Raw genomic sequence first — 55,797 nt, forward strand, 5'->3', positions numbered from 1 at the left:
CCCCCACCACCGCCAGATGAATCGGCCGGCTGCGGCCCAGGGCGGCCACCTGCGGCCACAACTGGCCGAAGGCTTCAATGGGCCGTACAAACAGGGCGTGTTCGCGCGCGCCGGGCATTTGCGCCTCGATGCGTTCGCGGTCCATCACCGGGCCGGTGTTCAGGCTCAGCCAGTCCCAGGCCACGGTCTCACCGCTGGCCAGCGTCACGGTCTTCGCCCCGGCATCCAGGGCCACGCTGCTGCCTTCGATGTAACGTGCACCGCAGCCCGCCAGCAGGCCCGCCAGCGGAATGACACATTGGTCCAGGCTGTAATGCCCGGCCACAAAACCCGGCACCATGCCGGAATACAGCTGGCGCGGATACGGGGCAATCACGGTGATGTTCAGGTCCGCCGGCCGGTTTTTCGCCAGGCTGTGCAGCACATGCACATGGGCATGGCCCGCGCCCAGCAGCACCAGGTGTTTCAGGCCCGGGCGTGCATTCGAAGTGGAAGTCATGGGGACAGTGTGACATCCCCGACATGGCCCAGACTGCGGCCACCGGTGTTGTCGGCATCGGCGCCCACCAGCACGGCCTGCAGCGGCGGCACCGCCTCACTTTCCTCGCCAAAGGCGCGGCGAAAATCAGCGCCCAGGTCGCGCGAATGGGCGACCCATTGGCCCAGGCGCTGTTCGCCGCTGTCCAGCACGATGAAACGCACGCGCGCGCTGTAGGCATTGGGCAGCAGGGTCCCCGGCGCCAGCGTGCCGTCCCAGACGTAACACAGGGTCGCCGACGGCAGCTTCTCGCCGCTGGCCGCACGCGCCAGGCGCAGCAGGTTGCGCTCGATCAGGCCAAGCCTGGCCAGTGGCATGTCAAACAGCGCACACACCTTGAGCGGGCTGTCGTCGCCCTCACGGCGGCGCAGGTCGGCGCCGCGCAGCGCTTCGTCCAGCCGCCAGCGCCAGCGCAGCCGCAGCCCGGCTTCGGGCACCAGCGCAGGCAGGTCATGCACCAGGTTGCCATACGACTGGGACGCCTCGACCCGCAGCACCTTGCGCCCATCCAGTTCGACCAGGGCATAGCGGGTCAGCGGGATCTTGCCGCCCGGCACGCCCACCACGCGCCAGGGCACCGGCGGCTGCTCGCCGCTGGCCGATGAAAACGCGGTGAGGGCCGGGCCCTGCGTCTGCGCCTGAGCCACGGGCAGCAGCAGTGAGATGAGCAACACTCGCAGCCAGGGCTTCATGTCAGCCCCGCTTCCAGTCGTGGTAGCGGCGCACCCATTCAAGCAGGCGTGTGGGCTGGTGCGCGCGTTTCCATTCGCCGGCCGCGTATTTGTTGGCCTCGGCCAGGGTGGGGTAGGTGTGGATGGTGGAGAGAATCTTGTTCAGCCCCAGGCCGTGCCGCATGGCCAGCACATACTCGGCCAGCAGGTCCCCCGCGTGTGTGCCGACAATGGTCACGCCCAGAATCGTGTCCTTGCCCGGCACGGTCAGCACCTTGACGAAACCGCGTGCCTCGCCATCGGCAATGGCGCGGTCCAGGTCGGCCATGCCGTAACGCGTGACTTCGAAGGCCACGCCTTGTTCCCTGGCCTCCTGCTCGTTCAGGCCCACGCGGGCAACTTCAGGGTCGATGAAGGTGGTCCACGGAATCACCGAATAGTCGGCCTTGAACAGCCTGAACTCGCCAAACAGCGCGTTGACCGCGGCGTACCAGGCCTGGTGCGCCGCCACATGGGTGAGCTGGTAGGGTCCGGCGACGTCGCCCGCCGCATAGATGTTGGGGTAGATCGTCTGCAGGTAGTCATTGGTGTCCACCGTGCGTTGCACCGGGATGCCGAGTTCCTCCAGCCCGTAGCCCTGCAGGCGTGCGACCCGCCCGACGGCGCAGACCAACTGGTCAAACGCCAGGCGCTGTTGACTGCCGCCGTGTTCGACGACCAGCGTTTTCACACCACCGGATGTTTCGCAGCGCAGCGCCTGGTGGCCGGTCAGCACCGACACGCCATCGGCGGCCAGTGCCTGGCGCGCCAGTTCCGACACCTCCTCATCTTCGCGCACCATCAGGCGCGGCGCCATCTCGACCTGCGTGACCTGCGCGCCGAGCCGGGCGAAGGCCTGCGCCAGTTCACAGCCGATCGGGCCGCCGCCCAGGATCACCAGCCGCCGCGGCACCTCGTCGAGTTGCGCGAAGGCGTCCCACAGGGTGTCGCTGGTGAGGTAGCCGGTGTCGTCCAGCCCCGGCAGCGGCGGCACGACGGGCCGCGCACCCGCCGCGATCACGATGCTGCGTGTTGTCAGGGTCTGGGTGCCGCCTTCGTTGAGGGTGATCTCGACAGTCCATGGGTTGACGATGCGTGCATGACCTTGCAGCACCTCCACCCCCAGGCCGGTGTAACGCGCGACGCTGTCATGCGGTTCAATCGCGCGGATGACCGCCTGAATCCTCTGCATCAGCGCCTTGAAACTGAACACCGGCGTGCTGTCGCTCAGGCCATAACTGGCACCATGGCTCATCTGGTGCGCGAGTTTGGCGCTGCGGATCAGCGCCTTGGACGGCACGCAGCCGTAATTCAGGCAGTCGCCGCCCATCTTGTGGGCCTCGACCAGCGTCACCCTGGCCTTGACCACCGCGGCGATGTAGGCCGACACCAGGCCACCGGCGCCGGCGCCGATCACGATGAGGTTGCGGTCAAACCGCGCGGGGCGTACCTTGGCCCAGCGCGCGTAGACCTGGCGGCGCTTGAGAAACTGCAGCACCTTGTTGACCGCCAGCGGCAACACGCCGAGCAGCACAAACGAGCCGATCAGCGCCGGCGAGGCAATCGACTGCAGTGAATCGATCTTCGCGATCTGCGTGCCGGCATTCACATACACCACGGTGCCGGCCAGCATGCCGAGCTGGCTGACCCAGAAGTAGGTCCAGGTCCGGATGCGGGTCAGGCCCATGAGCAGGTTGAGGGCAAAAAACGGCACGGCCGGGATCAGCCGCAGCGAGAACAGGTAAAACGCGCCTTCTTTCTCGATGCCCTTGTTGATCTCGTCCAGCCGCTTGCCGAAACGGGCCTGGATGCTGTCCCGCAGCAGGTAACGCGCCGCCAGCATGGCCAGCGTCGCCCCCAGGGTCGAAGCGAAAGACACCACGATGGTCCCGAGCAGCAGGCCAAAGCCGGCGCCGGCCGCCAGCGTCATGATGACGGCGCCGGGCAGCGACAGGCCGGTGACAGCCACGTAAACGGCAAAAAACACCAGCGTCACCCACACCGGCTTCTGTTCAAACACCGCCTGGAAAGACGCCTGGCTGTCCTTGAGGAAGGCCAGACTCAGGTAACGCCCCAGATCCAGCGCAAAAAAGGCGCCTATGCCCGCCAGCAGCAGCGCGGCGATGAAAAGTTTGCGTGAATTCAAGGCCGTCCTCTGTCCTCTGGGTTGTTCTTGCTGTTAAGTCGGACGAAACCACTGATTCTTACGAAAACACGCGCTTACGGTGTAAGAAGTCCCGCCCGGAGGCGACCAAGTTGAAAAAGGGTTTTCACACCCGACGCATAACGCCGGCTGCAAAACTCGCTCAGAATCGAAAGACAGGCAACTGGTCCTGAACCGGCGCCCGCAAGCAGTCTAACGTCAACAAGGAAACCGCAAGCATGACCCAGGCACTGGTAGGCATCATCGGAGGCAGCGGCCTCTACCAGATGGACGCGCTCGAGAACGCGCAGGAGCAGGTGATGGACACGCCCTGGGGTGCACCCTCCGACGTGCTGGTCACCGGCAACGTCCACGGCGTTCCGGCCGTGTTCCTGGCCCGTCATGCGCGTGGCCACCGCCTGCTGCCCTTCGAAGTGCCTTACCGCGCCAACATCCACGCCATGAAGCAGCTCGGCGTGCGTTACCTGGTCTCGGTCTCGGCCGTGGGTTCGCTGCGCGAGGATTTCAAGCCGCTGGACATGGTGCTGCCCGACCAGTTCATCGACCTGACCAAACGCCGCGACAGCACTTTTTTCGGCAAGGGTGCGGTCGCCCATGTCTCCATGGCCCAGCCGGTCTGCCCCGCGACCGCCGGCGTGCTGGCGCGGGCGGTGCGCAGCGTGCTGGCCGCCGATGCCCCGGGCCACGGCGTCACCCTGCACGAAGGCGGCACCTATGTGTGCATCGAGGGCCCGCAGTTCTCCAGCCTAGCCGAATCCCGCTGGTACCGCAGCATGGGTGCCGGCGTGATTGGCATGACCAACATGCCCGAGGCCAAACTCGCCCGCGAGGCGCAAATCGCCTACACCACGCTGGCCATGGTCACCGACTTCGATTGCTGGCACCCGCGCGAGGCCCAGGTCAACGCCAACATGGCGCTGGCCAACCTGCTGAAAAACGCGGGCCGCGCCCAGCAGGTGGTGGCCGAGGCGATACGCCTGCTGGGCGCCGAACAACCTGCCAGCGAGGCCCACACCGCGCTGCACAACGCGCTGGTCACCCAGCCCGACGCCATGGCCCCCGAGGTGCGTGCGCGCCTGGCCGCGCTCCTGCCCTGAACTGCAACGGACCTCCATGTATGCATGACACCCTTCCCCTGCTGAAAAAAACGCCCTTCCCGGCCATCCGCCGCGGACAGCTCGACACCCTGCAGGTCAACCTCGGCTACAAATGCAACCAGAGCTGCCTGCATTGCCATGTCAATGCCGGGCCGAACCGCACCGAAATGATGGACGCCGACACCCTGGCGCTGATCCCGCAGGTGCTGGCCGCGCGTGGCCTGCGCACGCTGGACCTGACCGGCGGCGCGCCCGAACTGCACGCGGGCTTTCGCGACCTGGTGCGCAGCGTGCGGGCGCAAGGTGTGCGTGTGATCGACCGCTGCAACCTCACCATCCTGTTCGAGCCCGGCCAGGACGGGCTGGCCGAATTCCTGGCGGAACAAGGGGTGGACATCGTGGCCTCCATGCCCTGCTACTCGGCCGCCAATGTCGACAAGCAGCGCGGCGAAGGCGTGTTCGACCTGAGCATTGCCGCGCTGCAAAAACTCAACCAGCTCGGCTACGGCCAGGCCGGCTCCGGCCTGTCGCTGAACCTGGTCTACAACCCGCAGGGCCCGTCGCTGCCGCCGGAGCAGCAGGCGCTGCAGGCCGACTACAAGCGCGAGCTGCTGGCGCATTTCGGCATTGTTTTCAACGAGCTGTACGCGCTGACCAACATGCCCATCCAGCGTTTTGGCTCGACCCTGGTGTCCAAAGGCACGTTTGACGGCTACATGGACTTGCTCAAGGGCAGCTTCCAGCAACAGAACCTGGCCGGCGTGATGTGCCGCAACACGGTCAGCGTGGACTGGCAAGGCTGGCTGTCCGACTGCGACTTCAACCAGCAGCTCGGCCTGCCGCTGGGCACCACGGGCCTGCAGCGCCATCTGCGCGACCTGCTCAGCAGCGGGATCAATGAGCAGCCCATCCGCGTGGCCGGCCACTGTTATGGCTGCACCGCCGGCCAGGGCAGCAGCTGCGGCGGCGCGCTGGAGCACTGACAGCGTCATGGCACCGTTGCGCCTGTCCGTGGTTTTGCCCGTCCTCAATGAAGCGGCTGGCCTGGGCGCGGCCCTGCAGGCGCTGGCAGCGCTGCGGGCACGTGGTGCCGAACTCATCGTGGCCGATGGCGGCAGCCGTGACCACAGCGCCGCGCTGGCGCGGGCCGGCGGCGCGCAACTCGTCAATGCAGCGCGCGGCCGCGCGCTGCAGATGAACGCGGGGGCAGCGCAGTCCCGCGGTGAGGTGTTGCTGTTTCTGCATGCCGACACCCAGCTGCCCGCCGGCGCCGACGAACTGATCAGCCAGGCCCTGGCGAGCGGTTTGCGGGTCTGGGGCCGTTTTGATGTGTCCATCACCGGCCGCCCCGCCATGCTCAAGCTCATCGCCGCCTTGATGAACCTGCGCTCGCGGCTGACCGGCATCGCCACCGGCGACCAGGCGATGTTCATGACACGCGCGACGTTCGAGGCCGTCGGCGGTTTCCCGGTCCAGCCGCTGATGGAAGACATCGAAATGTCCCGGCGCCTGCTGAAGCTGTCGCGCCCGGCCTGCTTGAGGGCCAAAGTGCAGACCTCGGGCCGGCGCTGGGAAAGCCGTGGCGTCTGGCGCACCGTGCTGCTGATGTGGCGGCTGCGCTGGGCCTACTGGCGCGGCGCGGCGCCCGAGCGGCTGGCCGAGTTGTACCGATGAACACCCGCCTGGTGATTTTTGCCAAGGCGCCGCAGCCCGGCGCCGTCAAGACCCGGCTGATTCCCGCGCTGGGTGCGGACGGCGCGGCAGAACTGGCGCGCGCCATGCTGGCGCACACGCTGCAACAGGCCCTCGCGGCCGGCCTGGACGCGGTGGAGCTGTGCATGAGCCCGGCGCCCGGTGACCCGGCCTGGCGCGGCGTGGTTCTGCCTGCCGGTGTGGACTGCACGGCGCAGGGCGAAGGCGACCTCGGTGAACGCATGGACCGCGCGATGCAGCGCGCCCTCAGCCTGCACCCGGGTCCGGTGCTGCTGATCGGCACCGACTGCCCGGCGCTTGGCAGCGCGTACCTGCGCGAGGCGGCCCGGCAACTGACGCAACACGACGCCGTGTTGCTGCCGGTGGCCGACGGCGGTTACGTGCTGATCGGCCTGCAGGCCCCCTGTCCCGCCATCTTCAGACACATGGCGTGGAGCACCCCGGCGGTCGCCGCCGAAACACTGCAGCGCCTGGCCGCGCTGGGCCTGCGCGTGTGGCAGGGGCCGATGCTGCACGACATCGACGAAGCGGCGGACCTGGCCCACCTGCCGGCCGGCTTGTGGCCCCGAAACATCAAACAAAATCGGCCTCCAGCCCAATCGGTACAAGCGCCAGCAGCTCCTGATTCAATAGCAAACTCATTTCCGGAAGAACGCCCATGAGCAATTACAACGGCAACGACAGCCACACCTACGACATCGTCACCGACTACTACGGCCGCCAGCTGCAGGGCACGGCAGATCTCAAGACCAGCGCCTGCTGCGACGCCAGCAGCATGCCGGCGTGGCTCAAGCCGCTGCTGGCACGCATCCACCCCGAGGTGTTGTCGCGTTATTACGGCTGCGGCCTGGTCTGCCCGCCGCTGCTCGAAGGCTGCCGCGTGCTGGACCTCGGCTGCGGCTCGGGCCGCGATGTCTATGCGCTGGCGCAGCTGGTCGGACCCACCGGCTCCGTGGTCGGCGTGGACATGACCGATGAACAGCTGGCCGTGGCACGCGCGCACCAGGACCACCATGCGGCACTGTTCGGCTACAGCAATGTGGCGTTTCTGCACGGCTACATCGAGCGGCTGGACGAGCTGGGCCTGGCGCCCGGCAGCTTCGACGTGATCGTCTCCAACTGCGTGGTCAACCTCTCGCCCGACAAGGACGCGGTGCTCGCCGGTGTGCAGCGCCTGCTCAAACCCGGTGGCGAGTTCTACTTTTCCGACGTGTACGCGGACCGCCGCGTGCCGGCCGCGGTGAAAAACGACCCGGTGCTGTATGGCGAATGCCTGGGCGGCGCGCTGTACTGGAAAGACTTCGAACGCCTCGCGCAGGACCACGGCTTTGCCGACCCGCGCCTGGTGGACGACCGGCCGCTGGACATCACCGACCCGCAGCTCGCGGCGCGCACCGGCAACCTGCGTTTTTATTCGGCCACCTGGCGGCTCTTCAAGCTGGCCGCGCTGGAGTCGGCCTGCGAGGACTACGGCCAGGCCGTGATTTACCAGGGCAGCATCCCCGGCCAGGCCGGCCGCTTTGTGCTCGACAAACACCACGACATCCAGACCGGCAAGGTCTTCCCGGTCTGCGGCAACACCTGGCACATGCTGCAGGGCACGCGGCTGGCACCGCACTTCAGCTTCATCGGCAACTTCGACATGCACTACGGCATTTTTGAAGGCTGCGGCACCAGCCTGCCGTTTGACGGCGCGCCGGGCAGCAGCGCCAGCGTTTGCGGCCCGGCCGGCTGCTGCTGATGGGCGTCAGGCCACGGGACGACCTGCTGCTCGCCGTCGCCCTGCCCCCAGGTGTTGGCCCACATGCCGTGGCGCACCCGGCGGTCGCCGCCGAAACGCTGCAGCGCCTGGCCGCACCGGGCCTGCGCAACACGCCATCTTGATGAAAAACCGCCCTGTCGCCTCAGTCCATACGCGATATTCAGCTATTATTTATGTAGCATCCATCGACGCAAAGCGCCGCCAACCTCCACGCCCCAAGGACTCCATTGACCACTGAACTGCCCCTCGAAGTGCTGCCGCGCGACCTGTCTGCCTACCGGGCGGGCAACACCGGTGTCGACTACGTTCACCGCTTCGCCTCGGGCCGGCCAGGCCCGCACCTGCTGGTCAACGCGCTGACCCACGGCAACGAGATCTGCGGCATGGTCGCGGCCACCCACCTGCTGGATGCCGGCATCAGGCCGCTGATCGGCACGCTCACCGTCAGCTTTGCGCATATCGAGGCCTACAACGCCTTCAACCCCGACCAGCCCTACGACAACCGCCAGGTCGTTCACAACCTGAATCGCGTCTGGTCGGACGAGTGGCTGGACGGCCCCGAAGACAGCCCGGAGCTGCGCCGCGCACGCGAGTTGCGCCCGGTGATTGCAGCGGCCGACCACATCCTGGACATTCACTCGACCTCGCACGCCGTTGAGCCCTTCTGGGTCTACCCCGCCTTCGAGCGCAACGCCGCCGTCGCGCAAGCCATAGGCAGGCCTTCCGTCCACCTCGTGATGCCGGACGGTTTGGGCTCGGGCACACCCCTGATCCAGCACGGCCGCCATGGCCAACAGGGCAGCAACGCCGGCGCGGCGCTGGTGGTTGAATGCGGCCAGCACTTTGCCCAAAGCGCGGCCGATGTGGCGACCCAGGTGACGCTGGATTTTTTGGCGCATTTTGGCCTGATCGAACACACCCCGGCGCCGTCCGCGCTGCCCGCGCAACGCCGCTTTGAGCTGCTGCAAACCCGCATGGTGCTGACCAGCGAGTTCCGCTTCGTCAAGCCCCTGCTCGGTTTTGAAACCTTCCACAAGGGCGAGCTGATCGCCACCGACGGCAGCGCTGAAGAAGTGCGTTCACCGTGCGACGGCTGCACGGTGTTCATGCCAACCCGGGAGCCGATTGTCGGGCGCGAAGCGGTGTATTTGACGCGGGCAATTTGAGGGGGACTTGCCACGAAGTGAAGGAACTCCGGAGCGGGCCAGCGCCACGCCGGGGGGCCAAGAAAGCACAGGCAGCGACGGCAGCCGCCGGAAGAATAGCAGGAGCCCCTGCTTACACCAGCGCAATCAGGTCCGTCACCCCCACATCCACCCCAGCCTGCATCAGCAGCGTGGTCGCCTGCCCGCGGTGGTGCGTCTGGTGGTTGAAAAAATGCGTCATCGCCTGCCAGGCCGGGTGGGCGCGCGGCACGCCCTTGGTGTTGGCGTAAGTCATGGTGCTGGTCAGGAAGTCCGGCGTCATCTCCGCCAGCCAGCGCTCAATCACCTCGTCCAGTGCAGCGCGGGTTTGCCGCAGATCCTGCCAGTCGGGGTGCAGGTCGCTGGTGTAGTCCGAGCCTTCAGGCAGGGCCAGCGCGGCCGTGGGCAGCGCGGCGAATCGGGTTTCCTGCGAGGCAAAGCGGTGCAGCCACATCTTGTCGGCCAGCACCAGGTGTGTCAGCGTGTGGTGGATGGAGCCGAAAAACGCGCCGCGCTGGCGCTTGCGTTCCTCGTCGCTGAGCGCCTCACATGCGTCATAAAGACGCTGGTTCATCCAGCGGTTGTAGCGGGCCAGAAAGCGGTAGTTGTCCGGGAATGCCCCATCCATGTCGATGACTCCTGAATTGATAGCTGCTTGCGCCCGTGCAATAGGGGCTGCAAGCATTTTTTACCACACATCATCGAACGGGGCAGAGCCTCACGGCTTGCCGAAGCCGCCGCCCCCCGGCGTGTGGATCTCAAAGATGTCACCGGGCAACATCTCGGCCTGGCCGATGTGGTCCAGCGCCTCGATCGGCCCGTTGGCGCGCACCACGACATTGCGGCCGATCTGGCCCGGCTCCCCCCCGGCCATGCCAAACGCGCCGTGTTTGCGGCCATTCGACAGAATGCTCGCAGTCATGGCTTCGAGGAAACGCACGCGCCGCACGCCGCCGCTGCCGCCCGTCCAGCGCCCGGCGCCGCCCGAACCCTGGCGGATCTCGTAACTTTCCAGCCGCACCGGGAAGCGGAACTCCAGCACCTCGGGGTCGGTCAGGCGCGAATTGGTCATGTGCGTCTGCACAACCGAGGTGCCGTCGAAGCCCTCGCCGGCACCGCTGCCGCCCGAAATGGTTTCGTAATACTGGTGCCGTTCGTTGCCGAAGGTGAAGTTGTTCATGGTGCACTGGCTGGCCGCCATCACACCGAGTGCGCCGTACAGCGCATTGGTGATGCAGGTGGAGGTCTCCACGTTGCCCGCCACCACCGAGGCCGGCGGGTTCGGGTTCAGCATGGAGCCGGCCGGAATGATGACCTTCAGCGGCTTCAGGCAACCCGCGTTGAGCGGGATGTCGTCGTCCACCAGCGTGCGGAACACATACAGCACCGCCGCCATGCACACCGCCGTCGGTGCATTGAAGTTGTTGCCCTGCTGGGGCGAGGTGCCGGTGAAGTCAATCTCGGCGCTGCGGTTTTTCGTGTCCACCCGGATCGCCACCTGGATCTGCGCACCGTTGTCCAGCGGCAGCGTGAAAGCGCCGTCTTTCAGCTTGGTGATCACGCGGCGCACCGACTCTTCGGCGTTGTCCTGCACATGGCGCATGTAGGCCAGCACCACCTCCAGGCTGAAGGTGTCCACCATCTTGCGCAGTTCCTGCACGCCTTTTTCATTGGCAGCGATCTGCGCCTTCAGGTCGGCCATGTTCTGCTGCGGGTTCCTCGAAGGGTATTGGCCGCTTTTCAGCAGTGCCACCATCTCGACCTCGCGCAGCACACCGCGTTCGACCAGCTTGACGTTGTTGATCTGCACGCCCTCTTCCTCGATGCGCGTGGAAAACGGCGGCATGGAGCCCGGCGTGGTGCCGCCGATGTCCGCATGGTGACCCCGCGAGCCGACATAAAAGGTCGGCAAGTCCGCGCTGCCGAGGTAGACCGGCGTGATCACCGTGATGTCGGGCAAATGCGTGCCGCCGTGGTAGGGGTCGTTGAGCACATAGACATCACCCGACTGCATCTTTCCGGCGTTCTCGCGGATCACCGTCTTGATGCTCTCGCCCATGGAGCCCAGGTGCACCGGCATGTGCGGTGCATTGGCAATCAGGTTGCCTTCGGTGTCGAACAGCGCACAGCTGAAGTCCAGCCGCTCCTTGATGTTGACCGAGTAGGCGGTGTTCTGCAGCTGCAGGCCCATCTGCTCGGCGATGTTCATGAACAGGTTGTTGAACACCTCCAGCAGCACCGGGTCCACCGTCGTGCCGGCTGCAAACTTGATCGCACGCTCGGCCCGCCGGTCCAGCACCAGATGATCGAGTGCCGTGAGCGCGGCTTCCCAGCCGGGCTCGACCACGGTGGTGGCGTTTTTCTCGGCAATGATGGCCGGGCCGGAAATGATGTCGCCGGGCTGCAGGTCTTCCCGCACCACCAGGGCCGCGTCGTGCCACTGGCCGCCCGAATACATGCGCACGGTTTCGCGGCGCGGCACCTCGCGCGGTTCATGCGTGAGGTGCCGCGGCTCGACCGGCGCGTCGCCAGCCACCACCGCCTCGACCGACACGGCCTCCACCACCAGGCCCTTGCCCTGCATCAGGAAGGCAAAACGCTGGCGATAGGCGGCTTCAAAACTGGCCTCGATCTGGTCCAGCCTGCCGAAGGGAACCACCAGCGCCGAATCGCTGCCCTCGTAACGCACATGCACGCGGCGGTGCATGGTGATGGCGCCCGTGCTGACCTGCTGGCGCTGCAGTTCGGCCCGCGCGGTGGCCGCCAGCGCGTCGAGCTTGTCCGCCACGTCCAGCAAGGCCGACGGCGACAGCTTGAGCTCCACCGCCTGCTCGCGAATCACGTTCTGGTCGGCCAGGCCCATGCCGTAGGCGCTCAGCACACCGGCCAGCGGATGCACGAACACCCGCGTCATGCCCAGCGCATCGGCGACCAGGCAGGCGTGCTGGCCGCCGGCACCACCGAAACACTGCAAGGTGTAACGCGTTACGTCATAACCGCGTGCAACCGATATTTTCTTGATGGCGTTGGCCATCTGCTGCACCGCGATGTTGATGAAACCCTCGGCCACGACCTCAACGCTGCGGCCGGTCTGCACGGCCAGTCCCTTGAACTTCTCCTGCACCACTTCATCACTCAGCGCCTCGTCCGCCTTCGGGCCGAACACCTTGGGAAAATAACGCGGCTGGACTTTTCCCAGCATCACATTGGCATCGGTGACGGCCAGCGGTCCGCCGCGGCGGTAGCTGGCCGGCCCGGGATTGGCGCCGGCGCTCTGCGGCCCGACACGAAAACGTTCACCGTCGAACTTGAGGATGGAACCGCCGCCGGCCGCCACCGTGTGGATGCTCATCATGGGCGCACGCATGCGCACGCCGGCGACCTGGGTTTCAAACTCGCGCTCGAACTCACCGGCGTAGTGCGACACGTCGGTGGAGGTGCCGCCCATGTCGAAACCGATGACTTTATCGATGCCGGCAATCGCGGCGGTGCGCGCCATACCGACGATGCCGCCGGCCGGGCCGCTCAGGATCGCGTCCTTGCCCTGGAACACATGGGCATCGGTCAGACCGCCGGACGACTGCATGAAAAACAGTTTCACGCCCGGCATCTCGCCGGCGACTTGCTCCACATAACGGCGCAGGATGGGCGAGAGGTAGGCATCGACCACCGTGGTGTCGCCGCGGCTGACGAACTTCATCATCGGGCTGGTCTCGTGCGAGGAGCTGACCTGCGTGAAGCCGAGCTCGCGGGCAATGCGGCTGGCTGCCTTTTCATGGTCGGTGTAGCGGTAGCCGTGCATGAAGACAATCGCAACACTGCGCAACCCTTTCTGGTATTGCGCCGCCAGCTCCTGTTTTAATAGCGCTTCGTCGAGTGCCTGCAGCACCTCACCCTGGGCACCGATGCGTTCCTGGGCTTCCACCACGGCGCTGTAAAGCAGCTCGGGCAGCACGATATGGCGGTCGAACAGCCGCGGGCGGTTCTGGTAGGCAATGCGCAGCGCGTCACGAAAGCCGCGCGTGGTCACCAGCAGGGTCGGCTCGCCCTTGCGTTCGAGCAGGGCATTGGTGGCCACGGTGGTGCCCATCTTCACGCAGTCGACCAGGTCGGCGCGAATCGGCTCGCCGGCCTTCAGGCCCAGCAGGTGCCGAATGCCGGCCACGGCAGCGTCGCGGTATTGCTCGGGGTTCTCGGACAGCAGCTTGTGCGTGACCAGCGACCCGTCGGGCTGCTTGGCCACGATGTCGGTGAATGTGCCGCCGCGGTCTATCCAGAACTGCCAGCGCTTCTTTTCCATTGCGGTTGCGGTTGCGGTTGCCATTGCCATGTTCGTTGCCTTGATGGTTTCTTAAAGGGAGGCTGCAGCCCGCGCAGCCTGGTCATACATGCCGGAGAGCACGCGCAGCAGACGCGCCAGCTCGCCAATATCGCGGTTCAATCCGTCATCTGCATTCATCGCATCAATCAGGCAGGACTCACGGATTTCACGGTAGCGCTGCACATGGGCACGACCTGCTTCCGTCGATGCATAGGTGACCTCCTTGCCGTTTTTGCTGGACTCCACCACCCCGAGGTTGAGCAGTTTCTTGAGCGAATAGTTGATCAGGTGCGTGTCTTCGACGTTCATGATGAAACAGATGTCCGCCAGCCGCTTGTCTCGCGCTCGGTGCGTCACATGGTGGAGCACCAAAACATCAAGCGGCGTCAGGTCCTTGAGGCCGGCCGCACTCATGCAGTGCACGATCCACCGGTGAAAGGCGTTACCGGCCACGATCAACCCGAATTCAAACTCACTCATCTCCGAGCTGTGTGGCGATACCAGGTGCGCAGAAGAAACGATGGGCGAGCGCTCCGGGCCCGCAGCCTTATCCAGCGGCTTTTTTGACATGGCACCACTCCTGTTGGCATTGATGTTGCATGCTGCAGATTGTAGGCAGATGAATGACAATTTATCAACGAATTGTTGACACTTAGGGGAAACACCCATCATCATTCCGTCTTTAGCCGCGTAAAGTCCGTCCCATCAATACAACCAATGGAGTCACCATGAAGCTTCGCCTCTTGACCCTTGCCACCAGCCTGGCCCTTGCCACCGGCGTCTCGTTTGCCCAGACCAAGTGGGACCTGCCCGCGGGCTACCCGGCGACCAACTTCCACAGTGAAAACCTGGTGCAGTTCGCCAACGACGTGGACAAGGCCAGCGGCGGCAAGCTCAAGATCACGGTGCATGCCAACGCCTCGCTGTTCAAGGCGCCCGAAATCAAGCGCGCTGTTCAGGGCGGCCAGGCCCAGGCTGGTGAAATTCTGCTGGCCAACTTCCAGAACGAGTGGGCCATCTTCGGCACGGACGGCCTGCCTTTCCTGGCCGAAGGCTACCCCAGCGCCATGAAGCTCTACCAGGCCCAGAAGCCGGCGCTGCAAAAGAAGCTGGGCGAGCAGGGGATCCAGTTGCTGTATGCGGTGGCCTGGCCACCGCAGGGCATCTACTCCAAAAAGCCGCTGGCCTCGGCAGCCGACCTGAAGGGCATCAAGTGGCGCGCCTACAGCCCCGCCACCGCGCGTATCGCCGAACTGGTGGGTGCCCAGCCCGTGACGGTGCAGGCCGCCGAGTTCTCCCAGGCACTGGCGACCGGCGTGGTCGAGTCCACCATGACTTCCGGTGCCACCGGCGTGGACAGCAAGCTGTATGAACACCTCAAGTATTACTACGACACCCAGGCCTGGCTGCCCAAGAATGCGGTGATCGTCAACAAGGCGGCTTTCGACGCCCTCGACGGCCCCACCAAGCAGGCGGTGCTCAAGGCAGCGGCGGACGCTGAAACACGCGGCTGGGCAGCCAGCCAGGCCGTCAACACCAAGACGCTGGAAACCCTCAAGGCCAACGGCATGCAGGTGCTGCCGCCATCTCCCGCGCTCAAGGCCGACCTGAAAAAAGTCGGCGACGTGATGCTCAAGGAATGGCTGGACAAAGCCGGACCTGAAGGCCAGGCCATCGTTGACGCCTACCGCAAGTAAACCGCCAACATGCGCAAGCTGCTTGACGGCATTTACGACAGCGCCGCCGCCCTGGCGGCGCTTTTTTTGGTGGGCCTGCTGGTCATGGTGCTGCTGTCCGTCGTCAGCCGGCAGTTGCATTTCCATGTACCGGGCACCGATGCCTACGCCGGCTACCTGATGGCCGCCAGCGGCTTCCTCGCGCTGGCGCACACCCTCAAACGCGGCGAGCACATCCGCGTCACCCTGCTGGTCAACGCCCTGCGCGGCCGCTGGAAAAAAGCGCTGGAACTCTGGGCCCTGGGCCTGGCCACGCTGCTGGCCCTGCTGTTTGCCGCCTACAGCTGCAAGCTGGCCTGGCAGTCGCGCGTGTTCAACGACATCTCCACCGGCAGTGACGCCACGCCGCTGTGGATTCCGCAACTGGCCATGGCTTTTGGCGCGGTCATCCTGGTGGTGGCCTTCATCGACGAGCTGGTGCTCGAGATCCAGGGCCGCCGGATAAGCATCACCAGCAGCGAAGCGCTGCGCAACGAATAAGGACCCCATGAACGACCTGACCATCATGGCCCTGCTGGTGCTCTCCCTCTTTTTCATCCTGGGCACCGGCGTCTGGATTGGCCTGACGCTGTCGGGCGTGGCCTGGATAGGCATGCAGCTGTTCACCTCGCGCGTGGCCGGCGACGCCATGGCGGTGACCATCTGGGGGTCGGCGTCGAGCTGGACGCTGACGGCCCTGCCCCTGTTCATCTGGATGGGCGAAATCCTGTTTCGCACCCGGCTGTCGCAGGACATGTTCAAGGGCCTGGCGCCCTGGATGCAGGCCCTGCCGGGCCGGCTGCTGCACACCAACGTGGTGGGCTGCACGATTTTTGCAGCGGTGTCGGGCTCGAGCGCGGCGACCTGCGCCACCATCGGCAAGATGACCTTGCCCGAACTCAAGCGCCGCGGCTACCCCGAACACATGATTGTCGGCACGCTGGCCGGCGCCAGCACGCTGGGCCTGCTGATTCCGCCATCCATCATCATGATCGTCTATGGCGTTTCGGCCGAGGTGTCGATTGCCAAGCTGTTCATTGCGGGGGTGCTTCCCGGCCTCATGCTGGCCTTGCTGTTTTCGGGTTACATCGTGGTCTGGGCCCTGCGCAATCCTGGCCAGATCCCTCCGGCCGACGCCAAAACGACTTTTCTGCAAAAGCTCTCGGCCTCACGCGCACTGATTCCCGTGGTGCTGCTGATTGCCGCCGTGCTCGGCTCCATCTACTCCGGCATTGCCACGGCCACCGAGGCGGCGGCCATCGGCGTGGTGGGGGCCCTGGTCATCTCCGCGCTGCAGGGATCCATGAGCTGGTCCACCTTCCGCGAGGCCCTGATGGGCGCCACGCGGCTGTACTGCATGATCGCGCTGATCCTGGCCGGTGCGGCCTTTCTGACGCTGTCCATGGGCTACATCGGCCTGCCGCGCCACCTGGCCGAATGGATTGCCTCGCTGGGCCTGAGCCAGGGCCAGCTGATCCTGGCGCTGACCTTCTTCTTCATCGTGCTCGGCTGCTTTCTCGACGGCATCTCCATGGTCGTGCTGACCATGGGTGTGCTGATGCCGACCATCCAGAAAGCCGGCATCGACCCGATCTGGTTCGGCATCTTCATCGTGCTGGTGGTCGAGATGGCGCAGATCACACCGCCGGTCGGCTTCAACCTGTTTGTGCTGCAGGGCATGACCGGCCGCGAGCTGCCCTGGATCGCCAAGGTCACCCTGCCGATGTTCTTCCTGATGTGCGCGGCGGTGGCGCTGGTGTATGTGTTTCCCGGCATCGTCACCTGGCTGCCAGAGCAGATGAGCCGCTAGCGCCAGCCCCGCTCAACCCACGAAACCCATGGCCATGTTCTACCCGGTCTTTGCCATCTGCATCGGCGCCTCTGTGGGCGCACTGGCCCGCTGGGGCCTGGCGCTGTGGCTCACGCCGGGCGGCCTCATTCCCTGGGGCACGCTGGCCGCCAACCTGATTGGCGGCTACCTGATTGGCATCTGCCTGGCCATTTTCCAGTCCCTGCCGCAGCTCGACCCGGTCTGGCGCCTGATGCTGGTGACCGGCTTTCTGGGCGGGCTCACCACGTTTTCCTCCTTTTCCGCCGAAGTCGTCACCTTCCTGCTGGAAGAGCGTTACGGCCTGGCGCTGGGCACGGCCGCGCTGCATGTGCTGGGCTCGCTGCTCATGACCGGGCTCGGCATCAAGACTGCTCTGTTTTTGATAGCTTACCGCGCCCATTGAATAAGGGCTGGAAGGCTTTTTTTATCAGAATCGACGGGTGACACCCAGTTTCGGCCGCATCAGCCCGCGCCGCAAACCGGACCTGCGGGAGGCGCCACGCCGGACGCCCGGCGCGGCGCGTCAGCTGGCAGCCCGACGCGCCGGCCCCGTGGGCAAGCCCCGGCTTTTCTGTCATGCTGGCGTGTCCCGCGAAAACGCATTCAGGGGTCACGCCCATGCATTTCCTTTCCAGGCTGTTCCAGAAAAAACCGGCGCCCGCTGCCGGCGAACCGGCCCTCGCCGAGGCTTACTGGAGCCTGCCTGCGGAACAACTGATGGCGCAACTTGGCGCCGACGCCAACGGACTGTCCCGCCGCGAAGCTGGCGCCCGCCTGAAACGCGAGCGGCCGCATGCGCTCAAGGCGCTGAAAAAGGCCAGTGCGCTCGGACTGCTGGCAAACCAGTTCAAAAGTCCGCTGGTGCTGATCCTGATCGTGGCCTCGTTCATCTCCCTGCTCGCCGCGGAGTGGATGGATGCGGGCATGGTGCTGGTGGTGGTGGTCGGCAGCACCCTGCTTGGCTTCGCCCAGGAATACATTGCCGGCAACGCGATCGAGAAGCTGCGCTCCCGCATCACCATCCACTCGCTGGTCCTGCGGGACGGGCAAGCCAAAAACCTGCCTTCGTACCGGGTGGTGCGCGGCGACATCGTGCTGCTGAACGCCGGCAGCCTGATTCCGGCCGATGGCGTGGTGCTGGAGGCCAGGGACTTCTTTGTCAACCAGGCGGTGCTCACCGGCGAAACCTTTCCGGTCGAGAAAAAGCCCGGCACCGCCGCCAGCCATGCCGGCCTGGCCGAGCGCGGCAATTGCGTGTTCATGGGCACCAGTGTGGGCAGCGGCACGGCGCGCGTGCTGATCGCGCAGACCGGCCAGGCCACCGTGTTCGGCCAGATCGCGGGCAAGCTCGCCCTGCGCCCGCCCATGACCGAGTTCGAACGCGGCATCCAGCGCTTCGGCTACCTGCTCACGCACATCATGCTGGTGATGGTCGTCGCGGTGCTGGCCATCAACATCTTCATGGACAGGCCGGCCGTCGCCTCGCTGCTGTTTGCCCTGGCGCTGGCGGTGGGCCTGGCACCGGAGCTGTTGCCGGCCATCGTCAGCATCACGCTGTCACATGGCGCCAAGCGCATGGCCAGCCTGGGCGTGATCGTGCGCCGGCTCAATGCCATCGAGAACCTCGGCAGCATGGACGTGTTGTGCACCGACAAGACCGGCACCCTGACGGCGGGCGTGGTGGCGCTCGACGGCGCGGTCGATAGCGCCGGCCAGCCGAGCCCAGCGGTGCTGCGGCTGGCCGCCATCAATGCGCAGTTCCAGTCCGGGCTGGTCAACCCCCTCGACGACGCCGTGCTGGCCGCCGCACACCAGGCTGGCGTTGACTTCCGGGCGCTGCAGAAGGTGGACGAAATCCCCTATGACTTCGTGCGCAAGTGCCTGTCCGTGGTGGCCGCCGACGCCAGCGGTGAGCGCACCCTGATCACCAAGGGCGCGCTCGACAAGGTCCTCGCCATGTGCACGAGCGTAGGCGTTGAGGATGCACCGCTCGACGCCGCCATGCGCGCGCGCATTGATGCGCTTTACGAGGCCTGGAGTACGCAGGGTTACCGCGTGCTCGGCGTCGCCTCGCGCCAGGTGCCCGCACGCAGCGGGCCCTATGGCCGCAGCGAGGAACAGGGGCTGTGCTTCGCCGGGTTCCTGCTGTTCATGGACCCGCCCAAGGCCGACGCGCGGCAGACCTTGCTGGACCTGGCGCAGCGCGGTGTGCAGCTCAAGATCATCACCGGCGACAACCGCAAGGTGGCGCGGCACATCGCCGAAGCGGTCGGGCTGCCTGCCGTGAGCACCCTGACCGGCCGCGAACTCAATGACATGGGCGACGAGGCCCTGATGCATGCAGTCCGCGCCACCACCGTGTTCGCGGAGGTGGACCCGAACCAGAAGGAGCGCATCATCCTGGCCCTGCAGAAGACCGGCCATGTGGTCGGTTACATGGGCGACGGCATCAACGACGCACTGGCGCTGCACGCGGCCGACGTCGGCATCTCGGTGGACACGGCGGTGGATGTGGCCAAGGACGCCGCGGACTTCATCCTGCTGCGCCAGGACCTCGGCATCCTGCGCCTGGGCATCGACGAGGGCCGCCGGACCTTCGCCAACACGCTCAAGTACATCCTGACCACGATCAGCGCCAATTTCGGCAACATGGCCAGCATGGCCGTGGCCTCCCTGTTCCTGCCCTTCCTGCCGCTGCTGGCCTCGCAAATCCTGCTGAACAATTTTCTGTCCGACATTCCCGGTGCAGCCATTGCCAGCGACCGGGTGGACAAGGAATGGGTGGACAGGCCACGCCGCTGGGACACGGTGTTCATCCGCAACTACATGGTGCGCTTCGGGCTGATCAGCTCGGCGTTCGACCTGCTGACGTTTGCAGTCCTGCTGTGGGTGTTCAAGTCGGCGCCCGAAGAGTTCCGGACCGGCTGGTTTCTGGAGTCGCTGCTGACCGAGCTGGTGGTCGCGCTGGTGGTGCGCACCCGCCGCCCCTTCTACCGCAGCCGGCCGGGCCACCTGCTGCTGGGCAGCACCCTCGTCGTGATCGCCATCGCGCTGGTGCTGCCGTATCTGCCCTTCAGCGCCATCTTCGGCTTTGTGCCGCTGCCGGCCCCGCTGGTGCTGGCCCTGATAGTCTTGACGCTGGCCTATGTCTTCGTCGTCGAAGTGGCGAAGAAGTCGTTTTATGCGCGCAGCGAAAACGCGGCCAGGTAGGGCCGGCGCGGGCGCAGACCGGTCGGGAAAGCCCGGTCGTCCCGCGGGCGGCCGGTGGCCAGGGCTTATTGCGGCTCGATCTTCGCGTCGCGGATCGCCTTGGCCCACTTGGCCGTTTCCAGCTTGCTGCGCTGGGCCAGGGCTTCAGGCGTTCCGGGCTCGACCAGGAAGCCGATCGGTGCGAATTTTTCCTGCAGGTCCTTGCTCTGCGCCGCGGCATTGATGGCCTGGTTCAGTTTGGCAATGATGTCGGGCGGCGTGCCGGCCGGTGCAAACATCGCGAAGTAGGCGATCAGCTCATAGTCCTTCAGGCCCAGGGCCTCGTTGACCGTCGGCAGTTCCGGCACCGCAGGTGAACGTTTGGTTGACGTCACCGCCAGGCCGCGGACCTTGCCGCCCTTGACCTGCGGCAGCATGACGGCGAAGTCGGCGGTGAACATCATCACCTGGCCGCCAATCAGGTCGGTCATGGCCGCAGGACCGCTTTTGTAGGGCACGTTGGTCATCTGGATGCCCGCCATGCCGGCCATCATTTCGGACGACACCAGCTGCGAGGTGCTGGCGCTGGCAAAGGTGACATGGCCCGGCTTGGCCTTGGCGAGGTCCACAAATTCGCGCAGGTTTTTGGCCGGCACGTCGTTGTTGACGGCCACGATCAGCGGCACCGAACCCATGTAGCCGAGCGGCGCAAAGGCCGTGTCCTGGTCGTAGGGAAGCTTTCTCATCAGGCTCTTGAGCGCAGCGTTGGTGCTGTTGGTTCCGATCAGGATGGTGTAGCCGTCCGGCGCCGCCTTGGCGACCGCATCGGCGCCCAGCATGCCGTTGACGCCGGCCTTGTTCTCGACCACGATGGTCTGCCCCAGCGTTTCCGACATCTTGGCCGCGAACGCGCGCCCGATCTGGTCGGTGGCGCTGCCCGCGGCAAAGGGCACGATGGCCTTGATCGGCTTGTTCGGATACGCCTGGCCGAACGCGGCCAGCGAAAAACTGGCCGCAGCCGCGAAAAGAATCGACTTGCACTTCATGTTGATGTCTCCTGTTTAAAAAATTGTGGAATACGCTAGCTTATTCGATAGCCATGCCGAGAATGGCCGAGCTCAGGCATTTGCCATGGGCGTCCAGCGCCAGGGACCGGGTCACCCCCCCGCCCAGCGCGTCGTGCAGCACGAAGTTCAGGGCGCCCAGATGCGGCACCACGTAACGCTCGACCTCACCCTTGACGGTGTCGGCGTAATACGCACGCACCCGTTCCGCGGTGACGGCGCGCTCGATCGCCGGGAAGTCCTTGAGGTCGTAGGCAATGACGGAAATGATGGACCGGTTGCCCTTGTCGCCGGTACGGGTGTGGGCAATGTCGCGCAATAACATTTTCAAAGCTCCAGCATGGTGATTGACGTCTGAACCAGGTCGCGCGGCACCAGGGTGGACGCCGCGGCGATCACCTCGCGGACCGACTTGGTGACACCGCCGCCACCGGCCGGCCCGTTGAGGTACATGGCTTCGACCTCGTTGGCCACCCGCTCCGCCTCTTTCAGGGTGGCCACACGCCAGGCCACACGGGCCCGGACTTCATAAGGCGTGTGGCCCGCGGACAGGGTCTCGCCATGCATGGCGTTGACCCCGATGAGTTCATAACGGCTGTCGAGCGCCTCGATGTCCGAGGCTTCCAGGCGCTGCTTCAGGACGTCCAGCGCCAGCCGGCCCCGCGCTTCGGCGCCCGGGCCAGCGTAGGAAATCTGCCCCTCCCCGATGAAGCCGTCGCGGTAACCCACGGTCACCTTCAGCGTCGCCGGGCGCTGATGGCCCTGGGCGCCTTCAACGCACACGCGGTCGGGGCCGACCTGGGTCAGCGTGACATGGGAAAAGTCCGCCACCACGTCGGGCTGCAGGTAGCTCGCGGGGTTCTCGATTTCATACAGCAGCTGCGCCGTGCAGGTGGCGGTGGTGACGCAGCCGCCCGAACCTGCCACCTTGGTGATGACGGCGCTCCCGTCGGCCGACACTTCCGCCAGCGGAAAACCCAGCCTGGCCAGGTCGGGCACATCGCGGTAACCGGGGTCGGCAAAATACCCGCCGGTGACCTGCCCGGCACATTCCAGCAGATGGCCCACCACCGTGCCCTGGCCCATCTTCTGCCAGTCCGACATGGACCAGTCGAACTCATGGATGAGCGGCGCCACAAACAGGGCCGGGTCGGCGACACGCCCGGTGATGACCACATCCGCGCCCAGCCGCAGCGCCCGCACCAGGGCCTCGGCGCCGAGATAGGCATTGGCCGACAACACGGCGCTGCCCAGCGACTGCAGCGGTGCGCCGCTTTCCAGCAGGGTCAGGTTTTGATCATGGAGGCTGGTCAACACGTCGTCGCCCTGCACCACCGCCACCTTCAGGCGGTCCAGCCCGAGCTCGCGCGCGATGCGGATGACTTCCTGCCCGGCCGCTTGCGGGTTGGCGGCCCCCATGTTGGTGATGATCTTCACGCCCCGGCCGGCGCAGGCCAGCAGCACCGCCTCCATGCGGTCGCGCAGCAGGGGGTCGAAGCCCAGACGCGCGTCCTTGCTGCGCTCCAGCTGGGCCAGGGCGATGGTGCGCTCGGCCAGGCATTCGAACACCAGGTAGTCGAGGTCTCCCTTTTCCGCCAGCTCCACGGCGGGGGGAATGCGGTCGCCCGAATAACCGGCGCCGGCGCCGATGCGGATGGTTTTCATGAAGGGGCTTTCACAGGGAACGCGATGTTGAAGCGGGGCATGACCAGGTCACGCAAGATGGACTATGGCGCAAGCCGGCTTGTCTGTGAATTCGAAATTCTGGATGGGACTCAAAGGAAAACCGAATCAATCGGCCCGGCGGGCCGGCGCCTCGGGGCTGGCCCGCGGCATCCTTGGGTATCATCCGCACGGATGAACCTGTCCACACGTCAACTGCGTGCTTTCCTGGCACTGGCTGACCTGCGCAGCTTCACACGCGCCGCCGAGCAGATGCATCTGTCCCAGCCCGCCTTCAGTTCCCTGATCCGCTCGCTGGAAGACACGCTGGCCGCCAGGCTGTTTGACCGCGACACGCGCAAGGTCGACCTGACCGCCGCCGGCCGGCGCTTTGAACGCGCCGCGCGCGAGGTAGTGTCGCACTTCGACGATGTCATGGGCAGCGTCTGCCGCGACCTCAGCATCGTGGACCGCGTGGCGGTGGCCGGCATCCCCTCGCTGTGCGCGCGTTTCCTGCCGGTGGTGGTGGCCGACTACCGGCGCAAACACCCGGCCATCGACATCGAGGTGGTCGATGCCCTGCCCCAGCCCTGCGTGGACCTGGTGCGGGAAGGCAAGGTGGACCTGGCCCTGTCCACCATCGACGCGAAAGACGCCGACATCCACAAGGAACTGCTGTGCCTGGACCGCTTCTACGTCGTCTGCAGGAAAGACCACGTGCTCGCCGGCAAGGCGGCCATCACGATTGAAGAGCTGGTTCAGCATCCGTTCATCCACTTCACGACGACCACCCGCCTGCGCCACCAGATCGACGCGGCCCTGCGGCCGCACAAACCCAACACCGTGCTGGAGGTCGAACGGCTGGAGGCGGTGCGGGGCCTGGTGGAAAGCGGGGTCGGCATCAGCCTGGTGCCCAGCCTGACGCTGTCGCACTTCACCAGCAGCCAGATTGCCATCAAGCCGCTCGCCGCACCCGGCATCGTTCGCGAGGTGTTTCTGCTGCGGGCGCAGGGACGCGCACCCTCCGCCGCAGCCGATGCCCTGGCCGAGCCCATCAGAAGGCAGATGCAGTCGCTGCTGCAACCGGACAGCCTGGAACTCGATTTCGAAAAACTGGCGGCCCTGGTGCCGGACCTGAAGGACTAGCAGCCTGCGCGGCATCCGGACCCCGGCACCGCCTCTGCCTGTTTCTTGGGCATGCCCGGCAGAACCAGCACTGGCGCGGCATTCGCGAGTTGTTCAGGCCCTTATCCACAGCCTAAGCAACAGGGCGTGGGGGTAACTCGAGGGTGCTCGGTGATGCAGAGCCGCCTCCCGACTTGCTCTACCGATCACGGTTGAACCAGCCGAAACGCTCCTGTTTTGATAGCTGCTTGCGCTTGCAAAATATGGGCTAGAGGCCCTTTTCTTATAAAAACCAGCGTCCCTGTGCTGAGTTTCGCGCAGCACCGGCCCCTCCCACCGAAGCTTTCCGCGATCAGTCGCCCAAGACCGACAAAAACTGCCGCAGCTCGGGGGTCTGGGGGCGATTGAAAATTTCGTCGGGTGTGCCCGCCTCGTGAATCAGCCCCTGGTGCATGAACACCACGCGATCGCTCACCTTGCGGGCAAAGGCCATTTCGTGGGTGACCAGGATCAGCGTCATGCCCTCGTTGGCCAGCATCTCCACCACCTGCAGCACCTCGCCGACCAGCTCCGGGTCCAGGGCGGAGGTGATCTCGTCGCACAACAACACCGTGGGGTCCATGGCCAGCGCACGGGCAATGGCCACGCGCTGCTGCTGACCGCCCGAGAGTTGATCGGGCATGCGCTCAAACAGGCTGCCCAGTCCCACGCGCTCCAGCAGCGTCTGGGCACGCGTGCGCGCTTCTTCCCTGGCCAGGCCCTTGACCAGCGTCGGCGCCAGCATCACATTGCGCCCGGCGCTCAGGTGGGGGAAAAGGTTGAAGCTTTGAAAAATCATGCCGACCTGCTGGCGCAGTTCGCGCATGGCGTTGGTGTCGCCGTGCTGCAGGGCCTGGCCGTCCACGGCCAGGCTGCCGCGCTCGAAGGTTTCCAGGCCGTTGATACAGCGCAGCAAGGTGCTCTTGCCCGAGCCGCTCTTGCCGATGATGCAGACCACTTCCTTGCGGCCGACCTGCAGGTCAATGCCCTTGAGCACTTCGGTGGGGCCAAAACTTTTGTGCAGGCCACGGATGTCAACCAGCGCAAAGGGGGGAGTCGTTGAATGAGTCATAAATCAGGCCAGACGGCGGTTTTCCAGCCGCTGGCTCCACCACGACAGCGGGTAGCACAGGGCAAAGTACAAAAGGCCGACAAAGGTGTAGGCCAGAAAGGGTTGGTAGGTGGCGTTGGAGATCATCTGGCCGGCCTTGGTCAGCTCGACGAACCCGATGACCGAGGCCAGCGCCGTACCCTTGATGATCTGCACCAGAAAGCCCACCGTGGGCGCAATGGCCACGCGCAGCGCCTGCGGCAAAATCACGTGGCGCATCTGCTGCGTGAAGTTCAGCGCCAGGGTGGTGGAGGCTTCCCACTGGCCTTTCGGAATGGCGTTGACACACCCGCGCCAGATTTCGGTCAGGTAGGCGCTCGCATACAGGGTCAGGCAAATCGCTGCCGACACCAGCGGCGAGGTGTCCATGCCCAGCAGGGCCAGGCCAAAGTACACCAGAAACAGTTGCATCAGCAGCGGCGTGCCCTGAAAGATCTGCACATACCAGGCCACCGCCGTGGCCGCGCCGCGCACCCTGGCAAACCGGAGCAAGAGCAGGCCCAAGCCGACCAGCCCGCCACCGACGAAGGCGATCAGCGAGAGCGCCACCGTCCAGCGCACGGCGCCCAGCAGAAAGGTGAAGATGTCCCAGAGCGAAAACTGAACCATGGTGGCTCCCGTTAGCGACTGGAAAAGATGAAGCGCGGCCCCACCCAGTACAGCAGCTGCCGCACGCCAATCGCCAGCAGCAGATAGAGCACGGTGACGATGATGTAAGACTCGAAACTGCGGAAGGTGCGGCTGGAGATGAGGTTGGCCGCCTGCGAAAGTTCTTCCGCCGAGATCTGGCCGCAGACCGCCGACCCCAGCATCACAATGATGATCTGGCTCACCAGCGCCGGCCAGATGCGCGCCAGTGCCGGCGGCAGCACCACGCGTGAAAAGACCTGCCAGGGCGTCAGTGCCAGGCTCATGGCGGCTTCCAGTTGGCCCTTGGGCGTGGTCTGCAGGCCGGCGCGCACGATCTCGCAGGCATAGGCGCCCAGGTTCAACACCATGGCCAGCACGCTTGCCATTTCCACCGACAGGCGCACACCCAGCGAAGGCAGGCCAAAGAAGATAAAAAACAGCTGGATGATGAAGGGCGTGTTGCGCATCAGCTCCACATAGGCCCCCACCGCCCGCTTCAACACCGGGCCGCCATGCAGCCGGGCCCAGGCACACGCCGTGCCCACCACGACACCCAGCACCGCCGAAACGGCGGTGAGTACCACCGTCAGGCCCAGCCCGCGCAGCAGCATGGGCCACTGGGCCAGAACCACGGCAAAGTTGAATTCAATCATGGCGCTTCAGGGTCGTGGTGTGCATGAAGGGGCTTGTGTGGGCGTGTGGGGCGGCTCAGTCGGGCAACACGCCAGTGCCGCGGCCCAGCCATTTTTGCGAATACTTCTCCAGCGTGCCATCGGCCTTGGCGGCGCGCAGGATTTCGTTGACCTTGTTCAGCAGCGCGGTTTCACCCTTGCGCACGCCGATGAAGTTGGGCGAGTCTTTCAGCAGCAGCTTGTATTCGGCCTGCACCTGTGGGTTCTTCTGCACGGCAGCGGCGGCCACGGCGGCGCCGGTGGCCAGCAACTGGGTTTGCTGCGAGATGAAGGCGGCCACGGTGGTGGCATCGTCCTCGAAGCGCTGAATCTTCAGCGTGGGCGGGGCCACCTTTTGCAGCACGTCGTCCTGGATAGTGCCGCGGGTGACGGCAATGCTCTTGCCGGCCAGGTCGTCAAAACTCTTGATGCTCAGCGCCTTGGGGCCGAACACGGCCTGGAAGAACGGGGCGTAGGCCACGGTGAAGTCGATCACCTTCTCGCGCTCGGGGTTCTTGCCCAGGGCCGAGACGATCAGGTCAATCTTTTTGGTCTGCAGATAGGGAATGCGGTTGGGTGTGCTCACCGGCACAAACTCGGCCTTCACGCCCAGCTTGTCGGCAATCAGCTGCGCCGTGGCCACGTCCACGCCGGTGAGTTTGAAGTCCGGGCCCATGTAGCCGTAAGGCGGAAAGTCGGAGGCAACGCCCAGGGCAATCGACTTCTTGGCCAACACGGCCGAGAGTGATTCATCGGCCGCGTGGGCCGGCGTGGCCACGGTCAGGACGGCGCTGGCAACCAGGCCAGCCAGGGTGGAGAGTGCTTTGAATTTCATGGAAGGGTTCCTGTAAAGGTGATGGGAGACCTCACCTCTTCCGCAAAATGTGTGCCACCTGCTTTGCATGGCATTGCCCTTGCAAACAGATGGCGGACAATATGAAATATGTGTTTCTTCACAATAAATCCATGAAAAATATGTTTCACACTGGTGCACGCGCTCTCTTTTGGACGTATCCGCACCAAAACCTTTCAGCCGTCCTGCCATGACCAAGGCCAAAGCCATCTCCCTGCGCGAACGGATTCAGGCGCACTACTCGGCGCTGTCCCTGGTGGACCGCAAACTGGCCGACGTGGTGCTGGCCCACGAGAAGGACCTGCTCGCTTACAGCGCCACCGAGCTGGCGGCGCTGGCCGGTGTCTCCAAGGCCAGCACGGCGCGTTTCTTCAAACGCCTGGGCTTTGCCGACTTCCAGGCCTTCCGGCAGCACCAGCGCAATGGCACACCCCAGCCCTCGCCGCTGCACCGCATGGCGCAGCAAGGCACCAGCGCCAGCCCGCTGCAACAACACCTGGCACACGACGCCCGGCAGTTGCAGGCCCTCGCCGACAGCGTGACCGATTCCAGCGTGCAGCAGGCGGCCAGACTGCTGGCAGGTGCGCGCCGCGTCTGGGTGGTGGGTTACCGCAACGGCTACATGGCCGCCTTCTATGCGCAGGCCTTGCTGTCGCAGTTGCGCGCCGAGGTCCATCTGCTCAATGAAGGCACCGGTGAAGACGCCGAACTGCTGGCCGAAATCCAGCCGAACGACGTGCTGCTGGCCATGGACTTTCGCCGCCGCACCCGCCGCCTGTCCCAGGTGGTGGGCATAACCTGTGATGCCGGCGCCGCACTGGTGCTGGTGAGCGATGCCCGCGTGTCGGCGCTGGCGGCGCGGGCGCAGGCCCTGTTCATCTGCCCGCCGCAGGACGAGCCGATTTTTGACTCCTACGTGAGCGCCATCAGCCTCATCAACTACCTGGCCACCGCCACGCTGGCCCAGCTGCCCAAAAAGGCCCGCGCCCGCATGGCCGCCATCGAACAAGTCCATGCGCAACTGGCCGACCTTGAATCTCCTCTCTGAACCCTTCCACCTCATGACCGCTTTAGCTCAACACCCTTTCACCCTGCTGCCCAATCCCCGCTTTGAACCCGGTGAGCCCTATGGTGCGCACCGCAGCACGCTGCTCAGCGCGGCGGCCCTGGAGCAAGCCAGTGCCGTCATCACCTCCTGGCCCGGCTACGCGGTCACGCCTTTGTGTTCCCTGTCCGGCCTCGCCCGCAGCGCCGGCGTGGCCAGCCTTCACTACAAGGACGAAGGTTCGCGTTTCGGTCTGGGCAGCTTCAAGGCGCTGGGCGGGGCCTACGCCGTGGCCCGCCTGCTGTGCCGCGAACTGGGCCAGCGCCTGGGCCGCAGCGTCAGCCACGCGCAGTTGCAGAGCGAGCCCGCGCTGCGCCAGGCCTGTGCCGACATCACCGTCACCTGCGCCACCGACGGCAACCACGGCCGCTCGGTCGCCTGGGGGGCGCAGATGCTGGGCTGCCGCTGTGTCATCTACATCCACGCCACCGTCAGCGAGGGGCGCAAGGAGGCGATTGCCCGCTATGGCGCGCAGGTGGTGCGCACCAGCGGCAATTACGATGAGGCGGTGCAGCAGGCCGACCGCGATGCCAGGGCCAAGGGCTGGTTCGTGATCTCCGACACCTCGTATCCCGGCTACATGGACATTCCGCGTGACGTGATGCAGGGCTACCAGCTCATGGTGCACGAGGCCGTCAGCGCCCTGCCGCAGTGGCCCACCCACGTCTTTGTGCAGGCGGGGGTGGGTGGTTTTGCGGCAGCGGTGTGTGCGTATTTCTGGGAGCGTGACAGCGCGCAGCGCCCGGTGTTGGTGGTGGTGGAGCCCGAGCGTGCCGACTGCCTGCTGCAAAGCGCGCGCGCCGGCGCCGTGGTCGCGGTCAAGGGCGATCTGGACACCTTGATGGCCGGCCTGGCCTGTGGCGAGGTCTCCTTGCTGGCCTGGGACTTCCTGGCCACCGGCGCCAATGCGTTTTGCACGATTCCCGACCCGGCCGCCGTGGATGCCATGCGCCTGCTGGCCAATCCCGACGGGGCCAATCCGGTCATCGTGGCCGGCGAGTCCGCCGTGGCGGGCCTGGCCGCCGCCCTGCTCACGGCGCAAGACCCCGCCGCCCGCACAGCGCTGGGCCTGGGGCCGGACAGCCGCGTGTTGCTATTCGGCAGCGAGGGAGACACCGACCCTGCCCTGTACCAGCAACTGGTGGGCCGCAGCGCCGCCCAGGTGTTGCAGGACGGAGCGGCCGCATGACCGCCCCCCAGATCAACGGCCAGCGTCTGCTGGAAAGCCTGCAGGCGCTGGGTCAGATCGGCGCGCTGCCCGGTGGTGGCGTCAACCGCCTGGCCTTGACCGATGCCGACCGCCAGGGCCGCGACTGGACGGCGGCGCGCATGCGCGAACTGGGCATGCGCGTCGAGGTGGACGCGATTGGCAACATCGTCGGCACTTTCCCCGGCACCGGGGAGGGGCCCCCGGTGATGATGGGTTCGCACATCGACACCGTGCGCACCGGCGGCCTGTATGACGGCAACTACGGCGTGCTGGCCGGTCTGGAAGTGGTGGCCACGCTGCGCGAGGCGGGCCTGCCAACCCGCCGCCCGCTGGCCGTGGCCGTGTTCACCAACGAAGAAGGCGCACGCTTCCAGCCCGACATGATGGGCAGCCTGGTCTATGTCGGTGGCCAGCCGCTGCAGGAGGCGCTGGCCACCTGCGATGCCGAGGGTGTGTCGGTGCAGGCCGAGCTGCAGCGCATCGGCTACCAGGGCACAGCCCCGGTGGGCGCGCCGCGGGTGGACAGCTTTGTGGAACTGCACATCGAACAAGGCCCGGTGCTGGAGCAGATGGGCCTGCAGGTCGGCGTGGTCGAAGGCGTGCAAGGCATCTCGTGGACCGAGTTCACGGTGGAAGGCCAGTCCAACCACGCCGGCACCACGCCCATGGCCCTGCGCCACGACGCCGCGCTGGTGGCGGCGCAAGTGGCGGTGTTTGTGCGTGAACTCAGCGCACGCATGGGCGGCCGGCAACTGGCCACCGTGGGCGCGCTGCGGCTCAGCCCGAACCTGGTCAACGTCATCGCGCAAAAAGCCGTGTTCACCGTGGATCTGCGCAACACCGACAGCGCCGCGCTGGCGCAGGCCGAAGCCGACCTGCACGCCTATGTACAGCAAGCGGCGCAGGCCGAAGGCGTGCGCATCAGCTCGCGCGCCCTGGCCCGTTTTGAGCCGGTGGACTTTGACGCCGCGGTGGTCAACCTGGTGGAGCAGCACGCGCAGGCACTGGGTTGCAGCCACCAGCGCATGCCCAGCGGCGCAGGGCACGACGCGCAGATGCTGGCCCGTGTCTGCCCCAGCGCCATGATTTTTGTGCCCAGCGTGGGCGGCCTGAGCCACAACGTGCGCGAACACACCGAACCTGCCGACCTGCAACGCGGCGCACAGCTGCTGCTGCAGGTGGTGCTGGCGCTGGCCAACCGCCCTGTCTGATCCAGCTTCCTCATTCAACTTCCCCCCAACTTCCACCCCACTACGCCATGCCACGCTATCTCAACGTTGCCCTCGGCCAGCTCGGCCCCATCCAGCGCGCCGACTCCCGCACCCAGGTGGTGGCCCGCCTGTGTGACCTCATGCGCCAGGCCCACGCCGTGAGCGCGCAGCTCATCGTTTTTCCCGAACTGGCGCTGACCACCTTTTTCCCGCGCTGGTACATCGAGGACGAGGCCGAGATCAACAGCTTCTTCGAGCAATCCATGCCCAACGCCGCCACGCAGCCGCTGTTCGACCTGTCGCGCGAACTCGGTGTGGGCTTTTACCTGGGTTATGCCGAGCTGGCGCAAGAGGCCACCGGCGCGGTGCGCTACAACACCTCCATCCTGGTGGACCGCAGCGGAACCATCGTCGCGAAGTACCGCAAGGTGCACCTGCCGGGCCACAAGGAGCACGAACCGTGGCGGCGCTTCCAGCATCTGGAAAAGCGCTACTTCACCCCCGGCCCCGGCTGGGGCGTGACGCAGGCCTTCGGCGGCATCATGGGCATGGCCCTGTGCAACGACAGGCGCTGGGCTGAGACCTACCGCGTGATGGGCCTGCAAGGTGTGGAAATGGTGCTGATCGGCTACAACACGCCCGTGCACAACGCGCCGGCGCCGGCGCATGACGACCTGTCGCTGTTCCAGAACCAGCTGTCCCTGCAGGCCGGCGCCTACCAGAATGGCACCTGGGTGGTGGGCGTGGCCAAGGCCGGTGTGGAAGAAGGCGTGGACAGCATAGGCGGCAGCTGCATCGTCACCCCGTCCGGCGAAGTGGTGGCGCGCTGCCTGACCAAGGACGACGAAATGGCCATCGCCCGCTGCGACCTGGATTTCTGCGCCGTCTACAAACGCACCACCTTCAACTTCGACCTGCACCGCCAGCCGCACGCCTACGGCCTGATCGTCGAGCGCAAGGGCGAGACACTGGCCGCCGATGGCTCACCCTTGCACCTGCCTGTTTCTTGAGCATGCCCGGCATCACCAGCACTGGCGCGGCATTCTCGAGTTGTTCAGGCCCTTATCCACAGCCTGGGCAACAGGGTGTGGGGGTAACTTCGGGGGTGGTCGCCGGGGTGCGGGCCGCACTCACACCTGCGATATCGGTCAGACTGAACCAGCTGATTCGATCTTTTTTTTATAGCTGCTTGCGCTTACTGCATAAGGGCTGGAGGCCTATTTCATCTCAAAGAGCGGCCGATACCGAGTGTTGAGCAACAGGCGGGCCTGGTGCGTGGTTGGTATCAGACTGGAAGCGGTCATTCGGATGAGTAGTCCGATTGATCGCTATGGGCTCAAGCCGCCACCTAACGATTTCAACTTGAATGTCAGCAAAGCAGCCATGCCAACTATTCAGTAATCCCGCGTGATTGGCGAATCTGGGCCAACAGAAACCACCCAGTTGCGAAGTCTATCGGGATGCCAACCAGCGTTCGCCAGTGACGGTTAGAACCTAAGCCGTTCGTGCGATTGCTGAAGCGAGGCCATGCTTCAGTCGAGTTAAGTCGCAGTGCATATCAGCAGCGCATCGCCCGGGCGTTAACTGCGTTCGGAGTAGCGAAGCGACCTCAGGGCTAAGATGATGAGACGAGAACGGGTGGAGAACAAATGGACTTCCAATGCTATGAGCGTGAGGCGAGAGAGGCGTACGCTGCTCTCGCAGAGACAATTGCGACGATCTTGACTGCAGCAATCGGTGCGGAGAGAGGTTACCGGCTCCAGCAGGTTACGGAGCGAGCGAAGCAACCGGCTTCGTTACTGAAGAAACTCGAGCAGCGTGGGATCGCAACAACGACGGCGCTTGAAAACGACATTAAGGATCTCGCTGGCTGCCGCATCATCTTTTATACCAATGGCGACGTCACGCGGTTCATCAACTCCGGCATCATCGACCAAAATTTTGAGGTTCTCGAGGCCAAGATACACCATCCCGGCCACGTGGTCGAAGATGCGGCCGAACTCTACATCTCCAACCACTATCTCGTTAGACTTCGGCCTGAGCGGATTGCTCTACCCGAATATGCCCACTTCTCTGGTATGCGGTGTGAGATCCAGATCCAGACCATTCTGAATCATGCCTGGGCTGAGATGGCGCACGACACTATCTACAAAGCACCAACTCTCGTCGACTTCGGCGGCAAGGAGTTTGACGGCATCAAGAGCCGGTTGCAAAAGGTTGCACGCAAATATCTATTGCCTGCGGGCTATGAGTTTCAAAAAATTGCCAGCGACTTCCAGCGGCTCATTGAAGGTAAAGCGCTATTTGACGGTGATGCATTGGAAGCGATCGTTGACGCGGCGGATAACAATGTTCGCGTCGCAGCGCTAGAGACATTCGCCGAGAACGTCCTTCCGCTCTATGACGATTTGCAAACGGTCTATCCCGAGATCTTCGCCCGGCTGGTCGAGGCTGCGGATCGCGCGCGGGTAACACCGCCTGTCGTGATCGAGACACCTTATGGCACGTTGCCAGCAAAAACCTACAGTGACGTTGTCAAGGCTATCGCGGACATCTTCGCGCGATATCGCTACCTCAACATTGCGGCCACGTTCGACGCGCTTTGCAGGCTTTACGGCTGGGCAGCAGGGGGAGAGGATGAACAAAAACCGCTGATTGAGCTGGGCATGGCGCTTGCTAAGCATCAACTGCATGTCTGGCAGCAGCACGGCCCTGCCGCACAGGTAATTTTGGTTGAACGCATCGAGATGCTTGGTGACGACGAACGCCGTGTTTTGTCTCCACTGCTGAGCGCGATGCTTGGGGAGATGCTGGGCACGGAGATTAGCGGCACAACAAACAGTTCCATTGCCGTGACATTCCATCGTGGAGCGGTGGTTGCCTCCGACGCGCTTCGCGACGTCCGCACAAAGGCGATCGCCCTGCTGAAGCGCCAGTTCGCGCTGGCCGTGAGTGACGAAGAGCGCCGCGCCATCCTGCTGGCGCTTCAAGCCGCGACGCGCCTCCCATTTAGCGCCGGATACAGTAATGCGCTCGCGCGACTGGTGATGGACGACACGCGGACCATTATGGAATTCCAGACTGAGATCGTGTCGACGTTGGGTCTTGATTTGCGACAAACGACCGAGGACTGGATCCATCGTGGCTACTGGAGATATGCAGAACTGCCTCAGAGCATGCGTGAGGATCCGGAATTGGTCGCAGCGTGTCCGCGGGTACTAGCTGCTGCGCTCGCATTCCGCGACGTCGTCAATGCCGATCCCGATTTCGAGATTTACAAGATATTGGTCGGCTTCAATTCGGTGTATCCGCCCGCTTGGGAGGACGAAGATTTTAGCTATGAGCAGACCCAATCTTATAGGACTGAGCGGGTCGATGCGCTGCTAGCCTCAGTCAATGAAACCAACGCGGATGTCTGGTTCGACAGGATCAGCCGATATGCACGGACCGAGTCCAATGACGCTGCCACCTTTCCGGTATTTGGCAACTTCCTCGATCAACTGGCAGAGGCGCAACCGGCTATCGTCTTCAGCTATATCGACCGGCTCGAAGGACCGCTCGAGAACTTCCTGCCCCCAATGCTCGCCGGGCTAATGCGGAGCACTGAACATGCACAAGCGCTCGCCCGGGTCGACGCGTGGCTTGGTGCGGGCAAGCATATCGGCAAAATCGCCTGGTATCTACGATTTGCGGATCCATTCGATGAAGCCCTGCTTCGTCGTGCCCTTGCCAGTGCGCTCCAACACAGTGACAGACTTGCGACGCGCAATGTACTGATCGCTGCCGTCAATCAGTTCGCCACTCATCCCGGTACTCTGATTGAGGCAGTATTCCTTCCAGCGCTCCGATACCTCGCAAAGGCCGGGGACTTCAGCTGGGTTCGGATGCCGTGGTTCTCCTGGCTTAATAACCCGATCATCCAGGGGCTCGACGAAGAACAGGCGAGCATCGTGCTAAACGCACTGGTGTCCTATCCCGAACTCGAATATGACGCCGAACACATCACTGCCGCCATCGCCAAGCGTTGGCCCGCAAGTGTTGTGACCTTCATCGGGAAGCGGCTGGCATTTGCGCGAACGGATGCCGTGCCACCGCATTACGACGCAGTACCGTTCGCTGTGCACGAGCTTCAGGCACCGCTTGCCGTCGTTCCTGACCTCATGCTGGTCGGCGCGCGAACCTGGTTTGACGCTAGCCCCCAACACTTCACCTATGACGGTGGAAGGTTGCTCGCCTCGGTGTTTCCGGATCTGTCGAACGGATTGGAGACGCGACTTGCGGCGTTGATCGCGGGCGGCAACGAACAGGATCTGGCGTTCGCGCTCGGCGTTCTATCTGCGTTCGAGGGGAAGCCTTGCATCTACGGGCTCGTGCGCGCGACTGTCGTCGCCCTGGGTCCTGAGAGCCGATTGCTATGCGAGGCCCGATCCGTGTTGCAGGCGACGGGTGTCGTGTCCGGGGAATTCGGCTTTGCGGAGCTACACGCTGAGCGAAAAGCGTTGCTCGAGCCATGGCTTACCGACCCACACGAAAACGTCCGGATATTCGCAACTAAGCAGATTCACGAACTTGATCGGCAAATCGCTTCTGAAACCCGATCTGCCGAGGCGTCAATTGCAATGCGCAAGCTTAACTATGACGAGGAACTTGATGGCGGCAAGTCTGGTGTCAAATGATTGCTTTGCCGAGCATCTCAGCTTGTGGCCGACAAGCGACCATCGTTGGACGAGGCTGAAAGAGAGCTTCAGCGCCCATTGTCGACATTCAGACACGGACTCGTGGACGACCGCGATGCGAATCTTGTCGCTATTGAGGTGAATTTGCCGAACTCCGCTTTCAGTTTGTTGCCAACGGTCGCTGATGCTGCACGAATGCCGCTTTTTTTGCCGAAAATGGTTTTTCATTTGAGTTCGACGACCGGCTGCATTCGCCGCCTTGCAGCCACTCAATCGGACTGACCCCCCTCAAGAACTCCGCGCCACCCCGCACACCAGATCGCCCGGCTCATTCGCCAGCACCGCACGTTCGTTCTTGGCCTGCGCCACTTCCATGTCGCGCGGCAAGACCACGCCGTTTTTCACGGCCAGCACCTCGGCCATCACGCTGACGGCGATTTCGGGCGGCGTCTTGCTGCCGATGTAGATGCCGATGGGGCCGCGCAGGCGCGCCAGCGTGGCTTCGTTGAGGCCGAAGTGTTCGGCCATGCGCTGGTGGCGCGCCTCGTTGTTGCGCCGGGAGCCGATGGCGCCGACGTAAAACGCGTCGGTGGCCAGCGCTTCGAGCAGCGCCAGGTCGTCGAGCTTGGGGTCATGGGTGAGCGCGATCACGCAGCTGCGCCGGTCGGGTTTGAAGGCGACCACCACGTCGTCCGGCATGTCGCTGAGCACTTTCGCGCCGGCAACCGACCAGGCACTGCGGTATTCCTCGCGCGGGTCGCACACGGTGACGGAAAAGCCGCTGAACAGGGCCATGGTCGCGAGGTATTCGGTGAGCTGGCCCGCGCCGATGAGCAGCATGCGGTACTCGGGCCCGAAGGTGTTGACCAGTTCGACCGACGAGACGCTGAGTTCGGCCGGGGCCCTGGCCGTAGCGAGGGTGACCGCGCCGTCGGTCAGGCGCACCGTGCGCTGCATCAGCTGCCCGGCCTCGAGCGCCTGCACCAGCTGCGCCAGCGTCTCGGCGTCGGGGTCGTATTCCAGCAGCAGTTCCAGCGTGCCGCCGCAGGGCAGGCCAAAGCGGTGGGCTTCGTCGGCGGTGACGCCGTATTTGACAAAGGTCGGCGGCCCCGAGGGAATGGTATGGCCGCCGCCCTGCGCAGGCGCCGACGCATAGGCCTGGGTGTGGCGATAAATCAGGTCGTCTTCAATACAGCCGCCGGACACCGAGCCGACCACGGCGCCGTCTTCACACAGCGCCATGATGGAGCCGACCGGACGCGGCGACGAGCCCCAGGTGCGCACCACGGTGGCCAGCAAGGCGCGCTTGCCCGCCGTGCGCCAGTCGCGCAGGGTGCGCAGAACCATCACATCGAGGTTTTCCATGGCCGTTCTCCTTTCTGACCTTTCTGATCTTTCGGACCCGGGCGCCTAACGTGCGAGCCAGACCGCGCCGGCGATCAGCACCGCGGCCCCCACAATCCATACCCACACCGGGATGGCCGGGCCAGCCGGCTCCGTCGTGACATCACCCATGACCATTTTGGCGGCATAACTTTCGGGGTGCTGGCGCTGCATTTCCTCGTCGAAGCGCTTGAAAAAATCTTCGGCCATGGACTTGGCCGCACCGTCGATCAGGCGTTGGCCGAGCTGGGCCACCTTGCCGCCGACCGAGGCATGCACGGTGTAGGAGAGTTCGCAGCCGTCGGCATTGGGCACCAGCGTGACTGCGGCACTGCCCTTGCCGAAACCGGCCACGCCGCCCTGCCCGTCGAACGACAGCTTGTAGCTGGCCGGCGGGTTGATGTCGGTGAGCGTGATCTTGCCGGTAAACCTGGCCGAGACCGGGCCGATCTTCAGCGCCATGCCGATGGCGTACTGGTTCTCGCTGGTGGGCTCCACCTTGTCGCAACCGGGGATGCAGGCCTTGAGCACGGCCGGGTCGTTCAGCGCGTCCCAGGCTTGTTGTTGTGTCACGGCCAGTTGGCGGCTTCCTTGCATGTCCATGTTTTTTTCCTTTTCTTTTCTTTGGCTATCCAGCTTGTTATCTGTTTGGTATAGGTCCCTTGCACCTGTCGGAAGGTTCGACAGGCCCAGCCCAAACGGGGATTTACTTTCTCATCAGAGCCGCCAGGCTGGCGGCCAGTTCCTCGAGCTTGGCCAGATTGTGAACCGCCAGCATGCCGTGTGCATGGGCATGCAGCACCGCCGCGCCGCGCGCCAGCGGCGCGTAGCCGTCAAAGCGCAGCAAGGGGTTAAGCCACAACAGGCGGCGGCTGCGCCGGCGCAGCCAGGCCAGTTCGCGGGCCAGGTCGGCCGGCTCGCCGGTGTCCAGCCCGTCGGTGATGACCAGCACAATGGTACGCCGCCCGACCAGGCGGCGCGCATGGTGCTCGCGCAAGGTGGCCAGCGACGCCCCGAGCTGGGTGCCGCCGGCAAAGTCTTCAATCGCCAGGCTGGCGTGGGCCAGCATCTCGTCGGTGTCGGCCTGGCGGAAGGCCGGCGTCAGATCGGTCAGGTGCATGCCGAAGGCAAACACGTCGCGGTGCGGGTGGCGCCGGGTGGCGGCATGCAAAAAGGCCAGCAGCAGGCGCGCATAACGCTCCATCGACCCCGACACGTCGACCAGCACCAGCAGCGGCAGGGCCTGCTCGCGCCGCTGCAGCCGCGGCAGCTGCATCAGCTCGCCGCCGGTGCGTGCGGCCTGGTGCATCACACCGGGCCAGTGCATGCGCGCGCCACTGGTGGCCGGCCGGCTGCGCCGCGAGGCAAACATGGGCAGCGGCAGCTTGATGTCGCGCGCCAGGCGCTCGACCAGCCGGTACTCGGTGGCCGACAACGCGTTGAAGTCGGCATGCTGCAGGCGCTCGATGTCGCTGGCGGTCATGGCGGCGTCGAACTCGACCTTCTGGTCTTCGGTACTGGGTTTGGCCTGCTGGCCAAACGCCTTTTGCGGCGCCAGCGCCTCGCGCACCCGCGGGCGGCGCTTGCTGGGTTCGGCCTTGCCCTCGGCGCTGGGCAGCAGTTGCGCGAGCAGCTTGTTGGCGACTTTCGGGTCCTGGAAATACACGTCGAACAACTCACGGAAGACCAGCCGGTCCTGCTCGCGGCTGACCATCACGGCTTCGAAGGCGGCGCTCAGGTCTTCCCTTTCGCTGATGCCGACGGCGAGCGCGGCTTCCTTGGCGAGGGCAATGCGCTGGCTGTCCACCTTGACACCCGCGCGGCGCAGGGCGCGGCCGAAACCGGCGATGTTGTCGGCGAGTTTGCCGCTGCGTGCGTCACCCAACAACATGAACTACCTCGCCCGCTTCACTCGGCGGCCGCCTCTTCAGGCTTCAGCAATTCGACGGCCAGCTCATGCGTCAAGGCAGCGACATCTTCCCGCTGCTTGAACAAAATGCCCGCCGTGTCGGCCACCACTTCCGGGTCCACCACCAGCGTGTCCAGCGCCACCAGCGCTTTCGCCCATTCGACACTTTCGGCGATGCCGGGCGCGCGCTGGAAGGCGTTGCCAAACGGCGAGCGGCGCAGCCGGTCCACAAACCCCGCCACCTGGGCCGACAGCTGTTCGCCCGCCTCCGGCACCTGGGCGCGGATGATCGCCAGTTCGCGGTCGCGGTCGGGGTAATCGAGCCAGTGGTAGAGGCAGCGCCGCTTGACCGCGTCATTGAGTTCACGCGTGCGGTTGCTGGTCAGGATGGTCACCGGCGTCACCTGCGCGCGCACCGTGCCGATTTCCGGAATGCTGACCTGGTACTCGCCAAGGTATTCGAGCAGAAAGGCTTCAAACGGCTCGTCGGCGCGGTCCACCTCGTCGATCAGCAGCACGGCACCCGGCGCCGGGGTCTGCAGCGCCTGCAGCAGCGGCCGGCGGATCAGGTAGCGGTCCTGGTAGACCTCGCGTTCGACATCGGCCGCATCGCCATGGCCTTCGACGGCACGCATGTGCAGCAGCTGGGCCGCGTAGTTCCATTCGTAGAGGGCTTCGCGCTGCTCCAGCCCGTCGTAACACTGCAGGCGGATCAGCTGGCGCTGCAGCGCGAGCGCCAGCGCCTTGGCCAGCTCGGTCTTGCCGACGCCGGGCTCGCCTTCGAGCAGCAGCGGGCGCTGCAGCTTGAGCGCGAGAAACACCGCCGTCGCCAGCCGCCGGTCGGCAAAGTAGCCGGCGCCCTGCAGCGCCTGGGCCAGTGCATCAATCGTGGGAAAAGGTGTCATCGGGTCAGTGTACCTGTTGCTATCTATTCAATAGCTGCTTGCGCCCGTCCATCAAGGGCGGAAGGCCTAAAAGGCATCGAAGGCTTCAAACCGTTCAGACCGGGCCTGGGGTAGGCCCCGCCCGAACGGTTGGGCACTGTCAGGCCAGCGCCCTCGCCACGCCCCGCTGGGTCTGCACGCTGATCAGGTTGGCGCGGTAGGCCGCCGTCGCGTGGATGTCGCTATTGAGGTCTGTCGCGTCAATCTTCACCGCCGCGGCCGCTTCGGGCGTGAAGCTCTTGCTCAGAGCCGCTTCCAGCCCCGCGTGGCGGAACACGCCGCTGGAGGCGCCGGTGACGGCCACACGCACGCCCGCGTCAAACTGCGCCACAAACACGCCGACCAGCGCAAAACGCGAGGCCGGCTGCTTGAACTTCATGTAGGCCGCACGTTTGGGAATCGGAAAGCTGATCGCCGTGATCAGCTCGCCCTCTTCCAGCGCTGTGGCAAACATGCCGAGGAAAAAGTCGTCGGCCGCAATCTTGCGGGTGGTCGTGTGAATGGTCGCGCCCAGCGCCAGCACCGCACTCGGGTAGCAGGCCGACGGGTCGTTATTGGCGACCGAGCCGCCCAGCGTGCCCATGGCGCGGACCTGCCGGTCGCCAATGTTGGCGGCCAGCCCGGCCAGCGCCGGCAGCGCTGCCTTCAGTTCGGCGTTGGTCGCCACGTCGGCGTGGCGCGTCATGGCGCCGATCACAAACGCATGGCCTTCGCGTTTGATGCTGGTCAGCTCCTTGATGCCGCTCAAGTCAACCAGCTGGTCCGGGCTGGACAGGCGCAGTTTCATCGAGGCCAGCAGGGTCTGGCCGCCGGCCAGGGCTTTGGCGCCGTCGGCCGTGAGCTGCGCGGCGGCAGCCAGGGAGGTGGGACGTTCCAGGGTGAAGGGATACATGGTGGTTTTCTCCTTGGATAGCTGTTTATTTCTTTGCAGACTGGATGGCTTCCCAGACGCGGCCAGGTGAAGCGGGCATGTCGAAGTCTGTCACGCCGAGCGGCTTGAGGGCGTCGAGCACCGCATTGATCACCGCCGGCGGCGAGCCGATGGCACCGGCCTCGCCGCAGCCCTTGGCGCCCAGCGGGTTGTGGCTGCAGGGTGTGCACAGCGTGTCGAGCGTGAAGTTGGGCATGTCGTCGGCACGCGGCATGGTGTAGTCCATGAACGAGCCGGTCAACAACTGGCCTGATTCAGGGTCGTACACGCAGTTTTCGAGCAGCGCCTGGCCAATGCCCTGTACCAGACCGCCGTGCACCTGGCCTTCGACAATCATCGGGTTGATGATGTTGCCGAAATCGTCCACAGCGGTGAAGCGGTCCACGCGCACCTGACCGGTGGCCGGATCGACCTCGACCTCGCAGATGTAGGTGCCGGCCGGGAAGGTGAAGTTGGTCGGGTCGTAAAACGCGGTTTCGTTCAGGCCGGGTTCGAGCTTGTCGAGCGGGTAGTTGTGCGGCACGTAGGCGGTCAGCGCCACCTGGCCGAAGGTCACCTTCTTGTCGGTGCCCTTGATGGTGAACTCGCCGTTGGCAAACTCCACGTCGGCATCGCTGGCCTCCATCAGGTGCGCGGCGATCTTCTTGGCCTTGGTTTCGATCTTGTCGAGCGCCTTCATGATGGCCGTGCCGCCGACCGACATGGAGCGCGAGCCGTAAGTGCCCATGCCAAAAGGCACGCGCCCCGTGTCTCCGTGAACAATGTCCACCGCATCGACCGAAATGCCGAGCCGTGCGGCTACCACCTGTGCAAAGGTAGTCTCGTGGCCCTGGCCGTGGCTGTGGGAACCGGTGAACACCGTCACGCTGCCGGTCGGGTGCACACGCACTTCGCCGCACTCGAACAGACCGGCGCGCGCCCCGAGCGCACCGGCAATGTTGCTGGGTGCCAGGCCGCAGGCCTCGATGTAGCAGGAGTAACCCATGCCGCGCAGCAGGCCCTTGGCGGCCGATGCGGTCTTGCGCTGCGCAAAACCTGCCACGTCTGCCAGCTCGTTGCCGCGCTTGAGCAAGGCGTGGAAGTCGCCCACGTCGTACTGCAGCGCCACCGGTGTCTGGTAGGGAAAGTCTTTCACAAAGTTGAGGCGGCGGATTTCGTCCTGCGCCAGGCCCAGCTCCCAGCCGCAGCGCGTGACCAGGCGCTCCAGCAGATAGGTCGCTTCAGGGCGGCCGGCGCCGCGGTAGGCATCCACCGGCGCGGTGTTGGTGAACCAGGCATCGACCTCGACATAAATCTGCGGGCAGGTGTACTGGCCGGCCAGCAAGGTGGCATAGAGGATGGTCGGCACGGCCGGCGCAAAAGTCGAGAGGTAGGCGCCCATGTTGGCGTCGGTGTGCACCCGCATCGCCAGAAACTTGCCGTCCTTGTCCATCGCCATCTCGGCATGGCTGGAATGGTCGCGGCCATGGGCGTCGCTGACGAAAGCCTCGCTGCGGTCAGCCGTCCACTTGATGTTGCGGTTGAGCTTTTTGGACGCCCAGGTCAGGCACACGTCTTCCGCGTACAAATAGATCTTGGAGCCGAAACCACCGCCCACGTCGGGCGCAATCACACGCACCTTGTGCTCGGGCAGGCCCATCACAAACGCCGTCAGCAGCAGGCGCTCGACGTGCGGGTTCTGGTTGGAGACATAGAGCACGTATTCATCGGTCGCGCGGCTGTAGGAGCCGATCACGGCGCGCGGCTCCATGGCGTTGGGGATCAGCCGGTTGTTGGTCAGGTCCAGCTTGGTGACATGGGCGGCCGTGGCGAAAACCGCGTCCACCTGGCCCTTGTCGCCGATCGCCCATTTGTAGCAATGGTTGTCGGGAGCGGCCTCATGCAGGGCGGTGGCCTTGGCCGCGTCGGTGACACGGACCACGGCGCTCAGCACGTCGTAATCGACCTCGACCAGCTCGGCGGCGTTTTTCGCCTGCTCCAGCGTTTCGGCCACCACCATGGCGACGTGGTCACCCACATAACGCACCTTGCCCTGGGCCAGGATGGGGTGCGGCGGCTCCTTCATCGGGTTGCCGTCGGTGCTGGTGATCAGCCAGCCGCAAGGCAGGCCGTTGATCTTGTCGGCCGCCACGTCCTCGCCGACAAACACGTCCAGCACACCGGGCGCGGCCTTGGCGGCGGCGGTGTTGATGCTGTTGATCTTGGCGTGGGCGTGCGGGGAACGCACGAACACCGCGTAGCTCTGGTTGGCCAGCGTGATGTCATCGGTGTATTGCCCACCACCAGTGAGAAAGCGGTAGTCCTCCTTGCGGCGGACGGACGTGCCAATGTTTGGCAGGTTGACGAAGTCGGATGCACCCATGTGTGTACTCCTGAAAATTTGAAAAAAACCGGTTGCCAGGGTTGCCTGTGTTGTCAGCGGCTCGCCCGATGGCGGCACCGGAAAAAAGGGTCAGCGCAGCGGTTCAGGTCGCCATGGCGGCAGCGCCCTGCTGCACCGCCTTGACGATGTTCTGGTAACCGGTGCAGCGGCAGATGTTGCCCTCAAGCAGTTCGCGGATTTCGCCCTCGCTGGCCTTGGGATGGTGCTTGCACAGGTCCACCGCGCTCATGACCATGCCGGTGGTGCAGAAGCCGCATTGCAGGCCGTGGCATTCCTTGAAAGCCGCCTGCATCGGGTGCATGGTGCCGTCGGCGGCCGCCAGGCCTTCGATGGTGGTGATCTCGCTGCCCTCGGCCTGGGCGGCCAGGATGTTGCAGGACTTCACGGCGCGGCCGTTCATGATGACCGTGCAGGCGCCGCACTGGGCGGTGTCGCAGCCGACATGGGTGCCGGTCATCTTGAGCTGCTCGCGCAGCACCTGCACCAGCAGGGTGTTGGGCGGGGTTTCAACGCTTTTGGCTTTTCCGTTGACTTTGAATTGAACTTGCATGGGCTTGTCTCCAGTGGGCTGTTTTTGTTGACGGGTTTGGCGACGGACGAAACAACAGTCATTGTTGAATTGGCGACCCTACGGGGGCCTAGGTTAAACCCTAGGAGCTTGCCAAAGCCCGGTTAAATTCTCAAAATGAAACAGTTGGTGACCGGCCGCCAGCGCGTAGCCACGAGGTCTGCTACGCTGCAGCCACCGCGGGCATCCTCCCGCAGACAGCCGCCTTTCACGGGCATTGACCACCCATGCTGACCGTCCTGCCGACCTCCTCCGAACAGCGCCTGCAGCAGATCGCGCAAGCGCGCCAGGCCGTGCTGCGGGACGGCCGGAGCCTGCCCGGCCTGCTCGCCGAATCGTGGATAGAACGCTCCTGGCAGCGCTGCCTGGCCAGCGGCAAAAGGCCCGAACAGGAAGTCAGTTTTGACGTCCTGTCGCCGCAGGCGCTGCGCCGCACCGAGGAAGCCAACCACGTGCTGGTGCAGGCGGCACGCCCGGTGCTCGAAAAGCTGGGCGCGGCGATTGCCAGCACGCGCTACTTCGCCATCCTGACCAACGCGCAGGGCGTGGTGGTTGACGTCAACGGCGCCATCGACCGGCGCGACCGGCGCGCCGACCTGATCACGCGCATCGGCGTGGACCTGTCCGAACAAAGTGTGGGCACCACCGCCATTGGCGCGGCGCTGACCGAGCTGCAACCGGTCTGGCTGCACCGCGGCGAGCATTTTTTCAACGCCAACTCGGCCTACAGCTGCGCCGGCGCGCCGCTGTTCGGACCGGACGGCCGCTGCGCCGGCATGCTGGACCTGACCGGTGTGGACGCGGTCGAGCGCCCCGAGCTCAAACACCTGGTGGTGCAGTCGGCGCGCAGCATCGAAAACGCCCTGATCCAGAGCCGGCCGCACGATCTGCTGATCCGGCTGAACTGGTCCAGCCACAGCCTGGGAGAAGACAGCGATGGGCTGGTCAGCCTGGACCCGGACGGCTGGGTCAGCGGCGCCAACCCGGCGGCGCGGCAGATGGTGCCGGCGCTGCAGGCCGGCAGCCCGGCGGCTGTCCATTGCAGCGAGCTGTTTGCCCTGCCCTACGAGATGCTGTTTGATGCCGCCCGGAGCGACGCCGCGGGCAGCCCCCAAGCCATGGAGGTGCCCCTGTGGTCGGGACTGCGCCTGCACGCGCTGCCGCTGTTGCGGGGCCGCGCGGCCGCACCGGGGTGGTTCAGCGGCCGGGCGGCACCGGCGCCGGCGCCGGCCATTCCGCTCAAGGACGTCGAAACAGCGCTGATCCGCAAGGCGGTCAACGAAGCCCGCGGCAACGTCATGAAAGCGGCCCGGGCACTCGGCATCAGCCGCGCCACCGTCTACCGCCGCCTGGGCGGCAAAGCCAAATAATCAGTGCTTGTGGTCCATGGCAGCGGGCTTGCCCGATGCCGGCATGGCCGCACCCGGCGCCGCGGCGGCCACCGGCAGCTTCAGTTCCACCTTGCTTTCCTGCCCTTTGGCGTCCCGCAGTGTCAGCGTGAGCGGCACCGTGCCGCCCGGAGGCAGGGCCTGTTTCAGCGCCATCAGCATCACGTGGTAACCGCCGGGCTTGAGCGCCACGGTTTTGCCGGCGGGCAAGTCCAGCGCAGGGACGGCGCGCATGCGCATGACGTCGTTGTCCATCTTCATCTCATGGACTTCCGCCACACCGGCCACCGGGGACGACACGCCCACCAGCTTCGCGCCGTCTCTGGCCGTGAGGCTCATGAAGGCGCCGGTGCCCGACTGGCCGGGCACGGCGGCCCGCACCCAGGCGTCCTTCACGTCCACAGTCTGGGCGTACACCAGGCCGGCGGAAAGTGCCCACAGGGCGGCAATAACTTTTGTTTTCATGAATCGCTTTCGTTAAAAAAAATGAGGATGCGTCGAAAAAAAGAGGTCAGTGGTGCTGCTGTCCGGCCCCATCAGGCCGCACATCCAGCAGGACGGCTGGTGATGTCAGGCCCTGGGTTGAGGTGCCGGTGGCCGGCAGTTCTGACCAGTCGTTGCGGCCTGACTCGCAGGTCTGCAGTACCTTGAACCAGAGCGGGCCCGTCTGGGCGGGCAACTTGCCGCGCAGCACAAACTCGTCGTAATGGGCATCGGCCAGCGCCGCTTCCCGGTTGGCCGCACGCCAGCTGACCAGCGTCACGTCATCGGTCACGGTTTTGCCATGGCTGATGTAGGGTGCTGCCAGCTTGTCGACCCGGGTTGCCACGGTCCAGCCGGCCTTGGGCATGGGCCGGGCGCCCTGAAAGCCCGGCGGCAAACGCACCTCCAGCCCAGTGGTGGCCGAGCCCGCGCAACCGTGGCTGACACCGAACACCGCCCTGTAGTTGCTACCGGCCGGGGCCTGCCCCTCGGCCAGGGAAATATGGGAGAAAACAGGTGCAGCGCCCGCCATGCCTGCGCACAGCGCTACCGTTTTGATAGTTGATAAAAATTTCATGGGAACCACAGATTGAAATGAACACAAGCGCGCGGGCGGTCAGGCCCACACGCAGGAAACCTCCTCAGAGGCGTTTCAGTTCAAAGTGCAGGCGGGCCGCGGCTGAAGGGCAGCCCCGGCGACGACGCCGAGCGGACGGCATCCTGAAAGACGGCAACCATCGCGGGGATGGGCGCAGGGAACGCGCCGGCCTGGTACGGCGGCGGCAAACCAGGACCGGTCGAGCCGCAGAGGTCGCAATGCGCAGCAGCCGGTGAAGATTCGTCACCGCCCGACAGGTCCCCGGCGGCCGTAGCCGATGCGCCGCTGGCCACGGTGCACAGCCCCCCCAGCTTGCCGGTACGCACGTCCTCGGCCAGCATGGACACGGGCGCCAGCAGCGCCGAGAAGACGGCCAGAAACCCCAGCCACGCGGCGAAGCGGGCCCACAGCGGGCGACAGGACGGGGTGTTGGACACAGCGGGATTATAAGGACCGCCGCTGGCGGGGTTTTGCCGGCGGGGCTGGACTGCGTGGCTTGGCCGCGCCTATACTGCTACAAAATAAATAGCTGAATGCGCCCGCCCGTCAAGGGCCGGATGCCTATTTTATGGACAACTCACGGAGAGGCGCCTGATCCAGCGCCCATGCCACATGTTCCCTGACCACCTCGCTGCCATGTTCGCGCCGCGCCAGCAAGGCGCTGCGCAGGCGGTCGTCCGCACCGGCGCGCAGGGCATTGCCGAGCGCCACGGCGATATTGCGCAGCCAGCGCTCATGGCCGATACGGCGGATGGCGCTGCCTTCGGTGTAGCGCAGGAACTCTTCTTCGGTCCAGGCAAACAGCGTCGTCAGCTGCTGGCCAGTCAGGCCCTGGCGCTCGTCGAAGTCGGGCAAGGCACTGCGCTGCGCAAACTTGTTCCAGGGGCAGACCAGCTGGCAATCGTCGCAGCCGTAGATGCGGTTGGCGATCAGCGGCCGCAACTCCAGCGGAATCGGGCCCGCATGTTCAATCGTCAGGTAAGAGATGCAACGCCGTGCATCAAGCTTGTGCGGCGCCACAATGGCCTGCGTCGGGCAGATGCTGATGCAGGCGCTGCAGCTGCCGCAATGCTCCGTCACGGGTTCGCTGGGCGGCAGGGCCAGATCGACATAGATCTCGCCGAGAAAAAACATGGAGCCGGCCTCGCGGTTGAGCAGCAGCGTGTGTTTGCCGCGCCAGCCCTGGCCGCTGCGCGCAGCCAGTTCGGCCTCGAGCACTGGCGCCGAGTCGGTGAACACGCGGTGGCCCAGCGCGTGCACCTCGGCCTCGATGCGCTCGCTGAGTTTTTGCAGGCGCGCCCGCATGATCTTGTGATAATCGCGTCCCCGTGCATACACCGACACGATGGCTTCACCGGGCCGCTGCAGGCGCGCCAGCTCCGCCGCCTGCCACTGGCCCGGCTGCGTGGGCGTGGCTGCCGGCAGGTAATCCATGCGCGCGGTGATCACGCTGACCGTGCCGGGCACGAGTTCTGCCGGCCGCGCCCGCTTGAGGCCGTGCGCCGCCATGTAATTCATGTCACCATGAAAGCCCGCCGCCAGCCAAGCCGAGAGCCCCGGTTCCGCCGATGACAGGTCCACACCCGCAATGCCAATTTGCGAAAATCCAAGCTCGCGCGCCCATGTCTGAATTTGAGAAACGAATTGATGGCTATTGAAGATCACCGACACATTGTAAAAAGGATGGCCTGGGACAGCGAGGCCCAGACCCAGGCCTTTGCCGAAGCCCTGGCCGGGAAACTGCGCGCCAGTGCCACCGGCGCCAACGCGCTGATCCAGCTGCATGGTGACCTGGGGGCTGGCAAAACCACGCTGGCCCGGCATCTGCTCAAGGCCCTGGGCGTGACCGGCCGCGTCAAAAGCCCGACCTATGCGGTGGTGGAACCCTACAGCGTGGCCGACCCGGCCGCAGCGGACGGCATGCTGGCCATCTGGCATTTTGATTTTTTCCGCTTCAACGATCCCGATGAGTGGGAAGAAGCCGGTTTTCGCGACATCTTCGCCAGCCCCGGACTGAAACTCGTCGAGTGGCCTGAAAAAGCCGGTAGCCACCTGCCGCCGGCGGATCTGGACATTCACATCGAGATGCTGGCCAGCGAGACGCGCGCCGTCACGCTCACCGCCCACACGGACGCCGGCGCGGCGCTGCTGCCATGACCAGTAAACCCTCCTCCACCCTCAGCCGGCGCAGCGCGCTGCAGATGGGCAGCCTGGTCCTGCTGCTGGGCATGCAGCAGATCGCCCGCGGCGCGACGATTCTGGCGGTGCGGGTCTGGCCGGCCAAGGACTACAGCCGCGTCACCATCGAGTCCGACACGGGCTTGAAAACCAAGACCTACTTCATTGCCGAGCCGCCGCGCCTGGCGGTGGACATCGAAGGCATCGACCTGATCCCGGCGCTGCGCGAGTTGGTGGCCAAGGTCAAGCCCGACGACCCGAACATCTCCGGCATCCGTGTCGGGCAAAACGCACCGGGCGTGGTGCGCCTGGTCATCGACCTCAAGCAGCACATGCTGCCGCAGGTGTTCACCTTGCCGCCGGTGGCGGCTTACCAGCACCGGCTGGTGTTCGACCTGTACCCGACCCAGGTGCTGGACCCGCTGGAAGCCCTGATTGCCGAGCGGCTCAAGGACAAGCCGGATCAGGGTGCCGCGTCCGATGCCATCGGCGACCTGCTGGCGCGGCAAACGCCCCGTCCCGCGGCCGGCAAGCCGGCGCCCCCCTCCGCAGCGCCGACAGCGGGTGCGGACAAGGACCGGGCGACCAGCGCCAACCCGCCCGTCGCCCAGGCGCCGTCCGACGGCGCGGATGCGGGTGCGGCCGGCCGCAACAAGACCGACCGCCTCATCATCGTGGCGCTGGACCCCGGCCACGGCGGCGAAGACCCGGGCGCCATCGGCCCCGGCGGCACGCGCGAGAAAGACGTGGTGCTGCAGATCGCCCTGCGCCTGCGCGAGCGCATCAACAAGATCCCGAACATGCGCGCCTTCCTCACGCGGGATGCCGACTTTTTTGTGCCTCTGCACGTGCGTGTGCAAAAGGCCCGCCGCGTACAGGCCGACCTGTTCATCAGCATCCATGCCGATGCCTTCTTCACGCCCAGGCCGCAGGGGGCCAGCGTGTTTGCGCTCAGCGAAAAAGGCGCGACCAGCAGCTCGGCGCGCTGGATGGCTGACAAGGAAAACTCCGCCGACCTGGTGGGCGGCGTCAACGTGAAGGTCAAGGACGCGCAGGTGCAACGCGCCCTGTTCGACATGAGCACGACCGCGCAGATCAACGACAGCCTCAAGCTCGGCGGCGCCATGCTCGGCGAGATCGGCAGCGTTGGCAAGCTGCACAAGCCGCGTGTCGAGCAGGCCGGTTTTGCCGTGCTGAAGGCGCCCGACATTCCCAGCGTGCTGGTGGAAACCGCCTTCATCAGCAACCCCGACGAAGAGGCCAAGCTGCGCAGCGAGGCCTACCAGGTGCAACTGGCAGACGCGTTGATGCGCGGCATCGGCAGCTACTTTGCCAAAAACCCGCCACTGGCGCGCAACCGTCCGCTGTAAGCCAACGGGTTCCGCAGCAGGCCGACAGGCAGGTTGGTCCCTCTCCTACAGAGGCAAAAAGACGTCGAACCTAAAGTGGAGAAACAGGCAACAGTAAACCCCCATGCACGCATGTGGAGTGCCTGCATCAACATGCGAAAGGTGGACATCATGAAAAAGCTATGGATAGCCGCAGCAGCGTCGCTGATCACCCTGGCCGGCTGCGGAACCAACCCGACGAATGCGCAGATTGGCACGGCGACCGGCGCTGTCATCGGCGGCGCAGCCGGCAATGCGCTGGGTGGCGGCACACTGGGCACCGTGGGTGGCGCGGCGGCCGGCGCAGTGATCGGCAATGAAATCGGCAAACGCCAGGACCAGAAGCGCTAAGACGGTTCAGATAGCCACTGAGCAGAGATCTGGCATCACGCTGCGGCTGTGGTCCGTTACTGACAGTAGGCGTAACTCCCCACTCCCACCCCTATCCCCTGCCCTCGCCCCGCAGGGCGATGGAGGGGGACTTCATTTGGCCGCGTGTGCTGCGCCCGCGTGCAAACATGACGGTCTGCTGAATCCGACCTGACGCGCTTCGCGCGTCAGGTCTCCCCGTATCTGCATCCGCTCCCGTTTTCTTCCCCCACCCGTAGGGCTGGGCCGAGGAGCGCCGGCACAGCTCGCGACGGTTGGCGCCGTCTTTCGTCGCCAGTGCAACAAATTCCTGTTTCAGACTCATGGTGTCTTGTGCTTTCCAAGGCATGGTGACCCTCCGGCAAATTCTCCGGAAAGTGTCAACCATGTCCCCGCACACCTGTCACCTATGTCCCCGGTCTATACAGCGTCGCAAAAGAAAAGTGAGTTGCCGCCGGGCAACCCCCGGCTTGCTGGCAAACCCCAGCGCAGGAGGGAAAGGCGGCTTCGACAGGCTTGAAACCAAGCGGCAAGGTGCCGCTGGCAAATCAAACCGGATAAATCAGCGAGTTGAGAATCATCTCGCTGTCATACACACACAGACGGCGCCTGAACTTCAGGCCCTCGCCAGTCCGCACGATCTCGTCGACATAACGCCCCACGTTGTAGACCTCGCTGACACCCGCCGGCCGGGTGCGGAACACCGCGTAGTTCGCCTGCGCCGTGATGACATCGCCATCAACCGACAAGACCTGCGCCGCGGCGACGACATGCCGCATGTAGTAGGGCCCGTGGTAAATCGTCTGCGTGATGCCATAGACGCGGTCTTTCATCATGCCGCGGCTTTCCAGGTCCATCAGCGCCAGCGGCAGGCCGCGGTCGAAATTCTCGCGCGCCTGCACGGTGTAGCGTCCGTCCTCGAGAAAAAACTCCGGCCAGACATCGAAACGTTTCTCGTCCAGCACGGCCGCATAAGCCGCGTTGAGCTGGTCGATCTCGAACTGAAGCCCCAGCCGTTCCAGCGTCACACTGCTCATGGCGTCGCCTCCGTCATCACTTTCTTCCAGTAGGCATACATGCTGCGGATCAGCGTCTCGGTCACCATGTGTTCGGTCGCTTCGGTGCCGGTACCGCCCAGTTCGCACAGGGTCGAACGCCCTTCCCCGCCCTGGCGGAAACCGTCCTGGCTGAACTCGATGACCTCGCCGTCGTCGGCACTGACAAAACCGGCCGGCCCGAACAGGTTGGCCTGGCGCAGGCGGCGCCGCGTCATCTCGGGCGTGTCGTCGGCAAAACCGAAATGTGTCCAGACAAAATCAAACTCGCCCTCGCCGCGCGGCACGATGTGGCGTGTGCTCAGCGAGTTGACCTGCTGCTGGATGATAAGGCTGGGAAACAGCGTGATCATGGTCACGGTCGGCGTGATGTCGGTGCCAGGATTGGCGGGATCATCGACCTTCCACCAGGCTTCCGGCACCACGTCGAGCAGGCGGTCGTCGTGCAGCGCCATGCTGGCCTTGAAGGAGGTCACGCCTTCGGTCACGGCGGCGTTCTGCCCGCCCTCGTTGCGCCGCGAGATCATCACCGCGTGGCGGCCGTGTTCGTCCATCACCATGCGGCTTTTCTGGTCAGCGCGCCAGAGGCCGAAGGTGACAAACCAGGTGTGCAGCAAACCGGGGTGGTAAGGGTCCTTGATGTTTTCCATCATCAGCTTCCAGTTGCCCGGGATGCGCTGGCGGTTGTAGCCCAGCAAGGTGAGTTGCCGGCCCTTAAAGATGCGGTCCAGCCAGGGCATCACCTTGGGGCCCAGGTAATCTTGCAGCGGCTCGGTCGCCTCGCTGAAGGTCGCAAACACCAGGCCGTGCAGCACCGCCACGCGAAGCTTGGTCAGGCCGTGGTCTTTCAGCTCAAAACCTTCGGGCATGCCGCCATTGATGCAGTCGCCCTCCTTGACACCATCCTTGAAGGGCAGTCCGGCGAGGTCGCCGTTGAGCTTGTAAGTCCACTGGTGGTAGGGGCAGACAAAACTGCGGGCATTGCCCTGCCCGTTCTGGCAGAAACGCACGCCACGGTGGGCGCAGCGGTTTTCCACCACGCGGATGCCGTGGTCGGTGCCGCGGTCCTTGGGGGCCACGCGGTCGCGCACCATCACGACCTGGCGTTCGCCCACATGACTGAGCTTGAAATCGCCGAGGTTCGGGATCTCGACTTCGAGCCCGACGTAACACCAGTGCGGGCCGTAAAAAATCTTCTCGAGCTCGCGCTGGTAAAGCTGCGCGTCGGTGTAAGCCCAGAAGGGCACGCGGCTGGAGCCGGGTCCGCTCCAGCGTGACAGGGTTTGAGGTGCGTTCATCTGAATGTCTCCGGGCCCTGCAGCGCACCGGCGCACAGGATTTCGGACAGATAATACGCTCACTTACTATCTCTGAACTATCTCTGACTTCTTCCCGGGTTTTTCAGTGCGGCACCGTCCGCGGCCGTCAGTCAACCACGCAGGGCGCCTGTTCAACCCTGGCCTGCACTTCCGCCCCTGTCGGAGGCACACAGCCGCGCCGCATGACACACAAGCTGGCACTGGCCACCGCACGGACCAGCAAGTTGCGCCCCGCGGCATCGTCCGACAGCGCCAGCAGGGCGCCAGTCCCGGTCACACCGCTTTTACGCGCGAGCAAGGCGGCCATGAAGCCGGCAAGGAAACAGTCGCCTGCGCCCACGGTATCCATCACCGCCAATGGTCGGGGTTCGCGGGCGCGCCACTGCCGGCCATCGCGCGTCAACAGACAGGCCCCCTGCCGCCCCAGGGTCAGCACCAGCAAACCGGCACCGCTCGCCTGCAGCAGGTGCTGCGCCCGCGCAAACACATCGGCACCAGGTATCTCCAGGTTTTCCAGGTCTTCATCGCTGACCTTGACCACGTCTGCCTGCTGCAGCGCGGCGTGCACGTTGCGCCTGTAGGCCTGCAGGTCCGGCATGACCGACGGCCGCAGGTTGGCATCCACCACCACCACGCTGCCGGCCTGATGCTGGGCGCGCAGCCATGGCAAATAGCGACCGGCATCCCCGGGCGCGAGGGCCAGGGCGCCGGTGTACACCATCTCCAGCGCGGGAACGCGATGGCACGACTGGATCAGGCTGTCCGCCGTGACCGCACGGTCCGCCACATCCTGCCGGTAAAAAACGTAGTCGGGATGGCCTGCGTCATCCAGTCCCACCACGGCCAGTGAAGTGCTTTGTGCCACGGGCTGTGGACAGGCCAGCCGCACACCATCAGCGATCAGCGCGGCGGCCAGCCGGCGGCCAAAGCGATCGCGCGACAGTGGGTTGAGGTACAGGGTGTTGACGCCCTGCCGTGCCAGCGCGCGCGACAGATTGAAAACAGCACCCCCCGGGCAAGGTTCATAACGTCCGTCCGATTGAACAATCAGGTCAATCAGCGCTTCACCAGCGGTTGCAACCTGCACCACCTGCTCAGGGTTTTCCATGATCTCAGGGTAATCCATAACTAAAACAACTTGATTTAATAATTCAAGCGCCACTATAGTTCACCAGCGCCCATCACTCATGGGTACTTTCCCGCGAACCCAGCGCCTGCCGGGCCTGGAATGTCGATTCAACAAGGAGACCATTTGATGAAAAAGACCACCACCCTCTTGGCACTGTCCAGCTTCGCGCTGGTCGCCACATCGGCCTTTGCGGCGGGCGAGCCTGTGATCGGCCTGATTACCAAAACCGACACCAATCCCTTCTTCGTGAAAATGAAGGAAGGCGCTGAAGCCGAGGCCAAAAAACTCGGCGCCAAACTGCTGACCGCCTCCGGCAAATCCGACGGCGATACCGCGGCCCAGATCACCGCCCTGGAAAACATGGCTGCCGGCGGCGCCAAGACCATTCTGATCACCGCCAGCGGCGACGCCATCAGCCCTACCGTCAAAAAGCTCCAGGCCAAAGGCGTGCAGGTGATTGCACTGGACAGCCCTTTTGAGGGCGCTGATGCCCTGTTCGCTACCGACAACTACAAAGCCGGGGTCTTGATTGGCCAGTATGCCAAGGCGGCCATGGCCGGCAAACCCGCCAGGATTGCAACGCTTGACCTGTTTCCTGGTCACCCGGTGGGGGCGCAGCGTCACAACGGATTCATGAAGGGTTTCGGCTTGCCCGCGGCAGACGCGACATCCAACGAGCTGTCCAAAGACCCCGCCGTGGTCTGCATGGCCGATGGTTTTGGTGACCGGGCCAAGAGCCAGACGGCCATGGAAAACTGCCTGCAGAAAAATCCCGACATCAATGTGGTCTACACCATCAACGAACCCGCTGCCGCGGGTGCGTTCAACGCCTTGAAAAAGGCCGGCAAGGAAAAAGGCGTGACCATTCTCTCGGTCGATGGCGGTTGCCAGGGTATCAAGGATGCCGCGGCCGGCGTCATCACCGCGACGTCGCAGCAATACCCCCTGACCATGGCGGCACTGGGCGTGGCGGCGGGCGTCAGTTACGCCAAGGGCGGCAAAAAAGCTTCGGGTTACACCGACACCGGCGTGACCCTGATCTCGGCCAAAGCCCTCCCGGGTGTAGACAGCAAAGACATCAAGACGGGCATGGACCTTTGCTGGGGTGCGAAGTGATCGGCCAGATGCTTGCCGGCTGTCGTCCCGGACCGGACCCGGTGCGGGATGACAAAATCATTTTTTTCATCCTGGGCTCTTCCCGATGAACCTGTCTTCGCGCCACATCCCCTGGGGGGCCCTCGGCCCCTGGCTGGCCCTGCTGGCCACCTGCATCTTTTTCACCACCCAGTCAGACCGCTTTCTGACCGGTGAAAACCTGTCGCTGGTGCTGCAGCAGGTGATGGTTGTCGGCGTGCTGGCCATTGGTCAGACCCTGATCATCCTGACGGCCGGCATCGACCTGTCCTGCGGCATGGTGATGGCACTGGGCGGCATGGTGATGACCAAGTTCGCCGTGAATTACGGCATCAACCCCTACCTGGCCATCGCCTGCGGCCTGGCGGTCACGACCGGCTTCGGCCTCGTCAATGGCTTGCTGGTCACCCGCATCAAATTGCCTCCTTTCATCGTGACGCTGGGTACGCTGAACATCGCATTTGCGCTCACCCAGATCTACTCCAACGCGCAGATCGTTTCCAACCTCCCGACGGAATTGACCACGCTGGGCAACACCTTCAACCTGGGCAGCACCGAAGTCAGCCTGGGAACCGTCGCCATGATCGGGCTGTACCTGCTGGCGTGGTTTGTCTTGCGGGACACCGCGCCGGGCCGACACCTGTATGCCGTGGGCAACAACGCCGAAGCCGCTCGGCTGACCGGCATCCGGGTCGATCGCGTGCTGGTGGCCGTCTATGCGCTGGCCGGTCTTTTTTACGGCATTGCCGCGCTCCTGTCGGTGGCGCGCACCGGCGTCGGCGACCCGAATGCCGGGCAAACCGAAAACCTGGATGCCATCACCGCCGTGGTGCTGGGCGGCACCAGTCTGTTTGGAGGTCGTGGCATCATCCTGGGCACACTCGTCGGCGCGGTGATTGTGGGCGTGTTCCGCAACGGCCTGACGCTGATGGGCGTTGCCTCCGTCTACCAGACACTGATTACCGGCATTCTGGTGATTCTGGCAGTCGCGGCCGACCAGATGTCGCGCAAAGGGCCTCGCTGATGAACACCCCAACGCCTCTCCACACTCCCGCAC

The 55,797-nt window shown here is 64.9% G+C and carries 53 protein-coding genes and 1 pseudogene (1 of these 54 only partly in view); 26 read left to right on the forward strand and 28 right to left on the reverse strand.

Annotation, left to right across the window (positions count from 1 at the left end; all coding sequences use genetic code 11):
* The 3 genes from B7G53_RS06970 to B7G53_RS06980 all read right to left on the reverse strand — a co-directional run.
* Positions 1-499: NAD(P)/FAD-dependent oxidoreductase (locus B7G53_RS06970; RefSeq protein WP_369680273.1), on the reverse strand; the 499-nt coding region annotated here is incomplete at its 3' end.
* Positions 496-1,230 carry a DUF3047 domain-containing protein gene (locus B7G53_RS06975; RefSeq protein ID WP_096665617.1) on the reverse strand — a complete coding sequence of 245 codons (735 nt, stop codon included), beginning with the start codon at positions 1,228-1,230 and terminating at the stop codon, positions 496-498. The genes B7G53_RS06970 and B7G53_RS06975, both read right to left, overlap by 4 nt.
* Position 1,231: 1 nt before the next feature.
* A complete protein-coding gene (locus tag B7G53_RS06980) occupies positions 1,232-3,394 on the reverse strand; it encodes an FAD-dependent oxidoreductase (RefSeq protein ID WP_096665621.1) in 2,163 nt (720 codons plus the stop codon).
* Positions 3,395-3,630: 236 nt separating this feature from the next.
* Between B7G53_RS06980 and mtnP the strand changes: the two genes are divergently transcribed.
* The 7 genes from mtnP to B7G53_RS07010 all read left to right on the forward strand — a co-directional run bounded on the left by mtnP (position 3,631) and on the right by B7G53_RS07010 (position 9,150).
* Complete coding sequence (gene mtnP, locus B7G53_RS06985; protein ID WP_096665624.1) at positions 3,631-4,509, forward strand: S-methyl-5'-thioadenosine phosphorylase; 879 nt, start codon at positions 3,631-3,633, stop codon at positions 4,507-4,509.
* Positions 4,510-4,529: 20 nt separating this feature from the next.
* Positions 4,530-5,492, forward strand: coding sequence for an arsenosugar biosynthesis radical SAM (seleno)protein ArsS (arsS, locus tag B7G53_RS06990; RefSeq protein ID WP_096665627.1), 963 nt, complete (start codon positions 4,530-4,532; stop codon positions 5,490-5,492).
* Positions 5,493-5,499: 7 nt separating this feature from the next.
* Positions 5,500-6,183: a TIGR04283 family arsenosugar biosynthesis glycosyltransferase gene (locus B7G53_RS06995; RefSeq protein WP_096665631.1), complete on the forward strand. Its 684-nt coding sequence runs from the start codon at positions 5,500-5,502 to the stop codon at positions 6,181-6,183.
* On the forward strand, positions 6,180-6,884 hold the full coding sequence (locus B7G53_RS07000) for a TIGR04282 family arsenosugar biosynthesis glycosyltransferase (RefSeq protein ID WP_096665634.1): 705 nt from the start codon (positions 6,180-6,182) through the stop codon (positions 6,882-6,884). The genes B7G53_RS06995 and B7G53_RS07000 overlap by 4 nt, the downstream gene beginning before the upstream one ends.
* Positions 6,881-7,963 (forward strand): methyltransferase domain-containing protein, encoded by a 1,083-nt coding sequence (locus B7G53_RS07005; protein ID WP_096665637.1) that lies wholly within the window; start codon positions 6,881-6,883, stop codon positions 7,961-7,963. Before B7G53_RS07000 ends, B7G53_RS07005 begins: the two co-directional genes overlap by 4 nt.
* Positions 7,963-8,106 carry a hypothetical protein gene (locus B7G53_RS22825; RefSeq protein ID WP_176491307.1) on the forward strand — a complete coding sequence of 48 codons (144 nt, stop codon included), beginning with the start codon at positions 7,963-7,965 and terminating at the stop codon, positions 8,104-8,106. The genes B7G53_RS07005 and B7G53_RS22825 overlap by 1 nt, the downstream gene beginning before the upstream one ends.
* A gap of 105 nt (positions 8,107-8,211) precedes the next feature.
* Positions 8,212-9,150, forward strand: coding sequence for a succinylglutamate desuccinylase/aspartoacylase domain-containing protein (locus B7G53_RS07010; protein WP_096665640.1), 939 nt, complete (start codon positions 8,212-8,214; stop codon positions 9,148-9,150).
* Between the two features lie 112 nt (positions 9,151-9,262).
* On the opposite strand, the gene B7G53_RS07015 is transcribed toward B7G53_RS07010, so the two are convergent.
* The 3 genes from B7G53_RS07015 to B7G53_RS07025 all read right to left on the reverse strand — a co-directional run bounded on the left by B7G53_RS07015 (position 9,263) and on the right by B7G53_RS07025 (position 14,059).
* Positions 9,263-9,796, reverse strand: coding sequence for a DinB family protein (locus B7G53_RS07015; RefSeq protein WP_096665643.1), 534 nt, complete (start codon positions 9,794-9,796; stop codon positions 9,263-9,265).
* 90 nt (positions 9,797-9,886) lie between these two features.
* Positions 9,887-13,468, reverse strand: coding sequence for a hydantoinase B/oxoprolinase family protein (locus B7G53_RS07020; protein WP_096665646.1), 3,582 nt, complete (start codon positions 13,466-13,468; stop codon positions 9,887-9,889).
* A gap of 51 nt (positions 13,469-13,519) precedes the next feature.
* Positions 13,520-14,059: a winged helix DNA-binding protein gene (locus tag B7G53_RS07025; protein WP_096665649.1), complete on the reverse strand. Its 540-nt coding sequence runs from the start codon at positions 14,057-14,059 to the stop codon at positions 13,520-13,522.
* Positions 14,060-14,217: 158 nt separating this feature from the next.
* On the opposite strand from B7G53_RS07025, the gene B7G53_RS07030 reads away from it, so the two are divergent.
* The 5 genes from B7G53_RS07030 to mgtA all read left to right on the forward strand — a co-directional run bounded on the left by B7G53_RS07030 (position 14,218) and on the right by mgtA (position 20,245).
* Positions 14,218-15,186 (forward strand): TRAP transporter substrate-binding protein, encoded by a 969-nt coding sequence (locus B7G53_RS07030; protein WP_096665651.1) that lies wholly within the window; start codon positions 14,218-14,220, stop codon positions 15,184-15,186.
* 9 nt (positions 15,187-15,195) lie between these two features.
* On the forward strand, positions 15,196-15,705 hold the full coding sequence (locus tag B7G53_RS07035) for a TRAP transporter small permease (RefSeq protein WP_096665654.1): 510 nt from the start codon (positions 15,196-15,198) through the stop codon (positions 15,703-15,705).
* Positions 15,706-15,712: 7 nt separating this feature from the next.
* Positions 15,713-17,014: a TRAP transporter large permease gene (locus tag B7G53_RS07040; RefSeq protein ID WP_096665657.1), complete on the forward strand. Its 1,302-nt coding sequence runs from the start codon at positions 15,713-15,715 to the stop codon at positions 17,012-17,014.
* Between the two features lie 34 nt (positions 17,015-17,048).
* Positions 17,049-17,438, forward strand: a complete 390-nt coding sequence (crcB, locus tag B7G53_RS07045) for a fluoride efflux transporter CrcB (protein ID WP_096666025.1) — start codon at positions 17,049-17,051, stop codon at positions 17,436-17,438.
* Positions 17,439-17,653: 215 nt separating this feature from the next.
* On the forward strand, positions 17,654-20,245 hold the full coding sequence (gene mgtA / locus B7G53_RS07050) for a magnesium-translocating P-type ATPase (protein WP_096665659.1): 2,592 nt from the start codon (positions 17,654-17,656) through the stop codon (positions 20,243-20,245).
* 65 nt (positions 20,246-20,310) lie between these two features.
* Here mgtA and B7G53_RS07055 read toward each other — a convergent pair whose 3' ends face one another.
* From B7G53_RS07055 to B7G53_RS07065, 3 genes are read right to left on the reverse strand one after another with little or no spacing between them, the layout of a single operon-like run.
* A complete protein-coding gene (locus tag B7G53_RS07055) occupies positions 20,311-21,270 on the reverse strand; it encodes a Bug family tripartite tricarboxylate transporter substrate binding protein (protein WP_096665662.1) in 960 nt (319 codons plus the stop codon).
* A 40-nt stretch (positions 21,271-21,310) separates the two neighbouring features.
* Entirely contained in the window at positions 21,311-21,613 is a 303-nt protein-coding gene (locus tag B7G53_RS07060) for an AtuA-related protein (RefSeq protein ID WP_096665664.1), read from the reverse strand.
* 2 nt (positions 21,614-21,615) lie between these two features.
* On the reverse strand, positions 21,616-22,953 hold the full coding sequence (locus B7G53_RS07065; RefSeq protein WP_096665668.1) for an acyclic terpene utilization AtuA family protein: 1,338 nt from the start codon (positions 22,951-22,953) through the stop codon (positions 21,616-21,618).
* Positions 22,954-23,145: 192 nt separating this feature from the next.
* Here B7G53_RS07065 and B7G53_RS07070 point away from each other — a divergent pair, with 192 nt between their 5' ends.
* On the forward strand, positions 23,146-24,096 hold the full coding sequence (locus B7G53_RS07070; RefSeq protein ID WP_096665671.1) for a LysR family transcriptional regulator: 951 nt from the start codon (positions 23,146-23,148) through the stop codon (positions 24,094-24,096).
* 331 nt (positions 24,097-24,427) lie between these two features.
* On the opposite strand, the gene B7G53_RS07075 is transcribed toward B7G53_RS07070, so the two are convergent.
* Genes B7G53_RS07075 through B7G53_RS07090 form a run of 4 tightly spaced genes read right to left on the reverse strand, consistent with a single transcriptional unit; the run spans position 24,428 to position 27,361 of the window.
* Positions 24,428-25,186 (reverse strand): amino acid ABC transporter ATP-binding protein, encoded by a 759-nt coding sequence (locus B7G53_RS07075; RefSeq protein ID WP_096665674.1) that lies wholly within the window; start codon positions 25,184-25,186, stop codon positions 24,428-24,430.
* 3 nt (positions 25,187-25,189) lie between these two features.
* Entirely contained in the window at positions 25,190-25,834 is a 645-nt protein-coding gene (locus B7G53_RS07080) for an amino acid ABC transporter permease (RefSeq protein ID WP_096665677.1), read from the reverse strand.
* A gap of 11 nt (positions 25,835-25,845) precedes the next feature.
* On the reverse strand, positions 25,846-26,508 hold the full coding sequence (locus B7G53_RS07085; RefSeq protein WP_096665680.1) for an amino acid ABC transporter permease: 663 nt from the start codon (positions 26,506-26,508) through the stop codon (positions 25,846-25,848).
* A 55-nt stretch (positions 26,509-26,563) separates the two neighbouring features.
* Entirely contained in the window at positions 26,564-27,361 is a 798-nt protein-coding gene (locus B7G53_RS07090) for a transporter substrate-binding domain-containing protein (RefSeq protein ID WP_096665683.1), read from the reverse strand.
* A gap of 208 nt (positions 27,362-27,569) precedes the next feature.
* Between B7G53_RS07090 and B7G53_RS07095 the strand changes: the two genes are divergently transcribed.
* The 6 genes from B7G53_RS07095 to B7G53_RS22460 all read left to right on the forward strand — a co-directional run bounded on the left by B7G53_RS07095 (position 27,570) and on the right by B7G53_RS22460 (position 35,863).
* Positions 27,570-28,427, forward strand: coding sequence for a MurR/RpiR family transcriptional regulator (locus B7G53_RS07095; RefSeq protein ID WP_096665686.1), 858 nt, complete (start codon positions 27,570-27,572; stop codon positions 28,425-28,427).
* A 13-nt stretch (positions 28,428-28,440) separates the two neighbouring features.
* Positions 28,441-29,673 (forward strand): diaminopropionate ammonia-lyase, encoded by a 1,233-nt coding sequence (locus B7G53_RS07100; RefSeq protein ID WP_096665689.1) that lies wholly within the window; start codon positions 28,441-28,443, stop codon positions 29,671-29,673.
* Entirely contained in the window at positions 29,670-30,905 is a 1,236-nt protein-coding gene (locus B7G53_RS07105; RefSeq protein ID WP_096665692.1) for a Zn-dependent hydrolase, read from the forward strand. Before B7G53_RS07100 ends, B7G53_RS07105 begins: the two co-directional genes overlap by 4 nt.
* Before the next feature lie 47 nt (positions 30,906-30,952).
* Positions 30,953-31,915 carry an N-carbamoyl-D-amino-acid hydrolase gene (locus B7G53_RS07110; protein WP_096665695.1) on the forward strand — a complete coding sequence of 321 codons (963 nt, stop codon included), beginning with the start codon at positions 30,953-30,955 and terminating at the stop codon, positions 31,913-31,915.
* 639 nt (positions 31,916-32,554) lie between these two features.
* Positions 32,555-35,581 (forward strand): GTP pyrophosphokinase, encoded by a 3,027-nt coding sequence (locus tag B7G53_RS07115; RefSeq protein WP_096665698.1) that lies wholly within the window; start codon positions 32,555-32,557, stop codon positions 35,579-35,581.
* 102 nt (positions 35,582-35,683) lie between these two features.
* Positions 35,684-35,863 (forward strand): hypothetical protein, encoded by a 180-nt coding sequence (locus tag B7G53_RS22460; protein ID WP_141396307.1) that lies wholly within the window; start codon positions 35,684-35,686, stop codon positions 35,861-35,863.
* Positions 35,864-35,869: 6 nt separating this feature from the next.
* Here the strand turns inward: B7G53_RS22460 and B7G53_RS07120 are convergent, their stop codons facing one another.
* From B7G53_RS07120 to B7G53_RS07150, 7 genes are all read right to left on the reverse strand, one after another.
* The gene (locus B7G53_RS07120; protein ID WP_096665701.1) at positions 35,870-36,946 is read right to left on the reverse strand and encodes an XdhC family protein; all 1,077 of its coding nucleotides are present in this window, start codon (positions 36,944-36,946) and stop codon (positions 35,870-35,872) included.
* 45 nt (positions 36,947-36,991) lie between these two features.
* Complete coding sequence (locus B7G53_RS07125) at positions 36,992-37,567, reverse strand: SRPBCC family protein (RefSeq protein ID WP_096665704.1); 576 nt, start codon at positions 37,565-37,567, stop codon at positions 36,992-36,994.
* Positions 37,568-37,670: 103 nt separating this feature from the next.
* Entirely contained in the window at positions 37,671-38,855 is a 1,185-nt protein-coding gene (locus tag B7G53_RS07130) for a vWA domain-containing protein (protein ID WP_096665707.1), read from the reverse strand.
* A gap of 17 nt (positions 38,856-38,872) precedes the next feature.
* Positions 38,873-39,778: an AAA family ATPase gene (locus B7G53_RS07135; protein ID WP_096665709.1), complete on the reverse strand. Its 906-nt coding sequence runs from the start codon at positions 39,776-39,778 to the stop codon at positions 38,873-38,875.
* A gap of 139 nt (positions 39,779-39,917) precedes the next feature.
* On the reverse strand, positions 39,918-40,709 hold the full coding sequence (locus B7G53_RS07140) for an FAD binding domain-containing protein (protein ID WP_096665712.1): 792 nt from the start codon (positions 40,707-40,709) through the stop codon (positions 39,918-39,920).
* Between the two features lie 25 nt (positions 40,710-40,734).
* Positions 40,735-43,110, reverse strand: a complete 2,376-nt coding sequence (locus B7G53_RS07145; RefSeq protein ID WP_096665715.1) for a xanthine dehydrogenase family protein molybdopterin-binding subunit — start codon at positions 43,108-43,110, stop codon at positions 40,735-40,737.
* Between the two features lie 103 nt (positions 43,111-43,213).
* The gene (locus B7G53_RS07150) at positions 43,214-43,681 is read right to left on the reverse strand and encodes a (2Fe-2S)-binding protein (RefSeq protein ID WP_096665720.1); all 468 of its coding nucleotides are present in this window, start codon (positions 43,679-43,681) and stop codon (positions 43,214-43,216) included.
* A 245-nt stretch (positions 43,682-43,926) separates the two neighbouring features.
* Here B7G53_RS07150 and B7G53_RS07155 point away from each other — a divergent pair, with 245 nt between their 5' ends.
* On the forward strand, positions 43,927-45,069 hold the full coding sequence (locus B7G53_RS07155) for a sigma-54-dependent Fis family transcriptional regulator (protein WP_096665723.1): 1,143 nt from the start codon (positions 43,927-43,929) through the stop codon (positions 45,067-45,069).
* On the opposite strand, the gene B7G53_RS07160 is transcribed toward B7G53_RS07155, so the two are convergent.
* From B7G53_RS07160 to queG, 4 genes are all read right to left on the reverse strand, one after another.
* Positions 45,070-45,552: a copper chaperone PCu(A)C gene (locus tag B7G53_RS07160; RefSeq protein WP_096665726.1), complete on the reverse strand. Its 483-nt coding sequence runs from the start codon at positions 45,550-45,552 to the stop codon at positions 45,070-45,072.
* A 46-nt stretch (positions 45,553-45,598) separates the two neighbouring features.
* Positions 45,599-46,147 carry a YcnI family copper-binding membrane protein gene (locus B7G53_RS07165; RefSeq protein ID WP_096665729.1) on the reverse strand — a complete coding sequence of 183 codons (549 nt, stop codon included), beginning with the start codon at positions 46,145-46,147 and terminating at the stop codon, positions 45,599-45,601.
* Positions 46,148-46,227: 80 nt separating this feature from the next.
* Positions 46,228-46,605, reverse strand: a complete 378-nt coding sequence (locus tag B7G53_RS07170) for a DUF2946 family protein (RefSeq protein ID WP_096665732.1) — start codon at positions 46,603-46,605, stop codon at positions 46,228-46,230.
* Positions 46,606-46,729: 124 nt separating this feature from the next.
* A complete protein-coding gene (gene queG, locus B7G53_RS07175) occupies positions 46,730-47,800 on the reverse strand; it encodes a tRNA epoxyqueuosine(34) reductase QueG (protein ID WP_441338969.1) in 1,071 nt (356 codons plus the stop codon).
* A 15-nt stretch (positions 47,801-47,815) separates the two neighbouring features.
* On the opposite strand from queG, the gene tsaE reads away from it, so the two are divergent.
* From tsaE to B7G53_RS07190, 3 genes are all read left to right on the forward strand, one after another.
* Positions 47,816-48,325, forward strand: a complete 510-nt coding sequence (gene tsaE / locus B7G53_RS07180) for a tRNA (adenosine(37)-N6)-threonylcarbamoyltransferase complex ATPase subunit type 1 TsaE (protein WP_096666028.1) — start codon at positions 47,816-47,818, stop codon at positions 48,323-48,325.
* Positions 48,322-49,716 (forward strand): N-acetylmuramoyl-L-alanine amidase, encoded by a 1,395-nt coding sequence (locus B7G53_RS07185; protein ID WP_096665735.1) that lies wholly within the window; start codon positions 48,322-48,324, stop codon positions 49,714-49,716. The genes tsaE and B7G53_RS07185 overlap by 4 nt, the downstream gene beginning before the upstream one ends.
* A 150-nt stretch (positions 49,717-49,866) precedes the next feature.
* Entirely contained in the window at positions 49,867-50,085 is a 219-nt protein-coding gene (locus B7G53_RS07190; RefSeq protein ID WP_096666034.1) for a glycine zipper domain-containing protein, read from the forward strand.
* 247 nt (positions 50,086-50,332) lie between these two features.
* Here B7G53_RS07190 and B7G53_RS23415 read toward each other — a convergent pair.
* The 4 genes and pseudogenes from B7G53_RS23415 to B7G53_RS07210 all read right to left on the reverse strand — a co-directional run.
* Positions 50,333-50,452 (reverse strand): annotated as a pseudogene (locus B7G53_RS23415) (IS481 family transposase); the annotation flags it as partial.
* Between the two features lie 199 nt (positions 50,453-50,651).
* A complete protein-coding gene (locus tag B7G53_RS07200; protein WP_096665740.1) occupies positions 50,652-51,140 on the reverse strand; it encodes an aromatic-ring-hydroxylating dioxygenase subunit beta in 489 nt (162 codons plus the stop codon).
* Positions 51,137-52,456 carry an aromatic ring-hydroxylating dioxygenase subunit alpha gene (locus B7G53_RS07205; protein WP_096665743.1) on the reverse strand — a complete coding sequence of 440 codons (1,320 nt, stop codon included), beginning with the start codon at positions 52,454-52,456 and terminating at the stop codon, positions 51,137-51,139. The genes B7G53_RS07200 and B7G53_RS07205 overlap by 4 nt, the downstream gene beginning before the upstream one ends.
* Positions 52,457-52,583: 127 nt before the next feature.
* A complete protein-coding gene (locus B7G53_RS07210) occupies positions 52,584-53,585 on the reverse strand; it encodes a carbohydrate kinase family protein (RefSeq protein ID WP_176491310.1) in 1,002 nt (333 codons plus the stop codon).
* A gap of 147 nt (positions 53,586-53,732) precedes the next feature.
* Between B7G53_RS07210 and B7G53_RS07215 the strand changes: the two genes are divergently transcribed.
* The 3 genes from B7G53_RS07215 to B7G53_RS07225 form a co-directional block, all read left to right on the forward strand.
* Positions 53,733-54,722 (forward strand): substrate-binding domain-containing protein, encoded by a 990-nt coding sequence (locus tag B7G53_RS07215; protein WP_096665748.1) that lies wholly within the window; start codon positions 53,733-53,735, stop codon positions 54,720-54,722.
* A gap of 85 nt (positions 54,723-54,807) precedes the next feature.
* The gene (locus B7G53_RS07220) at positions 54,808-55,764 is read left to right on the forward strand and encodes an ABC transporter permease (RefSeq protein ID WP_096665751.1); all 957 of its coding nucleotides are present in this window, start codon (positions 54,808-54,810) and stop codon (positions 55,762-55,764) included.
* Positions 55,764-55,797 carry the 5' portion of an ATP-binding cassette domain-containing protein gene (locus B7G53_RS07225; RefSeq protein ID WP_096665754.1) on the forward strand. The gene runs 776 nt beyond the window's last position, so only the first 34 of its 810 coding nucleotides appear in the window; its start codon is at positions 55,764-55,766; the stop codon falls past the right edge of the window. Before B7G53_RS07220 ends, B7G53_RS07225 begins: the two co-directional genes overlap by 1 nt.

Source organism: Polaromonas sp. AET17H-212, assembly GCF_002379085.1.
Lineage (GTDB): Bacteria > Pseudomonadota > Gammaproteobacteria > Burkholderiales > Burkholderiaceae_C > Polaromonas.

What these genes read in the sequence shown, in the direction of transcription:
- B7G53_RS06975 (WP_096665617.1), bottom strand. Translation starts at nt 1,230, where the DNA reads ATGAAGCCCTGGCTGCGAGTGTTGCTCATCTCACTGCTGCTGCCCGTG.
- mtnP (WP_096665624.1), top strand. Translation starts at nt 3,631, where the DNA reads ATGACCCAGGCACTGGTAGGCATCATCGGAGGCAGCGGCCTCTACCAG.
- arsS (WP_096665627.1), top strand. Translation starts at nt 4,530, where the DNA reads ATGCATGACACCCTTCCCCTGCTGAAAAAAACGCCCTTCCCGGCCATC.
- B7G53_RS06995 (WP_096665631.1), top strand. Translation starts at nt 5,500, where the DNA reads ATGGCACCGTTGCGCCTGTCCGTGGTTTTGCCCGTCCTCAATGAAGCG.
- B7G53_RS07000 (WP_096665634.1), top strand. Translation starts at nt 6,180, where the DNA reads ATGAACACCCGCCTGGTGATTTTTGCCAAGGCGCCGCAGCCCGGCGCC.
- B7G53_RS07005 (WP_096665637.1), top strand. Translation starts at nt 6,881, where the DNA reads ATGAGCAATTACAACGGCAACGACAGCCACACCTACGACATCGTCACC.
- B7G53_RS22825 (WP_176491307.1), top strand. Translation starts at nt 7,963, where the DNA reads ATGGGCGTCAGGCCACGGGACGACCTGCTGCTCGCCGTCGCCCTGCCC.
- B7G53_RS07015 (WP_096665643.1), bottom strand. Translation starts at nt 9,796, where the DNA reads ATGGATGGGGCATTCCCGGACAACTACCGCTTTCTGGCCCGCTACAAC.
- B7G53_RS07020 (WP_096665646.1), bottom strand. Translation starts at nt 13,468, where the DNA reads ATGGAAAAGAAGCGCTGGCAGTTCTGGATAGACCGCGGCGGCACATTC.
- B7G53_RS07025 (WP_096665649.1), bottom strand. Translation starts at nt 14,059, where the DNA reads ATGTCAAAAAAGCCGCTGGATAAGGCTGCGGGCCCGGAGCGCTCGCCC.
- B7G53_RS07030 (WP_096665651.1), top strand. Translation starts at nt 14,218, where the DNA reads ATGAAGCTTCGCCTCTTGACCCTTGCCACCAGCCTGGCCCTTGCCACC.
- B7G53_RS07035 (WP_096665654.1), top strand. Translation starts at nt 15,196, where the DNA reads ATGCGCAAGCTGCTTGACGGCATTTACGACAGCGCCGCCGCCCTGGCG.
- B7G53_RS07040 (WP_096665657.1), top strand. Translation starts at nt 15,713, where the DNA reads ATGAACGACCTGACCATCATGGCCCTGCTGGTGCTCTCCCTCTTTTTC.
- crcB (WP_096666025.1), top strand. Translation starts at nt 17,049, where the DNA reads ATGTTCTACCCGGTCTTTGCCATCTGCATCGGCGCCTCTGTGGGCGCA.
- mgtA (WP_096665659.1), top strand. Translation starts at nt 17,654, where the DNA reads ATGCATTTCCTTTCCAGGCTGTTCCAGAAAAAACCGGCGCCCGCTGCC.
- B7G53_RS07055 (WP_096665662.1), bottom strand. Translation starts at nt 21,270, where the DNA reads ATGAAGTGCAAGTCGATTCTTTTCGCGGCTGCGGCCAGTTTTTCGCTG.
- B7G53_RS07060 (WP_096665664.1), bottom strand. Translation starts at nt 21,613, where the DNA reads ATGTTATTGCGCGACATTGCCCACACCCGTACCGGCGACAAGGGCAAC.
- B7G53_RS07065 (WP_096665668.1), bottom strand. Translation starts at nt 22,953, where the DNA reads ATGAAAACCATCCGCATCGGCGCCGGCGCCGGTTATTCGGGCGACCGC.
- B7G53_RS07070 (WP_096665671.1), top strand. Translation starts at nt 23,146, where the DNA reads ATGAACCTGTCCACACGTCAACTGCGTGCTTTCCTGGCACTGGCTGAC.
- B7G53_RS07075 (WP_096665674.1), bottom strand. Translation starts at nt 25,186, where the DNA reads ATGACTCATTCAACGACTCCCCCCTTTGCGCTGGTTGACATCCGTGGC.
- B7G53_RS07080 (WP_096665677.1), bottom strand. Translation starts at nt 25,834, where the DNA reads ATGGTTCAGTTTTCGCTCTGGGACATCTTCACCTTTCTGCTGGGCGCC.
- B7G53_RS07085 (WP_096665680.1), bottom strand. Translation starts at nt 26,508, where the DNA reads ATGATTGAATTCAACTTTGCCGTGGTTCTGGCCCAGTGGCCCATGCTG.
- B7G53_RS07090 (WP_096665683.1), bottom strand. Translation starts at nt 27,361, where the DNA reads ATGAAATTCAAAGCACTCTCCACCCTGGCTGGCCTGGTTGCCAGCGCC.
- B7G53_RS07095 (WP_096665686.1), top strand. Translation starts at nt 27,570, where the DNA reads ATGACCAAGGCCAAAGCCATCTCCCTGCGCGAACGGATTCAGGCGCAC.
- B7G53_RS07100 (WP_096665689.1), top strand. Translation starts at nt 28,441, where the DNA reads ATGACCGCTTTAGCTCAACACCCTTTCACCCTGCTGCCCAATCCCCGC.
- B7G53_RS07105 (WP_096665692.1), top strand. Translation starts at nt 29,670, where the DNA reads ATGACCGCCCCCCAGATCAACGGCCAGCGTCTGCTGGAAAGCCTGCAG.
- B7G53_RS07110 (WP_096665695.1), top strand. Translation starts at nt 30,953, where the DNA reads ATGCCACGCTATCTCAACGTTGCCCTCGGCCAGCTCGGCCCCATCCAG.
- B7G53_RS07115 (WP_096665698.1), top strand. Translation starts at nt 32,555, where the DNA reads ATGGACTTCCAATGCTATGAGCGTGAGGCGAGAGAGGCGTACGCTGCT.
- B7G53_RS07120 (WP_096665701.1), bottom strand. Translation starts at nt 36,946, where the DNA reads ATGGAAAACCTCGATGTGATGGTTCTGCGCACCCTGCGCGACTGGCGC.
- B7G53_RS07125 (WP_096665704.1), bottom strand. Translation starts at nt 37,567, where the DNA reads ATGGACATGCAAGGAAGCCGCCAACTGGCCGTGACACAACAACAAGCC.
- B7G53_RS07130 (WP_096665707.1), bottom strand. Translation starts at nt 38,855, where the DNA reads ATGTTGTTGGGTGACGCACGCAGCGGCAAACTCGCCGACAACATCGCC.
- B7G53_RS07135 (WP_096665709.1), bottom strand. Translation starts at nt 39,778, where the DNA reads ATGACACCTTTTCCCACGATTGATGCACTGGCCCAGGCGCTGCAGGGC.
- B7G53_RS07140 (WP_096665712.1), bottom strand. Translation starts at nt 40,709, where the DNA reads ATGTATCCCTTCACCCTGGAACGTCCCACCTCCCTGGCTGCCGCCGCG.
- B7G53_RS07145 (WP_096665715.1), bottom strand. Translation starts at nt 43,110, where the DNA reads ATGGGTGCATCCGACTTCGTCAACCTGCCAAACATTGGCACGTCCGTC.
- B7G53_RS07150 (WP_096665720.1), bottom strand. Translation starts at nt 43,681, where the DNA reads ATGCAAGTTCAATTCAAAGTCAACGGAAAAGCCAAAAGCGTTGAAACC.
- B7G53_RS07155 (WP_096665723.1), top strand. Translation starts at nt 43,927, where the DNA reads ATGCTGACCGTCCTGCCGACCTCCTCCGAACAGCGCCTGCAGCAGATC.
- B7G53_RS07160 (WP_096665726.1), bottom strand. Translation starts at nt 45,552, where the DNA reads ATGAAAACAAAAGTTATTGCCGCCCTGTGGGCACTTTCCGCCGGCCTG.
- B7G53_RS07165 (WP_096665729.1), bottom strand. Translation starts at nt 46,147, where the DNA reads ATGAAATTTTTATCAACTATCAAAACGGTAGCGCTGTGCGCAGGCATG.
- tsaE (WP_096666028.1), top strand. Translation starts at nt 47,816, where the DNA reads ATGGCTATTGAAGATCACCGACACATTGTAAAAAGGATGGCCTGGGAC.
- B7G53_RS07185 (WP_096665735.1), top strand. Translation starts at nt 48,322, where the DNA reads ATGACCAGTAAACCCTCCTCCACCCTCAGCCGGCGCAGCGCGCTGCAG.
- B7G53_RS07190 (WP_096666034.1), top strand. Translation starts at nt 49,867, where the DNA reads ATGAAAAAGCTATGGATAGCCGCAGCAGCGTCGCTGATCACCCTGGCC.
- B7G53_RS07200 (WP_096665740.1), bottom strand. Translation starts at nt 51,140, where the DNA reads ATGAGCAGTGTGACGCTGGAACGGCTGGGGCTTCAGTTCGAGATCGAC.
- B7G53_RS07205 (WP_096665743.1), bottom strand. Translation starts at nt 52,456, where the DNA reads ATGAACGCACCTCAAACCCTGTCACGCTGGAGCGGACCCGGCTCCAGC.
- B7G53_RS07210 (WP_176491310.1), bottom strand. Translation starts at nt 53,585, where the DNA reads ATGGAAAACCCTGAGCAGGTGGTGCAGGTTGCAACCGCTGGTGAAGCG.
- B7G53_RS07215 (WP_096665748.1), top strand. Translation starts at nt 53,733, where the DNA reads ATGAAAAAGACCACCACCCTCTTGGCACTGTCCAGCTTCGCGCTGGTC.
- B7G53_RS07220 (WP_096665751.1), top strand. Translation starts at nt 54,808, where the DNA reads ATGAACCTGTCTTCGCGCCACATCCCCTGGGGGGCCCTCGGCCCCTGG.